The organism is Janthinobacterium sp. SUN026 (assembly GCF_030397625.1).
GTDB classification, from domain to species: domain Bacteria; phylum Pseudomonadota; class Gammaproteobacteria; order Burkholderiales; family Burkholderiaceae_D; genus Janthinobacterium; species Janthinobacterium kumbetense.
The window spans coordinates 167,790-223,767 of the sequence record NZ_JAPQNU010000001.1; the positions used below are offsets into that span (position 1 = coordinate 167,790).

The 55,978-nt window shown below is 63.3% G+C and carries 53 protein-coding genes, 1 tRNA gene and 1 pseudogene (2 of these 55 only partly in view); 27 read left to right on the forward strand and 28 right to left on the reverse strand.

Annotated features, from left to right (window positions below; all coding sequences use genetic code 11):
- Positions 1–2,031, reverse strand: partial view of an MHYT domain-containing protein gene (locus OX459_RS00840; RefSeq protein ID WP_289903346.1) — the 5' portion only. Its footprint begins 1,338 nt before the window's first position; only the first 2,031 of its 3,369 coding nucleotides appear in the window; the start codon lies at positions 2,029–2,031; its stop codon lies off the left edge, out of view.
- Positions 2,032–2,328: 297 nt separating this feature from the next.
- Between OX459_RS00840 and OX459_RS00845 the strand changes: the two genes are divergently transcribed.
- Positions 2,329–3,135 carry a class I SAM-dependent methyltransferase gene (locus OX459_RS00845; RefSeq protein ID WP_289903347.1) on the forward strand — a complete coding sequence of 269 codons (807 nt, stop codon included), beginning with the start codon at positions 2,329–2,331 and terminating at the stop codon, positions 3,133–3,135.
- Positions 3,136–3,138: 3 nt separating this feature from the next.
- Here the strand turns inward: OX459_RS00845 and OX459_RS00850 are convergent, their stop codons facing one another.
- The 3 genes from OX459_RS00850 to OX459_RS00860 all read right to left on the reverse strand — a co-directional run bounded on the left by OX459_RS00850 (position 3,139) and on the right by OX459_RS00860 (position 4,874).
- Positions 3,139–3,639: a hypothetical protein gene (locus OX459_RS00850; RefSeq protein ID WP_034780522.1), complete on the reverse strand. Its 501-nt coding sequence runs from the start codon at positions 3,637–3,639 to the stop codon at positions 3,139–3,141.
- A 64-nt stretch (positions 3,640–3,703) separates the two neighbouring features.
- On the reverse strand, positions 3,704–4,450 hold the full coding sequence (locus tag OX459_RS00855) for a M56 family metallopeptidase (protein WP_289903348.1): 747 nt from the start codon (positions 4,448–4,450) through the stop codon (positions 3,704–3,706).
- A gap of 7 nt (positions 4,451–4,457) precedes the next feature.
- Complete coding sequence (locus OX459_RS00860) at positions 4,458–4,874, reverse strand: GNAT family N-acetyltransferase (RefSeq protein WP_251350158.1); 417 nt, start codon at positions 4,872–4,874, stop codon at positions 4,458–4,460.
- Positions 4,875–5,021: 147 nt separating this feature from the next.
- On the opposite strand from OX459_RS00860, the gene OX459_RS00865 reads away from it, so the two are divergent.
- The 3 genes and pseudogenes from OX459_RS00865 to OX459_RS00875 form a co-directional block, all read left to right on the forward strand.
- Positions 5,022–5,414 (forward strand): Imm10 family immunity protein, encoded by a 393-nt coding sequence (locus OX459_RS00865; protein ID WP_077408640.1) that lies wholly within the window; start codon positions 5,022–5,024, stop codon positions 5,412–5,414.
- Between the two features lie 68 nt (positions 5,415–5,482).
- Positions 5,483–6,061, forward strand: a complete 579-nt coding sequence (locus OX459_RS00870; RefSeq protein WP_289903350.1) for an NnrU family protein — start codon at positions 5,483–5,485, stop codon at positions 6,059–6,061.
- An 8-nt stretch (positions 6,062–6,069) separates the two neighbouring features.
- A pseudogene (locus tag OX459_RS00875) lies at positions 6,070–6,156 on the forward strand (GNAT family N-acetyltransferase); the annotation flags it as partial.
- Positions 6,157–6,219: 63 nt separating this feature from the next.
- On the opposite strand, the gene OX459_RS00880 reads toward OX459_RS00875, so the two are convergent.
- The 3 genes from OX459_RS00880 to OX459_RS00890 form a co-directional block, all read right to left on the reverse strand.
- Positions 6,220–6,306: transfer RNA gene (locus OX459_RS00880), tRNA-Leu, on the reverse strand.
- A gap of 154 nt (positions 6,307–6,460) precedes the next feature.
- Positions 6,461–7,777 carry a hypothetical protein gene (locus tag OX459_RS00885; protein WP_152282894.1) on the reverse strand — a complete coding sequence of 439 codons (1,317 nt, stop codon included), beginning with the start codon at positions 7,775–7,777 and terminating at the stop codon, positions 6,461–6,463.
- Between the two features lie 274 nt (positions 7,778–8,051).
- Positions 8,052–10,415, reverse strand: a complete 2,364-nt coding sequence (locus OX459_RS00890) for a DNA polymerase II (protein WP_289903352.1) — start codon at positions 10,413–10,415, stop codon at positions 8,052–8,054.
- 132 nt (positions 10,416–10,547) lie between these two features.
- Here OX459_RS00890 and OX459_RS00895 point away from each other — a divergent pair, with 132 nt between their 5' ends.
- Positions 10,548–12,227: an AMP-binding protein gene (locus OX459_RS00895; protein WP_289903354.1), complete on the forward strand. Its 1,680-nt coding sequence runs from the start codon at positions 10,548–10,550 to the stop codon at positions 12,225–12,227.
- Positions 12,228–12,301: 74 nt separating this feature from the next.
- Here the strand turns inward: OX459_RS00895 and OX459_RS00900 are convergent, their stop codons facing one another.
- From OX459_RS00900 to hutC, 8 genes are all read right to left on the reverse strand, one after another.
- On the reverse strand, positions 12,302–13,282 hold the full coding sequence (locus OX459_RS00900) for a choice-of-anchor A family protein (protein ID WP_289903355.1): 981 nt from the start codon (positions 13,280–13,282) through the stop codon (positions 12,302–12,304).
- A gap of 199 nt (positions 13,283–13,481) precedes the next feature.
- Positions 13,482–15,206, reverse strand: coding sequence for a glycosyltransferase (locus OX459_RS00905; protein WP_289903356.1), 1,725 nt, complete (start codon positions 15,204–15,206; stop codon positions 13,482–13,484).
- 152 nt (positions 15,207–15,358) lie between these two features.
- Complete coding sequence (locus OX459_RS00910) at positions 15,359–15,628, reverse strand: type B 50S ribosomal protein L31 (protein WP_034746247.1); 270 nt, start codon at positions 15,626–15,628, stop codon at positions 15,359–15,361.
- A gap of 294 nt (positions 15,629–15,922) precedes the next feature.
- Positions 15,923–17,185 (reverse strand): transcription termination factor Rho, encoded by a 1,263-nt coding sequence (gene rho, locus OX459_RS00915; RefSeq protein WP_034746249.1) that lies wholly within the window; start codon positions 17,183–17,185, stop codon positions 15,923–15,925.
- A gap of 156 nt (positions 17,186–17,341) precedes the next feature.
- On the reverse strand, positions 17,342–17,668 hold the full coding sequence (gene trxA, locus OX459_RS00920; protein WP_077408631.1) for a thioredoxin TrxA: 327 nt from the start codon (positions 17,666–17,668) through the stop codon (positions 17,342–17,344).
- Between the two features lie 302 nt (positions 17,669–17,970).
- The gene (locus OX459_RS00925; RefSeq protein WP_251350167.1) at positions 17,971–18,429 is read right to left on the reverse strand and encodes a response regulator; all 459 of its coding nucleotides are present in this window, start codon (positions 18,427–18,429) and stop codon (positions 17,971–17,973) included.
- A 70-nt stretch (positions 18,430–18,499) separates the two neighbouring features.
- Positions 18,500–21,823: a PAS domain-containing hybrid sensor histidine kinase/response regulator gene (locus OX459_RS00930; RefSeq protein WP_289903358.1), complete on the reverse strand. Its 3,324-nt coding sequence runs from the start codon at positions 21,821–21,823 to the stop codon at positions 18,500–18,502.
- A 330-nt stretch (positions 21,824–22,153) separates the two neighbouring features.
- On the reverse strand, positions 22,154–22,873 hold the full coding sequence (gene hutC / locus OX459_RS00935; protein WP_099666405.1) for a histidine utilization repressor: 720 nt from the start codon (positions 22,871–22,873) through the stop codon (positions 22,154–22,156).
- Between the two features lie 182 nt (positions 22,874–23,055).
- On the opposite strand from hutC, the gene ada reads away from it, so the two are divergent.
- The 3 genes from ada (at position 23,056) to OX459_RS00950 (ending at position 26,528) form a co-directional block, all read left to right on the forward strand.
- The gene (ada, locus tag OX459_RS00940; protein ID WP_289903361.1) at positions 23,056–24,111 is read left to right on the forward strand and encodes a bifunctional DNA-binding transcriptional regulator/O6-methylguanine-DNA methyltransferase Ada; all 1,056 of its coding nucleotides are present in this window, start codon (positions 23,056–23,058) and stop codon (positions 24,109–24,111) included.
- Complete coding sequence (locus OX459_RS00945; RefSeq protein ID WP_289903362.1) at positions 24,108–24,797, forward strand: 2OG-Fe(II) oxygenase; 690 nt, start codon at positions 24,108–24,110, stop codon at positions 24,795–24,797. Before ada ends, OX459_RS00945 begins: the two co-directional genes overlap by 4 nt.
- Positions 24,798–24,872: 75 nt before the next feature.
- On the forward strand, positions 24,873–26,528 hold the full coding sequence (locus tag OX459_RS00950) for a mechanosensitive ion channel domain-containing protein (RefSeq protein WP_289903363.1): 1,656 nt from the start codon (positions 24,873–24,875) through the stop codon (positions 26,526–26,528).
- Between the two features lie 7 nt (positions 26,529–26,535).
- Here the strand turns inward: OX459_RS00950 and OX459_RS00955 are convergent, their stop codons facing one another.
- Both OX459_RS00955 and OX459_RS00960 read right to left on the reverse strand, forming a co-directional pair.
- Complete coding sequence (locus OX459_RS00955) at positions 26,536–26,970, reverse strand: hypothetical protein (RefSeq protein ID WP_289903364.1); 435 nt, start codon at positions 26,968–26,970, stop codon at positions 26,536–26,538.
- A gap of 19 nt (positions 26,971–26,989) precedes the next feature.
- Complete coding sequence (locus tag OX459_RS00960; protein ID WP_289903366.1) at positions 26,990–28,060, reverse strand: hypothetical protein; 1,071 nt, start codon at positions 28,058–28,060, stop codon at positions 26,990–26,992.
- 120 nt (positions 28,061–28,180) lie between these two features.
- On the opposite strand from OX459_RS00960, the gene OX459_RS00965 reads away from it, so the two are divergent.
- The 9 genes from OX459_RS00965 (at position 28,181) to OX459_RS01005 (ending at position 39,420) form a co-directional block, all read left to right on the forward strand.
- Entirely contained in the window at positions 28,181–28,795 is a 615-nt protein-coding gene (locus tag OX459_RS00965) for an N-acetyltransferase (RefSeq protein ID WP_289903367.1), read from the forward strand.
- Positions 28,796–28,861: 66 nt separating this feature from the next.
- A complete protein-coding gene (locus OX459_RS00970) occupies positions 28,862–30,535 on the forward strand; it encodes an amidohydrolase (protein WP_289903368.1) in 1,674 nt (557 codons plus the stop codon).
- A 106-nt stretch (positions 30,536–30,641) separates the two neighbouring features.
- Positions 30,642–32,345, forward strand: coding sequence for a urocanate hydratase (gene hutU, locus OX459_RS00975; protein ID WP_289903369.1), 1,704 nt, complete (start codon positions 30,642–30,644; stop codon positions 32,343–32,345).
- A gap of 19 nt (positions 32,346–32,364) precedes the next feature.
- Positions 32,365–33,924: a histidine ammonia-lyase gene (gene hutH, locus OX459_RS00980; RefSeq protein WP_289903370.1), complete on the forward strand. Its 1,560-nt coding sequence runs from the start codon at positions 32,365–32,367 to the stop codon at positions 33,922–33,924.
- Positions 33,925–33,944: 20 nt separating this feature from the next.
- Positions 33,945–34,733 carry an N-formylglutamate deformylase gene (hutG, locus tag OX459_RS00985; RefSeq protein ID WP_289903371.1) on the forward strand — a complete coding sequence of 263 codons (789 nt, stop codon included), beginning with the start codon at positions 33,945–33,947 and terminating at the stop codon, positions 34,731–34,733.
- Positions 34,718–36,094, forward strand: coding sequence for a formimidoylglutamate deiminase (locus OX459_RS00990; RefSeq protein ID WP_289903372.1), 1,377 nt, complete (start codon positions 34,718–34,720; stop codon positions 36,092–36,094). Before hutG ends, OX459_RS00990 begins: the two co-directional genes overlap by 16 nt.
- Positions 36,094–36,669 (forward strand): HutD family protein, encoded by a 576-nt coding sequence (locus OX459_RS00995; protein ID WP_289903373.1) that lies wholly within the window; start codon positions 36,094–36,096, stop codon positions 36,667–36,669. Before OX459_RS00990 ends, OX459_RS00995 begins: the two co-directional genes overlap by 1 nt.
- A 12-nt stretch (positions 36,670–36,681) precedes the next feature.
- Positions 36,682–37,908 carry an imidazolonepropionase gene (gene hutI / locus OX459_RS01000; RefSeq protein ID WP_289903375.1) on the forward strand — a complete coding sequence of 409 codons (1,227 nt, stop codon included), beginning with the start codon at positions 36,682–36,684 and terminating at the stop codon, positions 37,906–37,908.
- A gap of 66 nt (positions 37,909–37,974) precedes the next feature.
- Positions 37,975–39,420 (forward strand): glycine betaine ABC transporter substrate-binding protein, encoded by a 1,446-nt coding sequence (locus OX459_RS01005; protein WP_289904801.1) that lies wholly within the window; start codon positions 37,975–37,977, stop codon positions 39,418–39,420.
- Positions 39,421–39,431: 11 nt separating this feature from the next.
- Here the strand turns inward: OX459_RS01005 and OX459_RS01010 are convergent, their stop codons facing one another.
- The gene (locus OX459_RS01010) at positions 39,432–39,611 is read right to left on the reverse strand and encodes a hypothetical protein (RefSeq protein WP_034746290.1); all 180 of its coding nucleotides are present in this window, start codon (positions 39,609–39,611) and stop codon (positions 39,432–39,434) included.
- 14 nt (positions 39,612–39,625) lie between these two features.
- On the opposite strand from OX459_RS01010, the gene OX459_RS01015 reads away from it, so the two are divergent.
- Positions 39,626–39,967 (forward strand): hypothetical protein, encoded by a 342-nt coding sequence (locus OX459_RS01015; protein WP_289903377.1) that lies wholly within the window; start codon positions 39,626–39,628, stop codon positions 39,965–39,967.
- 233 nt (positions 39,968–40,200) lie between these two features.
- On the opposite strand, the gene OX459_RS01020 is transcribed toward OX459_RS01015, so the two are convergent.
- Both OX459_RS01020 and OX459_RS01025 read right to left on the reverse strand, forming a co-directional pair.
- Positions 40,201–40,707, reverse strand: coding sequence for a GNAT family N-acetyltransferase (locus tag OX459_RS01020; protein ID WP_289903379.1), 507 nt, complete (start codon positions 40,705–40,707; stop codon positions 40,201–40,203).
- The gene (locus tag OX459_RS01025) at positions 40,704–41,648 is read right to left on the reverse strand and encodes an EamA family transporter (RefSeq protein WP_289903380.1); all 945 of its coding nucleotides are present in this window, start codon (positions 41,646–41,648) and stop codon (positions 40,704–40,706) included. The genes OX459_RS01020 and OX459_RS01025 overlap by 4 nt, the downstream gene beginning before the upstream one ends.
- A 182-nt stretch (positions 41,649–41,830) precedes the next feature.
- On the opposite strand from OX459_RS01025, the gene OX459_RS01030 reads away from it, so the two are divergent.
- Positions 41,831–41,962, forward strand: coding sequence for a hypothetical protein (locus OX459_RS01030; RefSeq protein WP_257218848.1), 132 nt, complete (start codon positions 41,831–41,833; stop codon positions 41,960–41,962).
- 22 nt (positions 41,963–41,984) lie between these two features.
- Here OX459_RS01030 and OX459_RS01035 read toward each other — a convergent pair whose 3' ends face one another.
- Both OX459_RS01035 and OX459_RS01040 read right to left on the reverse strand, forming a co-directional pair.
- The gene (locus OX459_RS01035; RefSeq protein WP_034780449.1) at positions 41,985–42,434 is read right to left on the reverse strand and encodes a glycine zipper 2TM domain-containing protein; all 450 of its coding nucleotides are present in this window, start codon (positions 42,432–42,434) and stop codon (positions 41,985–41,987) included.
- 144 nt (positions 42,435–42,578) lie between these two features.
- On the reverse strand, positions 42,579–43,007 hold the full coding sequence (locus OX459_RS01040) for an Mpo1-like protein (RefSeq protein ID WP_289903382.1): 429 nt from the start codon (positions 43,005–43,007) through the stop codon (positions 42,579–42,581).
- Between the two features lie 95 nt (positions 43,008–43,102).
- Here OX459_RS01040 and OX459_RS01045 point away from each other — a divergent pair, with 95 nt between their 5' ends.
- A complete protein-coding gene (locus OX459_RS01045; RefSeq protein WP_289903384.1) occupies positions 43,103–43,627 on the forward strand; it encodes a DNA-deoxyinosine glycosylase in 525 nt (174 codons plus the stop codon).
- Positions 43,628–43,658: 31 nt separating this feature from the next.
- Here OX459_RS01045 and OX459_RS01050 read toward each other — a convergent pair whose 3' ends face one another.
- The gene (locus OX459_RS01050; RefSeq protein ID WP_289903386.1) at positions 43,659–44,867 is read right to left on the reverse strand and encodes a hypothetical protein; all 1,209 of its coding nucleotides are present in this window, start codon (positions 44,865–44,867) and stop codon (positions 43,659–43,661) included.
- Between the two features lie 107 nt (positions 44,868–44,974).
- Positions 44,975–45,841, reverse strand: a complete 867-nt coding sequence (locus OX459_RS01055) for an HDOD domain-containing protein (protein WP_099666424.1) — start codon at positions 45,839–45,841, stop codon at positions 44,975–44,977.
- 290 nt (positions 45,842–46,131) lie between these two features.
- Here OX459_RS01055 and OX459_RS01060 point away from each other — a divergent pair, with 290 nt between their 5' ends.
- Positions 46,132–46,710 (forward strand): DNA-3-methyladenine glycosylase, encoded by a 579-nt coding sequence (locus tag OX459_RS01060; protein ID WP_289903387.1) that lies wholly within the window; start codon positions 46,132–46,134, stop codon positions 46,708–46,710.
- On the opposite strand, the gene OX459_RS01065 is transcribed toward OX459_RS01060, so the two are convergent.
- Complete coding sequence (locus tag OX459_RS01065; RefSeq protein WP_289903389.1) at positions 46,707–48,413, reverse strand: methyl-accepting chemotaxis protein; 1,707 nt, start codon at positions 48,411–48,413, stop codon at positions 46,707–46,709. The two genes, OX459_RS01060 and OX459_RS01065, sit on opposite strands and share 4 nt — an antisense overlap.
- Before the next feature lie 68 nt (positions 48,414–48,481).
- Positions 48,482–48,940 carry a cache domain-containing protein gene (locus tag OX459_RS01070; protein ID WP_099666427.1) on the reverse strand — a complete coding sequence of 153 codons (459 nt, stop codon included), beginning with the start codon at positions 48,938–48,940 and terminating at the stop codon, positions 48,482–48,484.
- Positions 48,941–49,014: 74 nt separating this feature from the next.
- On the opposite strand from OX459_RS01070, the gene OX459_RS01075 reads away from it, so the two are divergent.
- From OX459_RS01075 to OX459_RS01100, 6 genes are all read left to right on the forward strand, one after another.
- Positions 49,015–49,209, forward strand: a complete 195-nt coding sequence (locus OX459_RS01075) for a hypothetical protein (protein ID WP_289903392.1) — start codon at positions 49,015–49,017, stop codon at positions 49,207–49,209.
- 13 nt (positions 49,210–49,222) lie between these two features.
- Entirely contained in the window at positions 49,223–50,587 is a 1,365-nt protein-coding gene (locus tag OX459_RS01080) for a lysine 2,3-aminomutase (protein ID WP_289903393.1), read from the forward strand.
- A 2-nt stretch (positions 50,588–50,589) separates the two neighbouring features.
- Positions 50,590–51,930 carry an MFS transporter gene (locus OX459_RS01085; RefSeq protein WP_289903395.1) on the forward strand — a complete coding sequence of 447 codons (1,341 nt, stop codon included), beginning with the start codon at positions 50,590–50,592 and terminating at the stop codon, positions 51,928–51,930.
- On the forward strand, positions 51,875–52,723 hold the full coding sequence (locus OX459_RS01090; RefSeq protein WP_099666429.1) for a fumarylacetoacetate hydrolase family protein: 849 nt from the start codon (positions 51,875–51,877) through the stop codon (positions 52,721–52,723). Before OX459_RS01085 ends, OX459_RS01090 begins: the two co-directional genes overlap by 56 nt.
- Positions 52,723–53,289, forward strand: a complete 567-nt coding sequence (locus OX459_RS01095; protein ID WP_289903396.1) for a carboxymuconolactone decarboxylase family protein — start codon at positions 52,723–52,725, stop codon at positions 53,287–53,289. The genes OX459_RS01090 and OX459_RS01095 overlap by 1 nt, the downstream gene beginning before the upstream one ends.
- Before the next feature lie 95 nt (positions 53,290–53,384).
- Positions 53,385–54,944: a S1C family serine protease gene (locus OX459_RS01100; protein WP_289903398.1), complete on the forward strand. Its 1,560-nt coding sequence runs from the start codon at positions 53,385–53,387 to the stop codon at positions 54,942–54,944.
- A gap of 56 nt (positions 54,945–55,000) precedes the next feature.
- Here the strand turns inward: OX459_RS01100 and OX459_RS01105 are convergent, their stop codons facing one another.
- Both OX459_RS01105 and mog read right to left on the reverse strand, forming a co-directional pair.
- Positions 55,001–55,669: an alpha/beta hydrolase gene (locus OX459_RS01105; RefSeq protein ID WP_251350193.1), complete on the reverse strand. Its 669-nt coding sequence runs from the start codon at positions 55,667–55,669 to the stop codon at positions 55,001–55,003.
- On the reverse strand, positions 55,666–55,978 hold the 3' end of the coding sequence (gene mog, locus OX459_RS01110) for a molybdopterin adenylyltransferase (RefSeq protein ID WP_099666433.1). It continues 320 nt past the right edge of the window; only the last 313 of its 633 coding nucleotides appear in the window; its start codon lies beyond the right edge, outside the window; it ends in the stop codon at positions 55,666–55,668. Before mog ends, OX459_RS01105 begins: the two co-directional genes overlap by 4 nt.

The following is a 55,978-nucleotide window of genomic DNA, read 5'->3' on the forward strand; positions in this document are numbered from 1 at the left end:
GACGCCGCCGGGCGTGAACTTGATGGCGTTGTCGAGCAGGTTGCCCAGCACTTGCCGCATGCGCAATTCGTCGCCATGCAGCATGGCCGGCAGTTGCGGGTCGTACTGCACCTCCATGCGCAAGCCCTTGGCGCGCGCATGGATACCATACGTGGACGCCAGTTCGTCGACCAGCGCCAGCAGGCTGTAGTCGCGCAATTCCAGCGCCACGGCGCCCTTGTCCAGCTTGGCAGTATCGAGCACTTCGTTGAGCAGGCGCAACAGCGAGCGGCCGGACTGGCGTACGGTATCGAGGTGGCGCCGCTGCTCGGGCGCCAGCGGCGAGTCGAGCAGCACATCGGTAAAGCCGAGGATGGAATTCATCGGCGTGCGGATTTCATGGCTCATGTTGGCGACGAAGCTGGCCCGCGTGGCGGCCGCCAGCTCCGCTTTTTCCTTGGCCATGCGCAAGTCTTCCTCCATTTGCCGCCGTTCGCTGATGTCGAGGATGACGCCGTCGACCCAGCGCACGGCGCCTGCCGCGTCATGCACGACGGTGCCCCGCTCCCACAGCCAGCGCGCCGTGCCGTCGGCATGCAGCAGCCGGTATTCGAGCAGGTAGGGCTCGCCGCTGGCGACGCTGCGGTTGAAGACGTCGATGACGTAGGCGCGTTCTTCGCTGGCGATCAGGCCCGTGATGGTGCGGCGGGGCGCCGCGCCGAGAAAGTCGGCGGGCGGATAGCCGGTGATGGCTTCCACGCCGTCGCTGATGAACAGCATGGGCTGGTTTTCCGCCGTGGTGCAGCGAAAGGCGATGCCGGGCAGATTGCCGATCAGCGAGCGCAACTGCTGCTCGCTTTCGCGCAGGGCGGCCAGCATGGCGCGCCGTTCGCTGATGTCCGTAATGAACAGCACATATAAATCCTGGTCGGCCAGGCGCGCGCTGGCCATCGAGCGCTGCACGGCGACCGGCACCCCATCCTTGCGCAGGTAGACGATTTCCTCGCTGGTGTGGACCGCCTCGCCTTCGCCCGTGCGCAGGTAGTGCAGCAGGCCCTGCTGTTCCGACTGGCGCACGTCGCTGACCAGCAGGCTGACGTGGCGGCCGACAATTTCCGCCGCCCGCCAGCCGAGGATGCGCTCGGCGGCGCCGTTGAAGTCGACGATGCCGCCATGCCGGTCGATGGTGATGACGCCGTCGACCGTGCTCGTCAACAGCGAGCGCGTCCAGTGTTCGCTCTGGTTCAGGTGGCGAAACAGTTCGCGGTAGCGCAAGATGCCCACGGCCGAGGCGACGAGGATCGTCAGGGCGATGGTCAGCAGGGTCACGCTGATCACCAGCATGGGCCGGTTGGCATCGGCATCATTGCCTGGGGGAATTGTCCCCACGAAGCGGGCGGCTTGCATGCCCATGTAATGCATCCCGGCAATCGCGCAACCCATGACGCCGGCGCTGATCAAGGTGCGCCGCGAGGCAGACACGCGGCCGCTCCAGCCGCGCAGGCCGAAGCGTATCCACAGGGCCACGGTGGCCAGCGCCACGGCAACGACGAGCGACAGCGCGAACAGCAGCGGCTCGTAGCGCAGCGACAGGCCCATGCGCATGGCGTGCATGCCCGTGTAATGCATGGCGCCGATGCCCAGGCCCACCAGCAAGCCGCTCCTGAGCAGCAGCGGCGCCGTGACGGCGCGCCGGCTGATGGTGGCCAGGGCCACGAACGAGGCCGCCACGCTGGGCACGATGGACAGCAAGGTCAGGCCCGGATCGTAGGCGACGCTGGTGCCCGGCTCGAAGGCCAGCATGCCGATGAAATGCATGGCCCACACGCCGCAGCCCAGCGCCAGGCTGCCGGCCAGCAGGCACAGCAAGTGCAAGCGGCGGCTGATGCTCGCCTGCGCGCGGCTGTACGCCGTCATCTGGAACGCCATCCACGACGTGAAAATGGCGATCACGAGCGACAGCAGCACCAGGCCCGGCGCATGCTGGCCGTGGTGCAGCTGGGCCGGATCGGCGGGAAGGTGGAACAGGTGCTGGACGCTGGCAGGTATCATCGTGGGCAGGCAAATAGAGCGTCGTGGCGCTGAAAACAGGATCGGGGCCGGCCATCGCTGCGGGTGGCCGATGCAAATGACCTTACCAGATTTCTGGAAACAAATATCTTATTTGTAATTATTTTCTCTGTCGTGCAAGCCGTGCGCAGGCGAAAAAGTGGGGCGCAGGCCTCGCCGCACCAAGGGAATGGCGGTGCGGGCGAAGAAGTTTCCATCAGGAATTGTGTGGTTTTTTTGCAAAGTGCGACGTCTTGCCGGACGTCATGCTACATTCGCGTCCTGCTTTTTTCTGAAAGGATGACGATGCCTTTAGGTAACAACTTCTTGCGGCATAATCAGCAAGCCTGGGATGCCCAGGCGACCCGGAACAGTCCCTGGTCGCAGCCCGTCGACAGCGCCACCATCGCGGCGGCGCGCGCCGGACAGTGGCTCATCCACCTGACGCCCGGCCCCTTGCCGGCCGGCTGGCTGGATGACGTGCGTGGCAAGCGCATCCTGTGCCTGGCCGGTGCCGGCGGGCAACAGGCGCCCGTACTGGCGGCCGCCGGCGCGCATGTGACCGTCTTTGATCTGTCTGAGCAGCAACTGGCGCAAGACCGCATGGTGGCCGAGCGCGACGGCTTGCAGTTAATCACCGTGCAGGGCGACATGCGCGACCTGGCCTGCTTCGCCGACGCCAGCTTCGATGCCATCGTCCATCCCGTGTCGAACCAGTACGTGCCCGATATCGCCCCCGTGTGGCGCGAATGCGCGCGCGTGCTGGCGGACGGTGGCGTGCTGTTGAGCAGTTTCTTCAACCCGGCCGTGTTCATCGGTGACCGCGACCCGCAATGGGCAAAACAGGGCTTGATACGGCCGCGTTTCGTGCTGCCGTATTCGGATGTGGAGGATATGGACGCCGATGCGCTGGCGGCGCGCATGGAAAGGGGCGAGGCACTGATCTTTGGCCACGGCCTGGATAGCCAGATCGGCGGCCAGCTGGCGGCGGGCTTCATGCTGGCGGGTTACCACGAGGAAATGCATCCCCACCCGCGCTTTGAAATTGAAAAATACCTGCCCAGTTTTATCGCCACGCGCGCCGTCAGGCTGGCGCGCGCGGGATAGCTTTTAGTTGTAGGGCTGCAAGTCCAGCCAGACGGCATACGACAGGCGCTTGCCATTCCACAGGCCGCCGCCGCGGATGACGGCGTCGCACGAGGTCAGCTGGCCCACCAGATCCATGCGGCCCAGGTTGCGGCGCAGGCGCAGCGCGTCGTTGTGCGACAGGTAGCCGACCAGCTGGCCGTCGATGAAGACGGCGATGGCCTTGTCCTGGAACGGGTTGGCATCGTCGCAGACGAGCAGGGCCAGGCATTTCTCTTCCGCATTGCCGGGACCATGCTCGCCGGCCAGTTTGGCGATGGCGGGCTGGTACATCGATTCGTTTTCCACTTCCGACGCAAAGCGCCCCTCATCGGTCCAGTGATGCGCGGGTGCGCCCGCAGGAATCGCCGGCACATACTGGCGCACCGACATGAGCGGCTTGTGCAGCGGTTTGGCGGGCGTGCGGCCGCTGAAGACGTAGTACAGCAGGGCGATGACGATCACGATGGCAAGCAGGTAAAGCATGGTATCTCTCTGATTTCTGAAGGGGAAGCCGGTGGCGCGGGCGCATTGCGCGGCGTTGCCGCTACTATAGCAAGTTCGCCGCCTGGTTCCGGGTAAATCTGGCCATCAGGCGGCGGCGCCGGCGCAGTGCGTGCGGGTCGTTCAGCACGATGGGCGAGGCGCCCGTCAAGCCCGAATAATACTGGCCGTGCTGGCGCAGGACGATGGCATAGTCGCGTGGCGCGTGGCCCTGCGCCAGCATGCGCGCGTCGCAATCGACTTCGATGGCAAAGCGCAGCCGGTGCAGCTGCCACCACAGGGGTACATTCCACGGCATGAGAATAATCAAGGCGTACGCCGCGGCCAGCAGCAGCGGGTCGCGCGCGGCCAGCCGGCACTGGGCGTGCGCCAGCAGCAGCGCTTGTTGCTGGGACGAAATCAATCGCAGCCAGACGGGCATCACGATGCGCGGCCGCAGCAGCCCCGCCACGCAGGGACCGATGCCGCCGCTCAGGAAGACGGGCGTGCCCAGCAACGATGTTTTCTGCCAGCGCCGCTGGTGCGACAGCAGCCAGACGCTGCGCAGCGCCAGCAGCATCAACATGCCGCTCGATAGCATGAACCAGCCCAGTTTCAGCTGCGCCTGTTCCGCCGGCATGGCCGCCAGCACGCCGGGCAGCCATGCCAGGGGCAGGAGGACGGACGCGGCGATGGCCGCCAGCCACAGCCAGCGCGTCGCGCGCCCGCGCCTTTGCTGCGTGCGCTCGGCGCGCCAGGCGGCGGCGCTCAACAGCAGCGCCAGCGCCATGGTGCACAGCAGCCAGGCCGGCATCGGGCGCCTAGCGCTTCAGCGCCATGCCGACGGAGGCGGGCGCCGTGTGCTTGAAACCGAACTGCGCGTACAGGTCTTGCGCCTGGCCATCGGCGATCAGGCTGACATACGCGCTTTCCGGCACGTCGCGATCGATGAACTGGCGGATTTCGCGCATGATCAGCTTGCCCAATCCCTTGCCCTGGTGGGCCGGCAGCACGGCGATATCGACGACCTGGAAGAAACAGCCGCCGTCGCCGATGATGCGGCCCATGCCCACCACCTCGTCGCCATGCAGCACTTGCACGGCAAACAGGGAATTCGGCAAGCCCCTGGCCGCGGCATCCTTGGTTTTCGCGCTCAGGCCGGCGGCGACGCGCAGGTGCTGGTAGGTGGCGATGGAAGGGATGGCCAGGCGGGTGGTGTAGGGCGATGCTGCGGTCAAGGCGGTCTCCTGTAGAAATAGTTTGGAGCAACAATTATAGGCGGCGATGGATTTCCGTGACGGCAGGTTTTATTCATCGCGCCCTATGTCGTCCGTGCCGCTTTTGCGCTATGGTGGCGCCATCCCCATATTTGTTGAAAGCACGCCATGTCCGCAGGATTTACCGCCACCGAGTTGTCCGTCATCAATGAAGACGACGCCCTGATCACCACCCTGGCCGCGCCAGCCGGCAAAGGCGAGCCCGTCTACCTGATGCTGCAGCGCGCCGACGAGTATGACGAGCAGGACGTGGCCATGGGCATGGACGAGCCCTACATCGAATATGGCGGCCAGGAATTTGCCTGGTACGGCCACATGCACGCCGTGATCCTGCATCCGAACCGTTTGTCCGTGCAGATGGATGCCGAGGCCGCCATGCAGATGGACGACGACGGCCAGATCGACGTGCGTTTCAACTTGACGCCGGAGCGCTACGCCCAGCTGCAGCAGGCGCTGCGCACCACGTTCGAGGGCTGCGACTACTATCGCGAAGAACGTTGATCTGCGTGGACGGCACCGGCCATGATGTCGGGTATGCTGGATAGAGGATATGGACTGGGGAGTGGACGATGACGGTGCTGATACTCGGTTTGCTGCTGTTCCTGGGCTTGCACTCGGTGCGCATCGTCGCTGACGGCTGGCGCAGCGCCCAGCTGGCGCGCCTCGGCGAAAAGCGTTGGAAGGGCCTGTATTCGCTCGTGGCGTTCGTGGGGCTGGGCCTGATCATCTGGGGCTACGCCCTGGCGCGCCAGCAGCCGCAAGTGCTGTGGTCGCCGCCCGTGGGCTTGCGCCACATCAGTGCCCTGCTGATGCTGTTCTCGCTGATTTTATTGGCGGCGGCCAATGTGCCGCGCAACCATATCAAGACCCTGGTGCACCACCCCATGCTGCTGGGCACGCAATTCTGGGCTGTGGCGCATCTGCTGGCCAACGGCAATGTGGCCGACGTGCTGCTGTTCGGCGGCTTTCTCGTCTGGTCGTCAGTCGATCTTTATGCCGCCGTGCAACGCGACCGCGCGGCCGGCGTGGCGTACGAGGGCGGCACCATGGCAGGCACCCTGATCGCGGTCGGCGCGGGCTGCGCGCTGTGGCTGCTGCTGGCGTTCTGGCTGCACGGCGTGCTGTTTGGCGTGCGGCCGTTTGGATAGGCGGATGGCGCAAGCGCAATTCCGTGCGTTTCAGCATTATCGATACGGAGTGGGGGGCGGTGAAAGCGGGGCTGGAAGCAAGGCTGTGGCGCTAATACAAAAAAACCCGCAGCATCTGGCGATGGGCGGGTTCTAATATATAGCTAAAACGTGTTCTGTGGTGCCGGGAGCCGGAATCGAACCGGCACGCTGTTTCCAGCGCGGGATTTTGAGTCCCGTGCGTCTACCTATTCCGCCATCCCGGCAACGCGAGACGCATTATCACTGATTTATCGTGATCCGGCAAGTTTTTCGCTTGGCAAACGGTTTAGCCCATTTATCGGGCACCGTCCTTGCATGAAAAACGCCGTCCCGGGCGCGAACCGGGGACGGCGTGGTCAGGCTGCGGCGATGCTGGAATCAGTTATGCACGGAGTTCAGCTGGCGCGCGATGATGTCGTGGTTGAGCCAGACGACGGGCGCTTGCGGCTCCGACATGGCGTGGAACATCAGCGGGCCCGTGCCTTCCAGGACCAAGGAACTCAGGTGGTCGGTGATCAGTTCCTTGCGGTCCTTGTGCAGCTTGGTGATGTCGTCCGAGGTGCCGATCATGACCTCGGCCAGCTCTGGCGTGTTGTCCATCGGCCAGGCGGCGAAGTTGCGGAATTGCACGCTGGTGGCGTCGCCGTTGTAGGCGGCGATACGGTCGAGCAAGTCTTGCAGCGAAACGCCGTCTTCCAGCAAGCCCTGGCAGATTTTCCATTGCTCTTCGGCCCAGGCTGCGCCGCCTTCTTTTTTCAGCGCGTCGAGCAGGGGGAACAGCGACAGTTCCACGCCGACGAAAATGTCGGACGAATTCGTGCGGATTTCCGGGCAGTTGAAGACGGTCGCCTTGATGCCTTTTTCCCACGCGGCCTTGGCCACGTTTTCCAGGCGCATCTTGGCCAGGCCTTGCGTGTAGTTGCTGTACGTTTGCCACTGGTACTTGCCGTCGATCAAGATCTCCGTGCCGTGGTAGCCGTAGGCGCTGTAGCGCACCTGGCCGCCCGTCTGCTCGATGCGGGCGCGGATGGCGGCGCTGCCGTCGATCAGGTGTTGCAGCGTGTTGGCCGTGACTTCGTCGAAGTTCATCAGGATCAGCTTGCCCAGATCGCTGTCGAGCAGGGCGCGCGAGGACATGAAGCGCTCGCCGCGGCCTTTGTAGATGCGGTTGGCAATGGCCAGGAAGACCTTGACTTTCGGAATGCCGCCAGCCATGGTGTGGGCGAAATACACATTGCTGCCGTCAGGAATCAGGCTGTCCAGCTCGGCCATGGCTTTCGCCACGGAAGCGCTGAAGCGGGCGATGCCGGCTTCGCGGCAGCGTTCGATCTGCGCCCAGTCCAGCTTGTCTTCTTGCCAGCTTTTCAGGGTCATGTCGGCCAGCAGGGCCGTCGGGGTCGGTTCGCCGGCTGGCGCGTCCAGGTCGAAACCGGCCATCAGCGGCACATTGATGATGCGGCCGCCCAGGTTGGCTTCGGCTTCGGCCAGCTCTTCCGCGTTCAGCGGGCGCAGCGCCATGTTTTCATCGCGGCGGCCGACCGTCATGCCGACGATATTCATGCCCGCCTTGCGTGCTTCGTCCAGCAAGCCATTCACATAGCCGCGGCCGAACAGCTCGCCGAACAGCACAAAGGTGTCGCCCTTGCGGAAGATATTTTTTTGCGGGATGTCTCTTAAGGACGTGATCTCGGTCATGGTATCAATTCATTCAAAAATTAGCGGGGCAGACGGCTAAACGCGCCGCCCGCTGGTTCAACATAGTGTGAAATTATGCGCCATTTCAGCGTGGAAAATCCTGTTGCGAACGATTCTCGTCTGGAATGGCATCTTCTTCTTCGTGCAGCTCTTATTCTTTCGCCATGGCGTATTTTACGCTGCCGCGGCGCACAGCGCCTGTTGGGCAGGGGCAGATAAGCCCGGCAGGCGCCGATATTACCTCAGCTTTGTCATGCTGGTCAGTAAAATTGATCTAAAACAAATCCTGCTGCCCGGACACGAGGCGCGAAAAATCGTCGCCCAGGAAGGGCAATATCGCGTCGGCCACCGGCTGCAGCTGGCGCGTCAGGTAATGGTGGTAGTCGATGGGCGAGCGCTGCGTTTCCAGCGGTTCCGGCCCCGCCACCGTGATGACATAGCTGATCCAGCCGCCGTTCTGGTATTGCAGCGGCCGGCCCTGCGCCAGGTTGTAGGCGTCGGCCGTGCGCGCCGCGCGCACGTGGGGCGGTACGTTGCGCTGGTAATCGTCGAGCGGGCGGCGCAGGCGCTTGCGGTAGACCAATAAAGCGTCGAATTCGCCGCGCACCGTGCGCGCCACGTAGTCGCGCACATAGTCCTGGTAGGCGTCGCGCTGGAAGATGCGCAGGTACAAGGCTTGCTGGAATTGCTGCGCCAGCGGCGTCCAGTCGCTGCGCACGGTTTCCAGGCCCTTGTAGACCATCTGCTCGCTGCCGTCGGGCTTGCCCACCAGGCCCGCGTAGCGCTTCTTGCTGCCTTCCTCCGAGCCGCGGATGGTGGGCATCAGGAAACGCCGGTAATGCGTCTCGAACTCCAGTTCCAGCGCATTTTCCAGGCCGAATTCCTCGCGCAGATGCTGGTCCCACCAGGCGTTCACATGCGTCACCAGGGCGCGGCCGATCTTGCCCGCCTCTTCATCCGTATGTGCCGTTTTCAGCCACACGAAGGTGGAATCCGTGTCGCCGTAGATCACCTGATAACCCTGTTCCGTGATCAGTTCCCGCGTGCGGTGCATGATGTCGTGGCCGCGCAGGGTGATCGACGAAGCGAGGCGCGGGTCGAAAAAGCGGCAGCCGCTGGAGCCCAGCACGCCGTAAAACGCGTTCATGATGATTTTCAAGGCTTGCGACAGCGGCGCGTTGCGCTCGCGCTTGGCTATCTCGCGGCCCTGCCACACCTGTTTCACGATAGCCGGCAGGCAATGTTTCACACGCGAAAACTGCGCGCCCCGGTAGCCGGGCACGGTGTCGGCCTCATCGCCGCTGGTGCCCACCACCAGGCCGACGGGATCGATGAGGAAAGTGCGGATGATGGACGGGTACAGGCTTTTATAGTCGAGCACGAGCACGGAATCGTACAGGCCCGACTGCGAATCCATGACGAAGCCGCCGGGGCTGTTTTCGCCGGACACATCGCCCAGGTTGGGTGCCACGTAACCCTGCCGGTGCATCAGCGGCAAGTACAAATGTTCGAAGGCGGCCACGGAGCCGCCGCTGCGGTCGGCCGCCAGGCCCGTCACGCTGGCCCGTTCCAGCAAGAAGGTCAGCAGCTCGGTCTTGGCGAAGATGCGCGTGACCAGCTCGCAATCCTTGAGGTTGTAGCGCGCCAGCGCCGGCTTGTCTTCGCGGAAACGCCGGTCGATCTCGGCCATGCGCTGGTAGGGATTGTCGATGGACTTGCCTTCGCCCAACAAGGTCTGCGCCACGTTTTCCAGGCTGAATGAGGAAAAATTCCACGTCGCCGATTTTAACGCTTCGATGCCGTCGATGATCAGCCGGCCCGCGGCGGCCGCAAAATAGTGTTCCTGCTTGCCGCCATGTTCGCGCCATTCCATCACGGCGCCGCCCCGTCCCAGCTTCAACGGGACTTGATAACGCTCAGCATGTTGCTTGAGCACGCGCAAGTCGAACTGCACCAGGTTCCAGCCGATGATGGCGTCCGGATCGTGGCGCTCCATCCACGTATTCAGGCGTTCGAGGATCTGTGCGCGCGAGTCGCAGTATTCGAGGTCGAAGTCGCGTTCCCCGTCGACGCCGTTTGGCGGGCCCAGCATGTAGACTTGGCGCTGGCCGCAGCCTTCCAGGGCCAGCGAATACAGCTCGCCATGGGCCGTCGTCTCGATATCGAGCGATACCAGTTTTAATGCGGGACGGTAGCCGGGCGCCGGTTTCAGCTGCACTTCCTGCAGTGTTTCTCCGCTGAATGTCACCGGCGCCGTAATAAAACGCTCCATCAGATAGCGCTCGGGCGGGCGGATGTCCGCTTCATACACATCGATGCCGTGTGCGCGCAGCTGCTTTTCCAGCTTCAGCAAATGCCGGTATTGCTTGCAGTACAGTCCCAGCACGGGGCGATGGTGGAAATCGCACAGCGACAGGGGACGCAGTTCCGCGTGGCGCTCGCCGCGCAGCAGCTGTTGCGCCTGTTCCTGTTGCTCCATGGGAAGGAAGGCGACGGCTGTCTGCACGGGCAGGCGCACGTGGCGGGGCCCGGCATCCGTTGCCAGCCAGAAATCGACCTCCGTGCCGGCGGGCGTGTCGCGCCAGTGGCGGGTCAGGATGAAGCCCTGTTCGGGCGGGTGCTGCGTGTTGCCTGTCATGGTGCCGTGAATGTCGGGTGTGCTGGCCTGCACATTACAGCAAGCCGGTGCAGGGCGGGGGCGGTTGCGGCTATAATTTTTGTAGTCGATGACCATAAGAAGAGCGCGTCGCGCCATTACCCTGGAGACAGCATGCAAGCAATGAGTTATGTACACGGCGCCCACGAGACGCCGTTGATCGGCGAAACGATAGGCGCTTACCTGGACGGCATCGCCGCCCGCTACGGCCAGCACGACGCCCTGATCGTGGCGCACCAGAACGTGCGCTGGACGTATCTGGAATTCCAGCAGCGCGTGCACCGCCTGGCCGCCGGCTTGCTGAAGCTGGGCTTGCAGCCGGGCGACCGGGTCGGCATCTGGTCGCAGAACTGCGCCGAATGGGTGCTGACGCAGTTTGCCACGGCGAAAGCCGGCTTGATCATGGTCAACATCAACCCCGCCTACCGGCGTTCGGAACTCGAATACGTGCTCGACAAGGTGCAATGCAGCGCGCTGATCCTGTCACCCAGCTTCAAGTCCAGCGATTACCTGGCCATCGTGCAAGATGTGGTGCCGGAAATCGCCCGTTCGCGCGCCGGCGCCCTGCAGTCGTCGCGCTTGCCGCAATTGCGCCACGTCATCCGCCTGGGCGCGGCCGCCACCCCCGGCATGCACAACTTCGACGCCTTGATGGACGGCATTACCGACGCCGACCTGGCGCACCTGGAAGAAGTGAGCGCGACCTTGCAGTTTGACGACGCCGTCAACATTCAGTTCACGTCCGGCACCACGGGCGCGCCCAAGGGCGCCACCTTGACGCATCACAATATCCTGAACAACGGTTTCTTCATCGGCGAAGCCATGCGCCTGACGCAACAGGACCGCTTGTGCATTCCCGTGCCCCTGTACCACTGCTTCGGCATGGTGCTGGGCAACCTAGCCTGCGTCACGCATGGCGCGGCCATGGTGTTTCCCGGCGAAGGCTTCGACCCGAAAGCCGTGCTGGACACCGTGCAGGCCGAGCGCTGCACGGGGCTGCACGGCGTGCCGACCATGTTCATCGCCATCCTCGACCATCCTGATTTCAAGCAATACGACCTGTCGAATTTGCGCACCGGCATCATGGCCGGTTCGCCATGCCCGATGGAAGTCATGACGCGGGTCATCGAATTGATGCACATGGCGGAAATCACGATTGCGTATGGCATGACGGAAACGTCGCCCGTCAGTTTCCAGACGGCGATCGAAGACCCGCGCGAAATGCGCGTGTCGTCCATCGGCCGCGTCCATCCGCACCTGGAAGTGAAAATCGTCGATGCGGAAGGGCGCATCGTGCCGCGCGGCGAAAAGGGCGAATTGCTCACGCGCGGCTATTCCGTGATGCAGGGTTACTGGGGCGATCCAGAAAAAACCAGCGAGGCCATCGATGCGGCGCGCTGGATGCACACGGGCGACCTGGCCGTGATCGACGCCAACGGCTTTTGCAGCATCGTCGGCCGCTCGAAAGACATGGTCATCCGCGGCGGCGAAAACATCTATCCGCGCGAAGTCGAGGAATTCCTGTACCGCCACCCCAGCGTGCTCGACGTGCAATGCGTGGGCGTGCCGGATGCCAAGTACGGTGAAGAGTTATGCGCCTGCATCATCTTGCGTCCGGGCACGCAGGCCACCAGCGACGACATCCGCGCCTTTTGCGATGGGCAGATCGCCTATTACAAGATTCCCCGCTACGTGCGCTTTGTCGAGGAATTCCCCATGACGGTGACGGGCAAGATCCAGAAATACCTGTTGCGCAAGCAGGTGGCGACGGATCTGGGGCTGAGCGGGGACTAAGTCTTTCGCCAGCGTATAAAAAAACACCGGGACGCTCGCGCGGCCCGGTGTTTTTTATGGATTCAGCGTAAAGCTCAGGCCATCGCGGCTTGCGGTGCGCGCGCTGGCGTGCGGCGGCGCACGAAGGCCAGCAAGCCCAGGCCGGCCAGCAGCATGGCGTAGGTGCCTGGTTCCGGCACGGCCGAGACACTCACCGTGTTGAAGCCGGCGCCGTTCATCGAGACGTGGCCATAATTGATCGAGCTGACCGAATTGGCGACCAGGGTGCCGTTCATGCTGCCCGAACCGGAAAACGCGCTGTTCGGCGCCAGGATGCTGCCGTTGATGCCGACGTTGTTCAGGCTGGTGGTGGTGGCATTGGCGAAGTTCAGCAGCGTACGGTCTGCGAAGCTGCCGAAATTGTCGAAGCCGCCGCTCATGGTGATGTTGGTGGCGGTGCCGTTGATGATGATGCTGGCCGTGCTTTTCAGCGACGAGACGTCCAGGCTCAGGTTATGCAGGTCGTTTGCATTGATCGTGAAGACGTTGACGTCGGCGTTGATGTCGCCTACCAGCTTGAAGCCGCCGTATTGCGAAATCACGGTGCCGTTCGATTGCAGCTTGGCCACATCGCCCGACAGGGTCGTCAGTTGCTGCTGGGCAGCTGCAAAGTCCAGGGTGGAGGCATTGCCCTTGCTGAAGGTGCCCGTTGGGTACCACGATGGGGCCGTCACGGTGCCGTTGGCATTGCTCACGCCATATACGCCCGTACCGTTGATGCTGCCGCCGCCGATGTTCAGGTTGTTACCTGCGACCAGCGTGTTGGCGGCGCTGCCCGGCTTCTTGTTCGTGCCGACGCTGTAGCCTTCCAGATAGATATTGCCGCCGGCTGCCAAGCTGCCGCTGACGCTGGTAAAGCCGCTGGCGTTGCTGCTGCCGATGTTGCCGAAGATGAAGGCCGAGTAGCCGTTGGCGACGCCGAGGTCAATCACGGTGGCCTGGGCCGAGGCGCTGAAGGAGAAGGCGAACAGGGCGGCGCTGATGAGCGGCAAGGTACGTGTGGCAAATTTTTTCATGGACAGCCTTATGGTGAATTGGGGGACGAATAGGGCGGGAAAGCAAGACACCGCCATCGCGCAAGCCATCATTATAATATAAAAAGCAATTCTAGTTCAATTTAGGTAATTAACTATATTTAAAAGCAACACTTTTGCTGTCGGCAGTGATTGGCTTGCGGACATAAAAAAACCGGGCCAGGCCCGGTTTTTTTGCTGCTTACCTGACGCGCTGGTACAGGCGGAAGCGTTCCACGTCATCCGTGGGGCGGCGCCCTTCCCATAGCTTGATCCAGTCCGCGCCGTGGTGCTCGGGCAATTGTTCCTTGCTGTCGGGAACCTTGATGCTGTCTTGCAACAGGAACACATCGCATTCCTGCTGCCCCACGCTGGCAAACGGCAAGTGGCCAAAGTAGGCGAACGAGGCGCGCTGGGCAGCGCCGACGTTGCTGTTGATGCACTTGCTGCCCGGCGGCAGGTGGATGGAAATCTGGTGCGCCACGCTGGCGTAGCTCTTGCTGTAGTTCAGCGGCGGCAGGAACAGGGTCATGATCAGCACCCAGATCAGGATCAGGCCGCCGGACGACAGCACCACGGCGCGCCACAGCACGGCCGGCTGGCGCGAGATGCGCCAGTGCACCAGCGCCACCCAGCCCGCGCTGGCGCAGGCGGCCACGAAGAAGGCCAGCAAGTCCAGTTCGGGCTTGAAGCCTGGCATCAGTTTCAGGGCGTTGTGCGCCAGTTTTGGCGGCCAGCCGGTCAGGATGGCAAACCAGAACAGCCACAGCGCGAGGGCGCAGATGGTCAGCACCATTACGGAGAACCAGTCGATGGCGTTGATGGCGCCCCGCTTCATGGTCAGCAAGCCAAACGCGGCCATGACGGCCAGCGGCGGCAGCAGGGGCAGCAACTGGCTCGGGTCGGGATCGGGATGGCACAGGCCCAATATTGCCAACATAGCAACAAAAGTCAGCGGCACGACGATGTGCAGCACGTGGTGCTGGCGGCGCCAGGCGTACACGGCCCAGGCGGCGAAAGGCCATGCAGGCCAGAAGAACCAGATGCCGACACGCAAGAAATACTGCACGCTTTTCAGACTCGGAGCGCTGAACTGGCGGCAATTCCACTCCATCCAGGCGTGCAGCGGCGAATGACCGTACGGCAGCAGCCATTCGCCCGGCAGCAGCCAGACGAGGGTCAGCGCGATGCCGATCAGGATGGCCAGCGCCAGGTGGCGTATGCTGCGCAGCAACGGCAGGCGCAGGAAGATAGTGCACAGCAGCAAGGCGATGCTCAGCGCCGCCGGCGTGATCCAGCCGCGCGCCAGGGCCAGGCCGCCCATCGCCAGGCCCAGCAGGGCTGCATTGCGCACGGACGGGCCTTCCATGTAGCGCACGGCGCGGTACAGCAAATAGGCCATCAGGGACACGTACAGCGCTTCGGCCGTGATGTCGTGGCTGTGCTGCAGCAGGCCCAGGCAACCCAGGTAGATGAGCACGGCGGCATCGGCCAGGGTGCGACCGAAGTCGTCCGGCTCGGGCTGGCCGCCGAAGGCCAGGCGCAGCGGCTGGGCGTCGCTGCGGCGTCCCAGGTTGAAGGCGGTGTACCAGACGGACAGGGTGCTGACGACGAAGATGCCGATGGTCGACATGCGCGCGCCGAAGACGTCGCCGTCAATCCAGCCGAACAGCTTGATGAAAATGGCGCCCAGCCAGAAGGCCAGCGGACCTTCATCGGGCAGCGACAGGCCGGCCACGTTGGGCCACAGCCAGTCGTTCAGGCCGCCATGCGCCATGGTCCACATGATGCCGAAACTGGCGGCATCATCGTTCTTCCACGGTTCGCGGCCAATCAGGCCAGGCAGGATGTACAGCAGGCCAAGCGCAAACAAGGCCCATCGTGGCAGCGCGAGTGTGGCGGCGGCGGGAAGGCGGACTGGCTTCATCGATAATCGGTATCAGAATAGTGGCAAGACGCGACGAATGGCGTCGGGTATGCGCGAGTATAAAGTAAAGCGGCCAAAGACAAAAAAGGCAGCCGTAGCTGCCTTTTCTCTGGTAGCCGAAGCTGCCCTTTTTTGCCGCAAAGCGGCAAAAATTAGCCTGCTGCGACTGCGGTTTTCGAACCAACCGAACCGAACTTCTGACGGAACTTCTCGACGCGACCGGCGGTATCGACGATTTTGTGCTTGCCCGTGAAGAATGGGTGCGATTCAGCCGAAACCTCGATCTTCACCAGTGGGTATTCTTTACCGTCGTGGGTGATTTTTTCGCGGGTTTGGATGGTCGAGCGGGTAACGAATTTGAAATCGCACGACAGATCGTGGAAAACAACTTCGCGGTATTCTGGATGGGTATCGACTTTCATGGTCTTCTCTCTAGTTTGGTAGCCAAACAGCACTTCGTCGGTCGTCCTGCTTCTTGACCCGATTGCCGATCACTTGCCAGGGTTTAAAATAATGCAACCGTCGATTATATAGCGCTTTCCGGCGGACGGCAATAAAAAAGCCGCTCGATGAGCGGCTTGGGCCGGTAGCGCATTGATATGACGCCACCGAGGGGAGGGAAACCGTAGCGAGCAGGCCCGATATACGGCCGAGTAGCGCAGCTGTACGAAGGTACAGCGAGCAACACAGGCCGTAGAGCGGGACGCGCAGTAGGTTTACCCCCCTCGGCGCATCATGTCGAAGAACTCGGCGTTATTTTTCGTCGCCTTCATTTTGTCCAGAATGAACTCCATCGCCTCGATCTCGTCCATCGAATACAGCAACTTGCGCAAAATCCAGATTTTTTGCAATTCGTTCGGCTTGATCAGCAATTCTTCGCGGCGGGTACCCGATTTGTTCAGGTTAATTGCCGGATAGACACGTTTTTCAGCCAAACGGCGTTCCAGATGCACTTCCATGTTGCCGGTACCCTTGAATTCTTCAAAGATCACGTCATCCATGCGCGAACCCGTTTCGATCAGCGCCGTGGCGATGATGGTCAGCGAGCCGCCTTCTTCGATATTGCGCGCGGCGCCGAAGAAGCGTTTTGGACGTTGCAGCGCATTCGCGTCGACACCACCGGTCAGGACCTTGCCCGAGGCAGGGATCACGGTGTTGTAGGCGCGTGCCAGGCGGGTGATCGAGTCCAGCAGGATGACCACGTCCTTTTTCATTTCGACCAGGCGCTTGGCTTTTTCCAGCACCATCTCGGCCACTTGCACGTGGCGCGTGGCCGGCTCGTCGAAGGTCGAGGCGACGACTTCGCCGCGTACCGAACGTTGCATTTCGGTAACTTCTTCCGGACGTTCGTCGATCAGCAGCACGATCAGGGTGATATCCGGGTGATTTGCCGTGATCGCATGGGCGATGTGCTGCAGGATCACGGATTTACCGGATTTCGGCGACGCCACCAGCAAACCGCGCTGGCCTTTGCCGATCGGGGCGATCAGGTCGATGATGCGGCCGGTGATGTTTTCCTGGCCATTCATTTCACGTTCCAGGCGCAGCGGCTCGTTCGGGTGCAGCGGCGTCAGGTTTTCAAACAGGATGCGGTGTTTCGACATCTCCGGCGATTCGCCGTTGACCTTGTCGACTTTGACCAATGCGAAATAGCGTTCGCCATCTTTCGGGGTCCGTACCTCGCCTTCGATCGAATCGCCGGTGTGCAGGTTGAAGCGGCGGATTTGCGAAGGGGAGATGTAAATGTCGTCGGTGGACGCCATGTAGCTGGCGTCGGGCGAGCGCAGGAAGCCGAAGCCGTCAGGCAGCACTTCCAGGGCGCCATCGCCAAAAATCTGTTCGCCGGACTTGGCGCGTTTTTTCAGGATAGCGAACATCAGCTCCTGTTTGCGCAAGCGGGCTGCGTTGTCAATGTCAAGACCGATCGCCATCTCAAGCAGGGCGGATACGTGTAGGGCCTTTAGTTCGGATAAATGCATATGTGTTGAGTGTCCCGAGACGGGATGTAAAGGTAGGGGAGGGGACTGCGTGGCGTTGATTAATTATTGGGGAAGGCTGTGCACGAATGAGGGCAAAGCCGCTTCCCGGTCGTTCCAGTCAGGCGGCGCTGCGGGCGCAGCGCTGCCCATCATACATTAAATGTTGCTGTCGACGAAAGCGGTCAACTGGCCCTTGGCCATGGCGCCCACTTTTTGAGCAGCTGCAACACCATCCTTGAACAGGATCAGGGTCGGGATGCCGCGGATGCCGAACTTGGCAGGCACTGCCTGGTTCGCGTCCACGTCCATCTTGGCGATCTGGATGCGGCCGGCGTATTCCTTGGCCACTTCTTCCAGGATCGGGGCGATGGCCTTGCAGGGACCGCACCATTCTGCCCAGAAGTCGACCAGGACTGGCAAATCGGATTTCAGGACGTCTGCTTCAAAAGATGCATCGCTAATGTGTTTGATATTTTCGCTCATATTTTCCTCAAATGAGGGTGGGATCAATAATGCCTGGAATTAACCATACGCTGGTTCGCCATCCATGCTTCCTGGAATGCAGTTAGAAGATGGGGACAATGGGCACGACTTCAATGTCTTGGAAGGTGCGACCAGAGGTATGCAGGCGGGGATGGCTGAAATAATAACCCATTTTTTCAAAGCGTGGCGATTATTGCAGAAAAACTTGAGGCATATCGTCCCCATGCGTGCCGGCAGGGCGGCAAAGCCGCATGCCTGCTGGCCTGCAGCGCCGTATCCGCCCTCCCTGCCGGCCTGCGCGCTCAGGCTTGGACGCTGGCCAGACGCGCCGAGTGCTGCAGTTGCAAGTTCACCATGAGCTGCAATTCCGCGCTTTCCATCGGCTTGCGGAAAGTGCCCAGGATATGCAGGCCGTTGGCCATGGCCAGGCGCTCGGCCGCCAGGCGCACGGCCGAATGCAGGCCCGACAGCAGGACCACGCCGCCGCGGAAGCCGTTTTCCGCCGCCATGCGCAAAAATTCGATGCCGTCGATGTCGGGCATCGACAGGTCGCAGATCAGCAGGTCGGGCTGGTGCTGCTTCAGGGTCGACAGCGCCTGTTCGCTGTGCGACTCGCAGCGGATATCGAACTGGCCCATTTGCTCGAGCATGTCGCTGAGCACGTCGAGCATGAAAACGTCGTCGTCCAGCAGCAGCACGCGCAATGGCGCCAGGCCTGCTTCGTTGTGTTCCCGGCTTGCTTGGTTTGATACAGTGTTCATCGTCATGTCTTTCTGTTGATATGCATCGTTGTCGATGCCGATACCTTGCCGCAATCCAATTTGGCGGTAGCTAATCGTCATTGGCAAAGCTGGTGTTATTCATGATTTGTTCGGTAATCTGTTCCAGCAGGGGCCACAGGCGCGTGACGATGCGCCGTGCCCGCTCCGCCTCGTCGGCCGGTTCGCCCGGCGCCAGGGTTTCCAGGTTGTGGCACAGCTCGGCCAGCCCCAGCGCGCCCACGGTGCGCGCCGACGACTTGATGCGGTGACCCAGTTCGCGCACCTGGTGCACGTCGCCGCGCGCCAGGGCCGCATCGATGTCGCCGAAGCCATCCTGCGTGGTCTGCAGGAACTTGAAGGCGAACTTGCGCACCTTTTCCGGGTTGTAGCCCAGCAACTTGGCCAGGATGGACAGGTCGATCACTTGCGGGTCGCCTGCCAGGGTGGTCTTGAAGGCGGGCGCGGCGCGGCTGCGCGCCGGTGGCGGCGGCGTTTCGTGCGCCGGCAGCCAGCTGGCGATGGTCTGGTACATCATGGCTGGCTGGATGGGCTTGGAAATGAAATCGTCCATGCCCGCCTCCAGGCAGCGCACGCGGTCTTCGCTGGTGGCCGTGGCCGTCATGGCCAGCACGCGCAGGTGCGCCAGCTGCGGGTCGGCGCGGATGTGGCGCGTCGCCTGCAAGCCATCCATCAGCGGCATCTGCACGTCCATCAGCACGCAGTCGAACTGGGTCTGGCGCAGCAGGTCGAGCGCTTCCTCGCCATTGTTGGCCAGGCAGACGGAGGCGCCCGCTTCCTCCAGCAATTCCAGCGCCACTTGCTGGTTGAACGTATTGTCTTCCACCAGCAGGATGCGCGCATGCTTGAGCGTGCGCATCACCAGGGCCGCGTCGGCGCTGGCGCGCATGGCGGCCGCCGTCTGCACCATGCTGTCGAGCATGGCGGGCGCGGCCTGGTCAGAAATGCCCAGGTTGGCCGTGAACCAGAAGGTGCTGCCGGCGCCGGGACGGCTGTCGACGCCCACGTCGCCGCCCATCAGCTGCGCCAGCTGCTTGCAGATGGCCAGGCCCAGGCCCGTGCCGCCATATTCGCGCGTGGTGGAGGTGTCGGCTTGCTGGAAGGATTGGAAGAGCTTGCTCATTTCATCCTGCGACAGGCCGATGCCGTGGTCGCACACTTCAAAGCGCACGAGGCAGTGTTTCGCGTCCGCCACCACCCTGCGCACTTTCACGGTAATACTGCCCTGTTCGCTGAACTTGATGGCGTTATTGGCGTAGTTGATCAGCACTTGCCCCAGGCGCAGCGGGTCGCCCACGAGCACGGCGGGCAATTGCGGGTCGATTTCGAACAGCAGTTCCAGGTTCTTGCCGGCGGCGCGTGGCGCCACCACCGTCATCAGGGTTTGCACGACATGGTCGAAACTGAAGTTGACATGCTCGATTTCCAGCTTGCCCGCTTCGATTTTCGAGATGTCGAGGATATCGTCGATGATGCCGAGCAAGTGCTCGCCCGCAAAGCGGATTTTTTCCAGGTAGTCGCGCTGGCGCGGTTCCAGGTCCGTTTTGAGGGCCAGGTAGGCCATGCCGATCACGCCATTCATCGGCGTGCGGATTTCATGGCTCATGTTGGCCAGGAATTGTCCCTTCGCCAGGCTCGCTTCTTCGGCCACCTGCTTGGCCTGGTCCAGCTGTTCCGTACGCTGTGCCACGCGCTCTTCCAGATGTTCATTGAGCTCGCGCAAGGCGCTCTCGCTGCGCTTGTGATACGTGATGTCCGTCAGGCTGGCCACCACCATGCCCACCTTGCCGTATTCATCGCGGATCGCTTCCGTATTCACGGACAGCCACGACAGGCTGCCGTCGGGTTGCTGCACGCCCATCAGCACGTCGCGCATGGCTTCGCCCGTCGACAGGGTGATGTGCACGGGATGGCTGCGCTGGTCGAAGGCGGAGCCGTCTTCGCGGATGGCTTGCCACAGGCTGTTGCCGGCCGGACTGGCCGCCAGCATGCGTTCGGCGGCGGCATTGCTTTCCAATATGTGGCCGTGGCTGTCCTGCACCACCAGGCCATTCGTCACGGCGCCGAACACGGACGCCATGCGCTGGCTCGAGTTCGACAGGGCGATCGATGCCTGGCGCCGCTCGGTGATGTCGGTGATCATCGCCAGGGTGCCGCCCGGCTCACCGTTGTCCGACTGGATGCTGGTGCTCGACAGCAAGCCCCACAGGCTGGACTGGTCCTTGCGGAAGAAGCGGAAATCGACCTGGTCCGGCTGGCTGGCCTGACTGCCGTGGCTGGCCAGGCGGCGCTGCATCAGCAACTGGCTGTCGCGGTCCATGAAGTCGAGCAGGGGACGGCCCAGCATTTCCTGCACCGTGTAGCCCAGCATGTGCGCCATCTTCGGGTTGACGAACGTGGTCTTGCCGTTCGCATCCGTCATCCAGATGCCTTCGGCGGCCGTCTGCACGATCAGGCGGTAGCGTTCCGAACTGGCGTGCAGCGCTTCCTCGGCGCGTTGCCGTTGCGTCATGTCGCGCAGCGAGACGATGGAAAATACCTGGCCGGCCATGCGCAGCGGCGACAGGCTGACCTTGGCGGGGAAGTGCGTGCCGTCGCGGCGGCGCGCCATCATCACCCGGCCCGGCAGGCTGTGCCGCCCTTGCGGGTCGCCCGCGGAGTGGCTGGCCGTGCTTTCCGGCACCAATTGCTCCAGCGACATGCCCGTCAATTCGGCCAGCGGATAGCCGAAGCAGCGCGCGCCGATCTGGTTGGCGTAATGCACCTTGCCTTCGACGTCGGCCACCAGCATGGCTTCGGGCGCCGCTTCCAGCATCGAGCGCATGCGCGATTGCTCATCCTGCTTGCGCTCGCTGATATCGCAGACGATGCCGCTGGCCTGCGTGGCGCCGCCGTTCGAGGCGCGCGACAGGACGGCGCCGCGCGCCAGCAGCCAGCGCCAGTGGCCGTCGCTGTGGCGCAAACGGAATTCGCAATTGAAGGTGCCGGGCGCCTGGCCATCCAGGTGCTGGCGGAAGGCAAGGCTCAGGCGGGCGCGGTCGTCCCGGTGGACTTCGGCCAGCCAGTCGGCCAGCGCATGCTCGAGTTTGGCATTCTTGTCGCCCAGGACATCCTGGTACTGGGGCGCGAACTGCAGCCGGTCGGACTGGGGCCGCCAGGTCCAGCCGGCCATGGTGGCGCCGCGCAAGGCTTGCACGGCATCCTGTTCGGCCTGGGCTTGCGCCGGTTGGGGCTGGCGGTGCAACTGCTGGCGCAGGCGCCAGGCTTGCCAGCAAGCCAGTCCCGCCAGGGCGGTGGCGCTGGCAGCCGCATACGGCCACAGCAATGCCGGCGCCATGACGGCTGCCGCCGCTTGCGCCGGCAGCGAAAGTGTCATGCCTGCCGCCAGCATCGTACGAGCGAGCCGGCGCAGCGCAGGGCGCCGTGGGCGTGGTGCGCCGAAACTCGTGTGGCTGCAATACGACAAATGCATCCCTTTCTGGGGCGTGATTGGACTAGGCTGGCAGTACATGAGGCGCGCTCAAATAAACGCCTGCGGCGCTTTCTGGCGGCAACTATAGCATCGAATATTTACTCGGAGTATTTAAGTTCAGAAACGGCCAAAACGGGGTTTTTTTTGCCCCGAAATGGCCGTTTTTTTCGCGATTTGGTGAGAATTCGTGAGAAAGTTGGCGCGAATTCGTGCTACTGAATCGAGGCGATAGCCTCAGCTAAAGCTGCCGGCGAATTGATAGCGGTGTCCCGGATGCCACATGGTGGCGATCGAGGCGATCTTGCCGCCCGAACGCGTCTGGCGGCGCAGCACCAGGCACGGCTGTTTGGTGTCGATGGCCAGCATTTCGGCGATGTCGCGCGGCGCCGACAGCGCTTCGATGCTGTAGGTGGCGCCTTGCAGGGGCGCGGCAGCCATCAGGTATTCGTTTGGTGTGATGCTGGAAAAATCCTGCGTCATGTAGTCGGGCGCGCACTCTGGATTGACCCAGCGGTCTTCCACCTGGATCGGCACGCCATTTTCAAAATGAACGATCAGCGAATGAAACAGCGGGTGTTCCGGCGGCAGGCCGAATTGCTTGGCCAGCAAGTCGGAGGCCCTGGTGCGTTCCAGCAATTGCAAGCTGCTGCGGTGGATATGTCCGCGCGCGCGGACTTCATCGGCGATACTCTTGATTTCCAACAAGGTCGCCTGATATTTTTGCTGTGCCACATAGGTGCCGGAACCCTGACGCCGCGTCAGCACCTGCTCGCTGGTCAGTTCGCGCACTGCGCGGTTGACCGTCATGCGCGAGACGCCGAATTGTTTGACCAAGGCTTGTTCGGAGGGAATCACGTCGCCTTCCTTCCAGCGTCCGGCGGCGATGCCGGCCAGCAGAAAATCCTTGATGCGCTGGAAAATGGGCGTATTTTCTTGTGTATTGTGGTCGTCCAATGCGGTTTCTCCGGGGCACGGGCAGGGCGCGCCGCCGGCTGGAGGCGCGATGGCCGATTTTAGCACCGAGCGCGATGCCTGCCGCCAGCCTTTTTTTTGAATTCAAAAGCAAGCGCCGGAGTGTGGCGCGCCCTGGCGCTGGCTATGCTGGAGACTGACTATTGACTTGCACGGAGTTCGCCATGGAACACGCTTACCTGACTGACGATGAACGCTGGGATGCCCTGCAGCGGCGCGCGCCCGACGCCGACGGCGTCTTTTACTATTCGGTGCGCACGACGGGTGTGTATTGCCGGCCATCTTGCGCGGCGCGCCCCGCCTTGCGCCGCAACGTGGCTTTCCACGCCAGTTGCGAGCAGGCGGAGGCGGCCGGTTTTCGTCCCTGCCTGCGCTGCAAGCCCAACCTGCCGCCGCTGGCCCAGCGCCAGGCGGCCATCGTGGCCGATATCTGCCGTTTGATCGACGCCAGCGACGAGCTGCCCGACCTGGACAGCCTGGCACAGGCCGCCGGTCTGAGCCGTTTTTACTTTCACCGCGTCTTCAAGGCGCACACGGGCATCACGCCGAAAGCGTATGCGGCGGCGCGGCGCGGCGAGCGCCTGAAGGCCGGCTTGCAGGGGGCGGGCAACGTCACCGAGACCTTGTACGCGGCCGGTTTCAATTCCAGCGGCCGCCTGTATGCCGCCACCCCGGGCTTGCTGGGCATGACGCCGGGCGCGTTTCGCGCCGGCGGCAGCGGCGCCGTGATCCGCTTTGCCATCGGCGCCTGCTCGCTGGGCGCCATCCTCGTGGCCAGCACGGACAAGGGCATTTGCGCGATTTTGATCGATGACGACCCGGAAGTGCTGCTGCGCGACTTGCAGGATCGCTTTCCGCAAGCCGAGCTGCGCGGCGCGGAAGCCGACTATGAACAGACGGTGGCGCAGGTGGTGGGCCTGGTCGAGGCGCCGGGCCTGGGCCTGGACTTGCCGCTCGACGTGCGCGGCACCGTGTTCCAGCAGCGCGTGTGGCAAGCCTTGCGCGAGATTCCTGCCGGCAGCACGGTCAGCTATGCCGAGCTGGCGCGGCGCATCGGCTCCCCGCAAGGCGCGCGCGCCGTGGCGGGCGCCTGCGCCGCCAATGCGCTGGCCATCGCCATTCCCTGCCACCGCGTGGTGCGCAACGATGGCGCGCTGTCCGGCTACCGCTGGGGCGTGGAGCGCAAACAGGCGCTGCTCGAGCGTGAGGGCGAACGGTGAGGGCGCTGGACTGGCGCCAGATCGAGGATGATCTGAATCAATACGGCTGTGCCGTCGTGCCGGGCTTGCTGAATCCCGCGCAATGCGCGGCGCTGGCGGCGCAGTACGACGATGCGTCGCGCTTTCGCAGCAAGGTGGTGATGCAGCGCCATGGTTTTGGGCAAGGCGAGTACCAGTATTGGGCGCATCCGCTGCCGGACACGGTAGCCGCCTTGCGCACGGAGCTGTATCCGCCGCTGGCAGCCATCGCCAACCGCTGGCACGCCAGCATGGGCCTCGATAGCCGCTTTCCCGTGGCGCACGCCGATTTCCTCGCGCGCTGCCATGCGGCGGGGCAAACCCGGCCCACACCGTTGTTGCTGCGCTACCGCGAAGGCGATTACAACTGCCTGCACCAGGACTTGTATGGCGAGCACGTGTTTCCGCTGCAACTGGCCGTATTGTTGTCGCGCCCGCAAGACGATTTCACGGGCGGCGAGTTCGTGCTGACGGAGCAGCGCCCGCGCATGCAGTCGCGCGCCGAAGTGGTGCCGCTGGCGCAGGGCGACGCCGTGCTCTTTCCCGTCGCGCAGCGTCCCGTGAATGGCACGCGCGGCAGTTACCGCGTGAACATGCGGCATGGCGTGTCGCGCCTGCGTTCGGGCTTGCGCCACACTCTGGGCATCATTTTCCACGATGCGAGCTGAACGGCAGCTGCGGCGCTTGAGTTTCCAGGATTACATGGCATGATGGCTGCTTCTTGTCACTCTTTCATTTCTGCCATGTCCGCGCTGCTCCGCCTGTTGTGCCTGTTGACCATTTTCCTGCTGCCCGCAGCCCATGCGGACGATGGCGTGCCCGCGTTCGTTGCGGAGGCCGCGTCCGTCGTGGCGCCGTCGCAGGCCGCGGCGGCCAGGACGGCGCCGCTGATGTTTGCCAACCGCAAGGTGTTCGTCTTCCGCGCCGCGCTGGCCGGCTATCCGCCCGATGAGCGGGCCACGGGCGCGCAGCGCCGGCTGGAAGGCGTGCTGGCCAAGAATGGCCCCTTGCAGACGAGCACGCGCATGATTCCCGAAGGCACGCAAGTGCTGCTCGACGGCGTGCAACTGTTCGTCGTCGTGCCTGGCGACGTCAACCAGCTGGCCGGCGACACGACGGAAAGCGTGGCGAAAACGGCCGCCATCGAGTTGAGCAAGGCCGTGCTCGATTACCGCGAACAGGGCAGCTGGCGTTACCTGGCCATCGCCGCCGCCGTGTGCGCGGCCGCCACCCTCGTGTTCTGGCTCGTGTGGATGGGGCTGACGCGTTTGTACCACTGGGCCAAGCGCCGCAGCGGCATCCTGCTGGCCTCGCGCCTGCGCGACGTGCGCCTGAAGAACGTGCGCGTGCTCGATGCCGAGCATTACATCGCCTTTGCGTATCAACTGCTGAGCGCCGTGCTGTGGGGCTTGCGCCTGATGGCCACGTACCTGTGGGCCGCCTTCGTGCTGGGCCGCTTGCCCTACACGCGCTCGTGGGGCGAAAGCCTGAGCGGCTATCTGTTCGACGTGGCCGCCGACGTCTTCCACGCCATCATCGGCGCCTTGCCGGGGCTGGTGCTGGTGTGCGTGATCTTCGCCATCGCGCGCCTGATCGCCGCCACGGCCGCCTCGCTGTTCAAGCGCGTGGAAAGCGGCGAATTGCAAATCGGCTGGCTGGACAAGGACACAGCCCTGCCGACGCGCCGCATCGCCAGCGTGGTGATCTGGCTGTTCGCGCTGGCCATGGCCTACCCGTACCTGCCCGGCTCGCACACGGCCGCTTTCCAGGGCCTGTCCGTGCTGGTGGGCCTGATGGTGTCGATCGGCGCGTCGAGCATCGTGGGGCAGGGCGCCAGCGGCCTGATCCTGATGTACACGCGCGCCCTGCGCAAGGGCGAATATGTGCGCGTGGGCGACAGCGAAGGCACGGTGGTCGACGTGGGCATGTTCGAGACGCGCCTGCGCACGGGACTGGGGGAAGAGGTGGCCTTGCCGAACGCCTGGGTGATGTCGCAAACGACAAAGAACTATTCGCGCGCCCAGCCCGGCGGCGGCTTCGTGCTCGACTCCACCGTCACCATCGGCTACGCCACGCCGTGGCGGCAAGTGCATGCCATGCTGGAACTGGCCGCGTCGCGCACGACGGAACTGTCCACCACGCCGAAACCGTACGTGATGCAACTGGCTCTGCAAGATTATTACGTACAATACCGCCTCGTCGCCTACGCCAGCGCCGAAGTCCCCCGCCAGCGCGCCGAAGTGCTGAACCGCTTGCACCAGAACATCATCGACGTCTTCAACGAATTCGACGTGCAGATCACCTCGCCGCACTACATCGATGATCCGAAAGAGTCGCATGTGGTGCCGCCTGGTGAATGGTTCAGGGCGCCGGCGCAGCGGGGGGAGGAAGATAAATAACGTCGAATTATGGGCGTGATGGATGGGGTGGGCAGATTTCAGTGCGCCACTCCTGCATGTCTTTGGTGATAGCAATGATTTTTTGCCGGCCAGCCGTGTCAATGATCAGGCAAAATTTCCCTCTATAGCCGCGGGTCGAATCAGAGGGGTCATCCGGTCTTCCATTCAAAAAGACGCTGTACATCCTGTCTGTTTTCAGCATCGTCGCGGCAGTCGATTCGGCTCCTGTCGGTACTTGGCCATACAAATAGCAGGTTTTGGCATGCATGGGGAGGGTCGTCGCTCCAGGGAGAATGAAGGACCAGACCTCTACAGGCGGTTTTATTGATATATCGTAAACCATGAGGGCGCCAAGCATCGGCGTTCCATTGCGGTGTTCTTCTCTTTTTGAGATGGTGAAGCAAGGCATACCTTTGAATGCGCTAATTTCGGCTTCAGCCATGCGTGACACTGGGTACGCATCACGGTATGTCAAACAGAGGCTCATGATCAATGTCATTTCCAGGAAGATTGGTCTTGCTTTTTCTATTTTTAAGAAATTCATTGATCACCTCTTCGTAGAGAGTCAGAGAGTTTCGGTATTCTTTTTGATTCATAGCTTTTGGTGTTTTCAAATACCTTAGTCCGAAATAATCTGCTAGTAAGTTACCCTGCGCCTCCATGTTGAAGTCAGATAGTTTTTTTCCTCGCTTTAGAAAATACGTGTAACTCAATCCGAAACGGATAGCCCCACGCAATGCAACCGGGTAGCCCAATTGATACTGCCAGACGTGGACCATTTCATGCATGAACCAATTTTTGTCTATTGGCTGAGCTATGGAAAAATCCTCTCGATACTCAGACTCATGAAAATAAATCTCCCCATCCGGCGTCATGGCCACATCCTTCGGCTGCAAGCCAAACCATAGATACGGTTCGCCATGCACCTTGACCTTGCCGTAGTCGATCGCATCCTGGAACAGCATCCACGCCATGTCGATCTCGCCCCTGGTCAGCGGGCGAACCTTGTCCTTCACTTTGACCTGTTTGATGGACGAACCGACGTCCTTGTCGGTCGTCTTGATGCCATCGAGCTGGACGACCTTGACGGCAGGCGCTGCCGGTTTTGGCGCGGCGGCGCAGCATGGTGATTTATCCGGGTGCGGCAGGAATTCGGCCTGGGTGATTTGTTCCTCCCGCTTGCTGGCGATACGCCCTGTGCGCCCCTTCGCATCCGTCGTCCCCGTCCACGTTTCGCCATTGCTCAAAGTGAGGCGGTAGTCGGCGTGCGCCAGCGGTGCGTCGGCTTGCGAGACGAATTCCAGCTGCTCGTCGTAGCCGCAGCACCAGCATTCGTCGGGCTGGCCGGCCAGGCGGTGCAGTTCGCAGCCGCTTGTCGCGTTGCGCAGGGCGGCGCCCAGCACGGGCTGGCCGTCGGCGCTGAAGGTGACGATCATGCTGTCGAAGCGCGCGCCCAGGCTGCTCTTCTGGTGCGCCACGAGCTTGAAGAACACGTCGCACGCGGTGGTGCTGATGACATGGTGCCTGGCCATGGGGTGTTCCACCTGAAAACGTCAGCGTAGACCTGTGGCGTCTTGCAAGTATTGACTGGGCGCAAGGCCTGCGCGCTTGCGTTAAGATGCCGGGCGTTTCATTGAGAAGAAAGAGCCCCCATGTCCAGCCCATCCAACATCGAATCCTCCCGCACCGCCCGCAGCCTAGCCGCCGCCCTGATCGGCGATCCGTTCTACCGCACCGTCACGGTGGCGTGCGGCGACGACGAGGCGGCGCGGCTGGCCATGCTGGAAGCCTACTTCGCGCTGGCGCTGGCCGAGGGTGAGCAAGCGGGGCGCGTCGACCTGGCGGATGACGCGGGCAATGGCGCCGCCATCTGGACGACGGATACGCCGGCGGCCCTGCGCCAGGCCGCGTATGCGCAGCGCGAAGCCGCCTTGCGCGCACTGCTGGGGGAGCGGGGCTTTGCGTATTTCACGGCCATCGTCGCGAACATGGAGCACGCGCTGGCGCCGCATGGCCTGCAAGACGCCTGGTACCTGTCGATCGCCGGCATCGCTCCGGCCGCGCAAGGGCAGGGGCTGGGCGCGTCCGTGCTGGCGCCGGGCCTGGCGGCCGTCGATGCGGCGCGTGCCGCATGCTTCCTGGAGACTTACAACGAGCGCAGCCTGCCGTTCTATGGCCGTCTTGGCTTCGTGGCAGCGGGCCGCTACGCGGAAGTCGTCACGGGCTGCGACTACTGGCTGATGGTACGAGCGCCCCGCGCTGCCTGATTGACCATTTTGCCAATTTCTATACACTCGTCTTTTTGCTAACGACTAACAGACCTGGAGATGGAAATGCCGACCTTGCCACTGCGCCGCACCCTGCTCACGCTCGCCTGCCTGGGGGCCATCGGCCACGCGCATGCCGATACCGTCATCGACAATGCCAACGGCTACACCCTCAATGCTGCCGGCAAGGTGGTGCGTTTCACGGCGCTGGCCTTTGACGACGGGGGCAAGCTGCTCGCCGTCGGCAGCGCCGCGCAGGTGAAACGCAAGGCGGCCAAGGGCGCCATCCATGTCGACGTGCAGGGAAAAACCGTGCTGCCTGGCCTGATCGACGCGCACGGTCACGTCTTCGGCCTGGGGACGATCGCCAGCGGCGTGATGCTGTACGGTTCTGCCTCGCTGCCGGCCGCCGTGCAGGCCGTGGGCGACTTCGCCAAAGCGCATCCCGAGCGCAGCTGGGTCGTCGGCAATGGCTGGAACCAGGAAATCTGGAAGCTGGGACGCTTTCCCACGGCAGCGGAACTCGATGCGGCGGAAAGCGCGCGGCCCGTGTGGCTGCGCCGCGTCGATGGCCACGCGGGCTGGGCCAACAGCCGCGCGCTGGCGCTGGCCGGCATCACGCGCGCCACACAAGACCCGGCGGGCGGCAAGATCGAACGCGATGCAGATGGCAATGCCACCGGCGTGCTGGTCGACAGCGCCATGGACTTGATGGATGCCGTGCTGCCCAAGCCGGGCGACGTGGAAAACCGCGCCGCCCTCGATGGCGCACTGGCGCAGCTGTCGCAAGTGGGCCTGACCAGCGTGCACGATGCGGGCATCGGCCAGATGCAGGACCGGCTGTTCCGCGACTATGCGGACCATGGCAAGCTGACGGTGCGCGTGTATGGCATGATTTTTGACACGACGGAAGACTTCGACGCGCTGTCGAAAAACGGCCCCTTGAATAGCTATGCGCGCGACATGTATGCTTTGCGCGCCGTCAAACTGGTGTCCGACGGCGCCCTGGGCAGCCGCGGCGCGGCCCTGCTGGCGCCGTACAGCGACGATCCGACCACACGCGGCCTGCTGTTCTACCCGGACGGCGCCATGCGCGCGAAGATGGAAAAGGCCATGCGCGCCGGCTACCAGGTGAATGTGCACGCCATCGGCGACGCGGGCAATCACCAGATCCTCGACGGCTATGCAGCCTTGATCGCGCAGTATCGCGGCGCGGGCCTGCGCCACCGCATGGAACATGCGCAGGTGGTGCAATTGAGCGATATCCCCCGCTTCAAGACCCTGGGCATCGTCCCCTCGATGCAGCCGACGCACGCCACGTCCGACCAGAACATGGCGGAGCAGCGCGTGGGCCATGAGCGCATCAAGGGCGCGTACGCGTGGCGCACCTTCCTTGCGCAAGGTTCGCGCATCGCCTGCGGTTCCGACTTCCCCATCGAGTCGCCGAACCCGTTCGAAGGCATCCACGCGGCCGTCACGCGGCAAAACAGCGAGGGCTTCCCGGCCGGCGGCTGGTATCCGCAGCAAGCCATGACGGTGACGCAGGCGCTGCGCTGCTTCACCCTCGACGCGGCTTGGGCTGCGCACCAGGAAAAGGCCATCGGCACCCTGGAAGCGGGCAAATGGGCGGACTTCATCGTCGTCGACCAGGACCTGTTCAGCGTGGAACCAAAGGCCATCGGCAAGACGCAGGTGCTGCAGACGTGGGTGGCGGGCAAGCGCGTGTTCGAGAAAAAATAAGGATTTGACGCCTGCAAAAACCTGTTGACTTGGTTGTATAGACAACCTATGCTGGGAGTACCAGAGCGGGCCACGTATGTCCGCTCGTACCCTACGAGGAGACAGCATGAACAGCACAATGGACACCGATCCACGCTTTGATGCCAGCCGTACCATCCGCGCCCCGCGCGGCACGGTCATGGCTTGCAAGAGTTGGCAGGCCGAGGCGGCCTACCGCATGTTGCAAAACAATCTGGACCCGGAAGTGGCGGAAAATCCGCAGCATCTGGTCGTCTACGGCGGCATCGGCCGCGCGGCCCGCAACTGGGCCTGTTTCGACCAGATCCTCGCCTCGCTGCGTGAACTGGAGGACGACCAGACCCTCCTGATCCAGTCCGGCAAGCCGGTAGGCGTGTTCCAGACCCACGCGGACGCGCCGCGCGTATTGATCGCCAATTCCAACCTGGTGCCGAAATGGGCCAACTGGGAACATTTCAACGAACTTGATCGCCAGGGCCTGTTCATGTACGGCCAGATGACGGCCGGCAGCTGGATTTACATCGGCACGCAGGGCATCGTGCAGGGCACGTATGAAACCTTCGCCGAAGCGGGCCGCCAGCATTTCGGCGGCGACTGGGGCGGACGCTGGATTTTGACGGCGGGCCTGGGCGGCATGGGCGGTGCGCAGCCGCTGGCCGCCACCATGGCGGGCGCCGTCTCGCTCAATATCGAATGCCAGCAAAGCAGCATCGACTTCCGCCTGCGCACGCGCTACCTGGACAAGCAGGCGGCCAGCCTGGATGAAGCCCTGGAACTGGTCAAATACCACACGGAGCGCAAGGAAGCCATTTCCATCGGCCTCCTGGGCAACGCGGCCGAAGTGCTGCCGGAGCTGGTGCGCCGCGCCAAGGCGGGCGGCCTGGTGCCGGACCTGGTGACGGACCAGACGTCCGCGCATGACCTGGTCAATGGCTATCTGCCGCGCGGCTGGAGCGTGTCGGACTGGAAGGCGGCGCAACAAGACCCGCAGCGCCATGCGCGCTTGACGGTGGCCGCCGCCGATTCCTGTGCCGCCCACGTGCAAGCCATGCTCGATTTCCACGCCATGGGCGTGCACACCGTCGATTACGGCAACAACATCCGCCAGGTGGCGTTCGACCAGGGCGTGCAAAATGCCTTCGACTTCCCCGGCTTCGTGCCTGCCTACATCCGCCCGCAATTTTGCGAAGGTCGCGGGCCGTTCCGCTGGGTGGCCTTGTCGGGCGACCCGGAAGACATCTATAAAACGGATGCGAAGATCAAGGAGCTGTTCCCGCACCACGCGCAGGTGCACCACTGGCTGGACATGGCGCGCGAGCGCATCGCCTTCCAGGGACTGCCGGCGCGCATCTGCTGGCTGGGACTGGGCGAGCGCCACATCGCCGGCCTGGCCTTCAACGAGATGGTGCGCACGGGCGAGCTGAAGGCGCCCATCGTCATCGGCCGTGACCACCTCGATACGGGGTCCGTCGCCAGCCCGAACCGCGAAACGGAAAGCATGAAGGACGGCACGGACGCCGTCTCCGACTGGCCGCTGCTGAACGCCATGCTCAATACGGCCGGCGGCGCCACCTGGGTCTCGCTGCACCATGGCGGCGGCGTGGGAATGGGGTATTCTCAGCATGCGGGCATGGTCATCGTGGCCGATGGCAGCGAAGCGGCGGCGAAACGCCTGGCGCGCGTGCTGATCAACGACAGCGGTTCCGGCGTGATGCGCCATGCCGATGCCGGCTACGAAACAGCGGCCGCCTGCGCCAAGCGCAACGGCCTGATTCTTCCCATGATTCCTTGAGACCTCGATTCGAATGACTATGACACAGCATGCCAAAAGTTGGACCCTGAAACCAGGCGCGATGACCCTGGCCGACCTGCGCGCCGTCTGGGCCGCGCCGGCAAAATTGACCCTCGCCGCCGAGGCCTATCCCGTCATCGAGGCGTCGGCCGCCGCCGTGCAAGCCATCGTCGCCAAGGGCGACGCGGCGTACGGCATCAACACGGGCTTCGGCCTGCTCGCCAAGACGCGCATCCCCGATGAAAAGCTGGAGCAATTGCAGCGCAACCTGATCCTGTCGCACTCCGTCGGCACGGGCGAACTGCTGTCGGACGCCGTCGTGCGCCTGATCGTGCTGATGAAGATCGGCAGCCTGGCGCGCGGCTTTTCCGGCGTGCGCCCGCTGATCGTCGACACCCTGATCGCCCTGTACAACGCGGGCATCATGCCGGCCATTCCCGCCAAGGGTTCCGTCGGCGCCTCGGGCGACCTGGCGCCGCTGTCGCACATGACCCTGGCCATGCTGGGCGTGGGCGACGTGCGCGTCAATGGCGAATTGATGGCGGCCCCCGAGGCGCTGGCGCAGGCGGGCATCGCGCCCGTGGTGCTGGCGGCGAAAGAGGGCCTGGCCCTGATCAACGGTACGCAAGTGTCGAACGCGCTGGCGCTGCATGGCCTGTTCATGGCCGAGCGCCTGCTGGAAGCGGCCATGGTCACGGGCGCGCTGTCGCTCGACGCGGCCAAGGGCAGCGACTCGCCGTTCGACGCGCGCGTGCACGCCGTGCGCGGACAGCCGGGGCAGATCCTGGCCGCGCAGATGTACCGCCAGCTGGTGGCGCACAGCGCGATTCGCGCTTCGCACCTGGAAGGCGACGAGCGCGTGCAAGACCCGTACAGCCTGCGCTGCCAGCCGCAAGTCATGGGCGCCTGCCTCGATTTGATCGGCAACGTCGGCCGCACCCTGCTGATCGAAGCCAATGCCGTCACGGACAACCCGCTGATCTTCCAGGATGGCCCCAACGGCCAGGCGGAAATCGTCTCGGGCGGCAATTTCCATGCGGAGCCTGTCGCCTTTGCTGCCGACACCTTGGCGCTGGCGATTTCCGAAATCGGCGCGCTGGCCGAGCGCCGCATCGCGCTGCTGATCGACGCCACCTTGTCCGGCCTGCCGCCTTTCCTCGTGCGCGACCCGGGTGTCAATTCCGGCTTCATGATCGCCCACGTGACGGCTGCCGCGCTGGCGTCGGAAAACAAGTCGCTCGCGCATCCGGCCAGCGTCGACAGCCTGCCGACGTCCGCCAACCAGGAAGACCATGTGAGCATGGCCACGTTCGCCGGGCGCCGCCTGGACGACATGGCGCACAACACGGCCGTCATCGTCGGCATCGAGCTGCTGGCCGCCGCGCAGGGCATCGATTTCCACCGTCCGCTGAAAACCTCGCCGCACCTCGAACATGTGCATCACCAGTTGCGCCAGAAAGTGCCGTTCTTCGACGCTGACCGCTTCTTCGCGCCCGACATCGAAGCGGCCAAGCAGATGGTGCTGCAGGGTGAGTTGAGCAGCACGTGCAAGAATTTGTTCGCCCCGCTGTACGCTTGAGCTGGAGCAAGGAGACAAGCATGGATTTCCGCTTTAATGAAGGCAGCATTCCGCTGCTGGTGTCGATGCCCCACGTGGGCACCGACATACCGGACGATATCGCCGCGCGCATGACGCCGCAGGCCCTGGTCAGGGCCGACACGGATTGGCATCTGCGCGAGCTGTATGGCTTTTTGCAGGAGATGGATGCGTCCGTGCTGTCGGCGCGCTGGTCGCGTTACACCATCGACTTGAACCGCCCGCAGGAAGACACGAATCTGTATCCGGGGCAGGATACGACGGGCTTGCTGCCCAACGATACTTTTCATCGCGAGCCGCTGTACCTGGCCGGCCGCGAACCGGATGCGCAGGACGTGCGGCAGCGGCTGCAGCGCTACTGGGCGCCGTATCATGCGCAGCTGCGCGCGGAACTGGATCGGCTGCTGCGCGTGCATGGCGCCGTGGTGCTGTGGGATGCGCACTCCATCGCCTCGCGCGTGCCGCGCTTCTTTGACGGCAAGCTGCCCGACCTGAACTTCGGCACGGCCGATGGCGCCAGCTGCGATAGCGGCCTGACGTCCGCCGTGGTGGATATCGCGCGCGCGCAGGAGGGATTTACCGTGGCCTTGAATGGCCGCTTCAAGGGCGGCCACATCACGCGCCATTACGGCCAGCCGGAAGGTCGCGTGCATGCTATCCAGCTGGAGATGTGCCAGTGCCTGTACATGGACGAAACGGAACCGTTTGGCTACCGGCCCGACCTGGCGGCGCAAGTGCAGCCGCTGCTGCGCCAGATGATGGAAGCGGCCGTGGCATGGGTGGCACGTTGAGTGCGTCCCTGTTTGCGCGCCATGCGCTGCTGCCGCAAGGCTGGCGCCGCGACGTGCTGCTGGAATGGGACAAGAATGGGGATTTGACGGCGGTGGCGGAAAACGTCGCGCCGCCTGCCGGCGCCGAAGTGGCCGAATATGTCTTGCCCGGCATGGTCAACCTGCATTCGCATGCGTTTCAGCGGGCGCTGGGCGGCATGACGGAAGTCGCGGGTGACGGACCGGACAGTTTCTGGACCTGGCGCGACCTGATGTACCGCTTCGCGCGCCACATCACGCCGGAACAGATGGAAAGCATCGCCGCGCAGCTGTTTGCGGAATGCCTGCGCCATGGCTACACGGCCGTGTGCGAATTCCACTACCTGCAGCGCGATGCGGCCGGCGCACTGTATGCGCGTCCCGCGGAAACGGCGGAACGGGTGCTGGCGGCGGCGCGCCTCAGCGGCATCGGCCTGACCATGCTGCCCGTGCTGTACAGCCATGCGGGTTTTGGCGAGCAACCGCTGAAGCCGGAGCAGGCGCGCTTTCGCACCGGTGCGGACGATGTCTTGCGCATCGTCGAGGCGCTGGCGCCGCAGCGCGGCGGGCAGGTGGAGGTGGGTTTTGCGCCCCATTCGCTGCGCGCGGCCGGCGTGGCGCAGATCAAACAGGTGGCGCAGGCGCTGCCCGCGGGCCGTCCCATCCACATCCACATCGCTGAACAGCGGGGCGAGGTGCGCCAGTGCCTGGACTACAGCGGCCGGCGCCCGGTGCAGTATTTGTACGAGCAGGTCGACGTCGACGCGCGCTGGTGCCTCGTGCATGCCACGCATGTGCAGCCCGACGAGGTGGCGCTGATGGCCGCCAGCGGCGCCGTGGCGGGCCTGTGCCCGACGACGGAAGCGAACCTGGGCGACGGCCTGTTCCCGCTGGCCGAATTCATCGCTGCCGGCGGGCGCTTTGGCGTGGGCAGCGACAGCCATGTATCGCAATCGCCCGTGGAGGAATTGCGCTGGCTCGAATATGGCCAGCGCTTGCAGCGGCAGCAGCGCAATGTCGCCGCCAGGCCGGAGGAGCGCCATGTGGGCGACTACCTGTGGCAGGCGGCCCTGCAAGGGGGCGCGCAGGCGGCCGGGCGCAAGCTCGGTGCCTTGGCGCCCGGCTGCCGCGCCGACTTGCTGGTGCTCGACGAGGCGCATGTGAACCTGTGCGGCGTGGCGATCGAAAATGTGCTGGGCAGCGTACTTTTCTGCGGCAACGACAACCTGGTGCGCGACGTGCTGTGCGGCGGCCAATGGCAGGTGCGCGACGGGCGCCACGTAGCGCAGGACGCCATCGCCGCCGCCTACAAGCGCACGCTGGCGCAACTGAGGGCGCTCTGATGGCGACCTTCATCCCGCAGGAATGCCTGCGCGCCGCGCCGTGGAAAAACGGCGGCGGCAGCACGATGGAAATCGCCATTGCTCCGCCCGGAGCCAGCCTGATGGAATTCGACTGGCGTATCAGCCTGGCGACGATCACGGCCAGCGGGCCGTTTTCCAGTTTTCCCGGCATCGACCGCAGTTTGATGCTGGTCGATGGCGACAGCGTGCAGCTGACGCTCGATGGTGCGCGCAAGGTGACCTTGAGCGCGGCGCAACCGATGCTGTGGTTTCCCGGCGAAGCGGCCGTGGAGGCGCAAGTCAGGGGGACGACGACGGATTTCAACGTGATGACGCGGCGCGACCGCTGCCGCCACCAGCTGGAAAAAATCACGGCGCCGGGCAAGCTGGTGCGGCGCAGCGCGACTACCTTGCTGTTCGTCGCCGGCGACGGCCACGTGCTGGCGCGCGGTGGCGAGCAGCAGTTCGCGCTGGGCCGCCATGACGCGCTGCTGCTGGACGCCGACGATGCGCAGGAATGGCGGCTCGACGCCTTGCAGCGGTCGGCCGTCTTGTGCGTCGACCTGTTTACCTAGGGAGAGAAAGCGATGCAAGACTGGGACCTGGTCATCCACAACGTCCACCTGGCCACCATGGAGCACGGTTATGGCGAGCTGCTCGATGCGGCCATCGCCGTCAAGGATGGCCGCATCGCCTGGTTCGGCCCCGGCGACGAATTGCCGGCCAGCGGCGCGGTGCTGCAGGATGGCCAGGGTTGCTGGCTCACGCCCGGCCTGATCGACTGCCACACGCACATCGTCCACGCGGGCAACCGCAGCGACGAATTCGAGGCGCGCCTGAATGGCGCCAGCTATGAAGACATCAGCCGCGCCGGCGGCGGCATCATGTCCACCGTGCGCGCCACGCGCGCGGCCAGCGACGACGAATTGCTGCGGCAAAGCCTGCCCCGCGTGCTGGCGTTGCTGGCCGAGGGCGTGACGACGCTGGAAATCAAGTCCGGCTATGGCCTCGATGCGGCCAGCGAAGCGAAGATGCTGCGCGTGGCGCGCAGGATAGGGCAAACACTGCCCGTATCCGTGCGCACCACCTTCCTTGGCGCGCACGCGCTGCCGCCCGAGTATGCGGGCCAGGCCGATGCGTATATCGGGCTGCTGTGCGGGCAGATGTTGCCCCGGCTGGCCGGCGATGGCCTGGTGGACGCCGTCGACGCGTTTTGCGAGCGCATCGGCTTTACGCCGGCGCAAACGCAGCGCATGTTTGATGCGGCGCAGGCGCTGGGGCTACCTGTAAAACTCCATGCCGAGCAGCTGTCGGACCTGGGCGGCGCGGCGCTGGTGGCGCGCTACGGCGGCCTGTCGGCCGACCACCTGGAATTCCTGTCGGCAGAGGGCGTCGCCGCCATGGCGCAGCATGGCACGGTGGCCGTGCTGCTGCCGGGCGCGTATTACTTTTTGCGCGAGACGCAGCCGCCGCCCGTGGCGGCCTTGCGCGCGGCCGGCGTGCCCATGGCCGTGTCCACCGATTGCAACCCGGGCACGTCGCCGATGACGTCCCTGCTGCTGGCGATGAACATGGCGTGCACCCTGTGGCGGCTGACGCCGCAGGAAGCGCTGGCCGGCTGCACGATCCATGCGGCGCGCGCGCTGGGCTTGCAGCAGGAAACGGGCAGCCTGGCGGTGGGCAAGCGCGCCGATTTTGCCCTGTGGCGCATCGCGCGCCCGGCCGACCTGGCGTATGCGCTGGGCCTGAACCCGTGCGCGGGCGTGGTGCATGGCGGTGTCTGGCGCGCGCCGGTGGTAAGCTTGCCGGATTGATCATCCGTCCCGGAGCGCCGCGTGCGTGTTGTTTACCTGTTGTTGCTATTCTTCGCCGCCGCGCCCATGTCCTCCCTTGCCATGGACGGCGGCACCCTGAAGGTGGGTTCGAAGCGCTTTACGGAATCGTATATTCTCGGCGAAATCGTCAAACAGAGCGCCGCGCCGCACGTCAGGGCGCTGCACCGCCAGGGCCTGGGCAACACGGCCATCGTGCTGGCCGCGCTGCAGGCGGGCAGCATCGACGTGTATGCCGAATACATGGGCACTATCGCCAGCGAAATCCTCAAGCACGACAAGGCCATTGATCTGGCGCAGATGCGGCGCGAGCTGGCGGCGCTGGGCCTGGGCGTGGCCGTGCCGCTGGGCTTTAACAATACCTATGCGCTGGCGATGCGCGGCGATGAAACGGGCATCGCCAGCCTGGCGCAGCTGGCGCAGCATCCCGCCCTGAAATTCGGCCTGTCGCATGAATTCATCGGCCGGGTCGATGGCTGGCCGGGCCTGGCCGCGCGCTATGGTTTGTCGCAGCGCCCGCGCGGGCTCGATCACGGCATCGCCTACGAGGCGCTGGCGCAGCGCCAGGTGGACGTGATCGACATTTATTCGACGGACGCGAAGATACGCCAGTACGGCTTGCGCGTGCTGGCCGACACGCAGCAGTATTTTCCCCGCTACGACGCCATGCTCCTGTACCGGCTCGACGTGCCGCAGCGTTTTCCCGCTGCCTGGCTCGCGCTGCAAGGCTTGCAGGGGCGCATCAGCGAGAGCGACATGATCGCCATGAATGCGGCCGTGGAAATCGATGGCAAGACTTTTTCCGGTGTGGCGCACCAGTGGCTGGCCTCCGGCACGTCGGCGAAAAAACCGGCCGCCGCGCGCAGCAAGCTGCTCGATAAACTCGTCGGCGACGATCTGTGGACCCTGACGCGCCAGCACCTGACCCTGGTGCTGCTGTCGGTGGCGCTGGCGTGCCTGATCGGCATTCCGCTGGGCGTGCTGGCGGCGTTGTCGGCGCCGCTGCGGCAAACGGTGCTGGCCTTCGTCGGCGTGCTGCAGACGGTGCCGTCGCTGGCCCTGCTGGCGATATTGATCCCGCTGCTGGGCATGATCGGCACGGTGCCGGCGCTGGTGGCGCTATTCGTGTACGCCTTGCTGCCCATCGTGCGCAACACGTGCACGGGCATCTTGCAGGTGCCGCAAGGCTTGCGCATGGCGGCGCTGGCGCTGGGCTTGAGCAAGCGCGACCGCCTGCTGCACGTGGACTTGCCGCTGGCCTTGCCGGTGATGCTGGCCGGCATCAAAACGGCGGCCGTGATGAGCGTGGGCACGGCCACCATCGCCGCCTTCATCGGCGCGGGCGGTTACGGCGAACGCATCACCATCGGCCTGGCGCTGAATGACAACGACATGCTGCTGGCCGGCGCGATCCCCGCAGCCGTGCTGGCCCTGCTGACGCAAGGCTTGTTCGAGCTGGTGGAGCGCTGGGCCGTGGCCGGCCGGCAGCACTGACGGCATCACGGTTACAGCGAGTGCAGTTTGGAGCGCACCGAGACGACGGCCTGGTGCAGGATGCGTTCAGCCTGGAAGTCATTCTCGCGCTGTTCGGCGATGGCTTGCAAGTCGCGCGTATAGCGCTCCAGGCGGGAGCGCAGGTAGGCGCGGTAGATTTTCATGACGAGCGGTTTGGCAGAGACATTCATGATGTGGCTCCCAGGTGCGTAACGATGCGTTCATTTTGTGTGAGCGGAATGCCGCCACTTTGCGCCATATCAAATGCCATGACCCCGTCAAATTGGCGCGTTTGAGATTGCGCAAGGCTCCCAAGACCGAAGATGCCACACTGAATCTTCCCTGCTCGCCTGGTCATCATCAGGCGCCGCGGGCTCTGATTCCCTCAAGCATACTCAAGGAGCGTCGCATGGTCATTTTCGCCGTGGTTGCTGGCTGCATCGCCTGCCTGACAGTGTACCAAATCTATACAAATACGCAGGGCGGCAGTGGGGTTGCGCAACAACATATCGGTTTGCACGGCACATTGATTGAACCACGGAAATAATCAGTGTCATCCGAGCGACACTCGGTGACACTTGGTTAGCGGATTTAAGTCAAATGTAAGGCCCGGTAAGCAAATGTAAAGGTCTGCGCGGTGGCAAGCGGCAGCGTTTATATTGATAACCGTTGATTGCATTCTCCCCCTCCCACTTGACAATGGGTTCACCCCGCGGTGCCGCTAGCCCGCGGGGATTTTTTTTGGAGCTTGCGTTTGCAGTTCCCGCGATGCAGTGCCAATCACAGTGGTTGTGGCGTACCGGCCGACAATTGCGTCAAGGCATCGCCAGCGACCCGGCAGATGCGCCAGTCCGGCATCACGTCCGCGCCCATGCCCTTGTAGAAGTTGATCGCGTTTTCATTCCAGTCCAGCACCGACCATTCGAAGCGGCCGCAATCGCGTGTGACGGCCAGTTGCGCCAGCGCCACGAGCATTTGCTTGCCATAACCCTTGCCGCGCACCGATTGCTTCACATACAGGTCTTCCAGGTACAAGCCCTTGCGGCACAGGAAGGTGGAAAAGTTGTGGAAGAACAGGGCGAACGTCACCACCTCGCCATCTTCCTCGCCCACCAGCGCTTCGCACGCGGGATGGGCGCCGAACAGGCTGTCGTGCAGCATGGATTCCCTGGCGATCATCATGTGTTCGAGTTTTTCAAACACGGCCAGTTCATGGATCATGCCAAAGATGGCGGCCACGTCGGATGCGGTCGCGGGACGGATGGCGAGGGAGGAAGAGGTGCTCATGTTGCCTTTGTGGATGGAGTGGTGGAAATAGAGGAAACGGCAGCCGTCTTGCGCGCGCCCGAGGTCAGGGCCCAGGCCACGCTGGACAGGCACAGCACCATGCCCACCCATTCGATGGCGGCGGGCCGGTAGTGTTCGAACTGCACCGACAGCAGCACGGAAATGACGGGGGTGACGACGCCGATATACACGGTCTTTTGCGTGCCGATGCGGGCGATTAAGGTGAAATACGCGCTGAAGGCGATCACCGAACCGAAGATGGCCAGGTACAGCAAGCCCATCCAGTAACTGGGGCGCGCGGGCAATTGCCAGGACTGGCCCGTGGCGACGGCCCAGGCGGCCACCATCAAGGTGCCCCACAGCATGGTCCAGGCCATGGTCAGCATCACGTTGCCGGAATGCTCGCGCACTTTCATGACGAGGGCGTTGCCCACCGTGCTGGACACGGTGGCCACCAGGGCCAGCATGAAGCCGAGCAGGAAATGACCATTGCCGCCGCCCAGGATATCTTGCAGTGCCGCACCGATGGACTGGTAAAACAGCAGCACGATGCCGCAGATGGCGACGAAGGCCGCGCAGCAGGTGCTCCAGGTGATGGGCGTGCCGAAGGCGATGCGGTTGAGCAATGGCGTCCAGAACACCATCAGCGCAAACAGCACGCTGACGAGGGCGGATACGAGGTACTGTTCGGAACTATACGTGCACACATAGCTGAGGGCGAACGAGGCCAGGCCCTGCAGCAGCATCCATTTCTGCGCGCGCCAGGGCAAGCGCAAGCGGTCGCCGCGCAAGGCGCACCAGGCAAACAGGGTGGCGGACGCGAGGCCGAAGCGGTAGACCACGGAAACGGCGGGGGCGACATCGCCCAGCTGCAAGGTGATGGCCCAGAAGGTGGAGCCCCAGATCAGGCAGGCAATGATGAACAGGAGAGGAGAGGACATCGCGCAAGTATACGGGCATCGCGCGGGGATGGCGAGTCTTGGCCGGGCTTGCTCAAAGAGTGGTCAGGAGACAACGAGGCATTGAGCCAGCGCAGTGCTTCTGGAAAATGTTGAATTTATGAAAATATTTACTTTATTATCAAGTAAACATTTTCTGAATTGCATCTTTTAAGGGGACCGCCATGCCAGCCTCACTGCAGATCAAAGTATGGAGCGTGCTTGTATATGTCGTGGTGGCAACCTTGGTTGCCATCTGGCTGCATGAGGGCATGTCGCCCTCGGCCTTGCTGATGGCTGCCGGCGCATTCGGCTAAAGCGCATGCGCCGGCAAGCAGATCAGTGGGTGACGCGGGTCTTGCGGCCATCGGACAGCAGGCGCACGCGTTCGCCCGGACGGAACAGTTCGTCCGCGTCTTGCACGATGGCGCGCATGTCGCCATTGTCCAGGCGTACGGTGATTTCCAGGCCGGGTTTGTTGGAAGCGTTCGCTTCGATGCTTTTGCCCGCCATGCCGCCGGCGACGGCGCCCAAGATGCTGGCAGCGATGGCGCCCTTGCCGCCACCGACTGTCGAGCCGGCCACGCCGCCCAGCGCCGCGCCAGCCAGCACGCCCGTGCCCGTTTCACCCTTGTCGATGGTGACCTGGCGCACGGATTCAACCGTGCCCATGCGAACCGATTGTTCATTCTGCGCCTGGCGCGCGTTGTACACATTCGCCGAGTTCGGTTGTACGGCGCAGCCGGCCAGGGTGGCGAGCAATGCCACTGCAATAATTGGTGCTTTCATGTGGGACTCCCTTGGACAAAAGTTAGTTGCCGATTACATTGACCGACAGATGATGACTTATCATAAGGACACTTGCCTCATATAACTAGTTGCGAATAGTAAAAATCTGTTACGGCACCGCGTGACCGCATGACCGCTTGCTGCTCAATACGCCAGCCGCAGGCGCCGGTACAAAAATCCCAGCACGAATAGCGGTCCCACCAGCAAGAAGCGCAAGTCGTCCAGGAACGACGGTTTCTTACCTTCGATCTGGTGGCCGATGAACTGGCCTATCCAGGCCAGCACGAACAGCGCCAGCGACACGGGCAGGATGGTCAGCGCCGGCATCATCAGCAGCAGGCCCAGCATGGCGGCCAGCATGGCCAGCATGCCTGCCGCAAACGGACGCGACAGCTTGTAGTAATAGTATAAAGCGAGAATACTGCCGAGCAGCGCCACGCTGGGATGCACGCTCCACAGCAGCCCCAGCAGGCTGAAGACGATCAGCGGCACGCACACGATGTGCACCCATTCATTGACGTGGTTGCGGTGGCTTTCGCCATACTGGGCCAGCAGGGTGTCGATGGTGCGCATGGGCGGTCTCTTGTGCAGGGATGGTTGTCCGGGAATTCTACACTGTCGCGTGGCCGGGTAAAATGGCCCTTCATTTCCCCTTCCGGACCGCTCATTTGAATAGCCCAGCCTTCTTGCCGGACCCTGCCGCCGACCCGCGCAAGCGCTGTTTCGATCCCGTCGTCGACGCCGATACGCGCTTGTTGATACTGGGCAGCTTGCCCGGCGAAAAATCGCTGGCGCACAGCCAGTATTATGCGCATCCGCAAAACAAGTTCTGGCGGCTGCTGGGAGAGGTGCTGGGCGTGGACTTGACGAGCCAGCCCTATGACGCGCGCTTGAGCACCTTGCTGGCGCACGGCGTGGGCCTGTGGGACGTGGTGGCGCAGGCGCAGCGCACGGGCAGCCTGGACAGCAATATCCGCGCCCGCGACGATAACGACCTGGCGGCCCTGGCCGCCAGCCTGCCGCAATTGCACACGATCGCCTTCAACGGCGGCACGGCCGCCAAGCTGGGCATCAAGGTGCTGGGCGAGCACGCGCAGCGCTACCGCATCGTCAGCTTGCCGTCGAGCAGCCCCGCTTACACGCTCGCGTATGGCGCCAAGTTGCTGCAATGGAAAACATTGCCGCCGTTGTAATGCGCGGAGTCAGTTGATCAGTTTGCCGGCTTTAGGCCGGCGCGTACGGCTGCGCTTCCAGCGGCTGTCCCTTGGCGTCGAATTTCAGCGCCACTGACAAGCGGGTCACGCCGATGGTGGCCAGCGCGTCGCAGATGTCGTCGACTTCGTCCTGCAGGTCGGCGGCCAGGTCCAGCGGCTTGTCGGCGCTGTGCAGCAACTGGCCGCCCGCCGTGCTGACGTTGACGCGCAGCAGCATTTCGCCATGCTCATCGGCCGGGCCGACGACCACCGAGACGTCGCCCGCGTCCACGTTGTTTTCCGCCAATGCATGGTTGATGCCGGACATCATCTGCAGCATCGCATACTCGCTCATGCCTTGTTCCTTGCCGCCGTGGAACAGATCCTGGTAGAGGAAGCTCACTTCCAGGGTGTTGCCGGCCGGCGCCAGGCAGCTTTTCACCAGATCGCCCACTTCCGTCGTCCATTGCTGGTAGCGGGCCATGCGCGCGTCGAACCAGGCGTCGAGCGCCGCTTCATCCTTCGGTTCCGCATAGAACGGGTCGTCCACGCGCTTGAGGGCAAAGCCCAGCAGGAAGCGCAGTTCGACGGCCGTGTCCTGCGGACCGAAGGCCGTTTCGCTCCAGCCGACGATGCTGCTTTCCAGGCCCGGCGTGGCGACGATCTTCTTGTCCGTCATCGACGAGTATGCATCGCGCACCATCTCGTGCAAATGGCTATAGGTGATGCGGTCGATTTCATCGAGGTCGTAGGCGTGGCTCATCAGGACTACCTTGGCCTTGGCGCTTTCCAGTTCTGCCTGTTGGAAACTTTTCACCAGCGCTTCGAACGCGTCCTGGTCCTGGAAGCTGTCCGCTTCCTTCAGGCCGCCCGTGCTTTGCACCAGCAGGGGCACGACGAAGGCGTTGATTTCCATCGCCGGGGCATTCTCGCGGCGGATCACGGAAATGGACGCCGCTTCCTCGATATGGCTGCGCAAGTACTGATAGGCGCCCACGTCCTCGTATTTCGCCCGCTCGATGGCGTCGTACAGGATTTCATCCTTCTTTTGATTCAAGGCCTTGCGGATCAGGCGGCCGAACTCGACGGCTTGCTCGGCCAGCACCGTGCCCTGCGATTCGCTGTCTTCCTGCTCCGCCAGGTTGAGGGCCATCGTGCACAGCATGCGCGTGACGGATTCATCCTTGTCTTCAGGCGTGTTGGCGGATTTACGGGGGACAGGGCGCTTATTTTTGGGCATGGCGATCAACAGGTTAAGAAAGACGGGTCAGGCAAACGGAAACAGGCGCCAGGGCTTATGCCAGGCGCCGGGACGGATCATACAGGCGGACGCGGCCGCCTGATACCTCAATGGTCGGTATCGAACATCTCGTGCAATTCGTCGAGCAGGTCGGCGGCTTCTTCCTGCGACAGGCCGAGATGCTGGCAAGCAAGTTCGCCGCCCTTGTCCCACTCCAGCGAGGTACTGTTGCCATGGTAGCGCTGAATGCCCTTTTCGGCCAGCAGCGACAGGGCGACGAGCGAGCGGATGGCGTCGTCCGTGGACGGGTCGGCCAGCACCGTGTAGTCGTGGTGGTGCAAAATCGCCCACGAGACGTCGGAAGACAGGCCCCAGTTGCGCGCCAGCAAGCAGCCGATGGCCGCGTGGTTGGTCTGGTGGCGCGCGTCTTCCAGTGCTGTAAAACAATTGTGCGCATCGTTGGCGGCCGCCGCGTACGTGTTGACGTAGTCGGGAAAGCGGTTCATCAGCAGGGGCACGCCGATGTCGCAGAACAGGCCGAAGGTGTGGGCGATGTCGGGCGGGGCGATGCGCAACTTGCGTGAAGTAAATACCAGGGCGCGCGCGCGCTTGGCCGACACATCCCAGAAATTGGTCAGTTCCACGCCTTCCGCTTCCAGCGCCTGGCGCGCCAGCAAGCCCGTCATCATGGCGCTGCACTGGTTGATGCCGAGGAAATTGATGCCTTGCTCGACGGACTTGGCCTTGCGCGCGGCGCCATAGAACGGCGAATTGGCCAATTTCAGCAGGGCGCCCGACATGCCGACGTCGTCGGCGATGATGCGCGCGATGCGGCGCGGCGACGGGTCCTGTTCCGCCAGTTCGCGCTGCAAGTCGACCAGCAGGCTGGGACGCGGCGGGATACGGATGGAACGCATCAAGGCGTCAACCGGATCTTCCTGCTCTATCTGCTTTTGCGCTGCCGCTCTCATCATCACGCTTTCATCATCATTTTTGTGCCCGGTGCTTATTCTGTCGTGCGCTGCCGCTGCCCGCTTCATGAGCGTCTGGCGCAGTGCCCGACGATTATCGCTGTTTATGCATAGCAATAGTTCATATCTGCAATATATTCTGGAAAAAATCCCCGTTTTGGCCCGGTCCGGCCGTGATTTTCGTCATTTTACGACCTTGCCCGTCCCGGTATCCATGATGAAAAAACCAAGTTTTATTTGTTTTCAAGGCGGGGCAAAGCGTGCGGCCGGATGCGCGGCGGTACAATTGCCTGATGAAAAAAATCCTTGCGGGTATCGATTTCGCGGACGATTCCAGCAGCGTGGCGCGCCAGCTGATCGGCGTGACCGTGCTGGTCGACGGCGTGGGCGGGCGCATCGTGGAAACGGAAGCGTATGACCGGCTGGACCCTGCCTCGCACACGTATGGGGGCATGACGCCGCGCAATGCGGCCATGTTCGGCCCGCCCGGACATGCCTATGTCTACCGCTCGTACGGCATCCATTGGTGCCTGAACTTTGTGTGCCGCGAAGCGGGGCATGGCGCGGGCGTGCTGATCCGCGCGATCGAACCCGTGGAGGGGCTCGATGCGATGCGCGAACGGCGCGGCGTCGCGGGGGAGCGGCTGCTGTGCTCGGGACCGGGCAAGGTGTGCCAGGCGCTGGGCGTGAGCCATCTGCACAACCGGCTGGCACTGGACGCGCCGCCGTTCCTGTTGCTGGCCCGCGAGGGCGATGTCACGGTGCAAACGGGGCCGCGCATCGGCATTTCCAAAGCGATGGACACGCCGTGGCGCTTCGTGCTGGCCGGCTCGCCCTATCTGAGTAAACCGCTGCGCGCGCCCGCCGTCTAGCTGCGCCGGCGCCGCGATGCATCGTTGGCGCCATGCCGGCCGGGCATGCCGCGCAGCGGGCTGTGCAATGCGCGCCGGTCCTTGCCTTCTCCGTTGGCGGGGCTGGCAGGATGCTGGAATGCTTCGTCTTCGGTGTGGCCAGCCGGTGAGGCGGGGCGCTCATCCAGGGTGAACACGGCCACGGCCGCCGACAATTTGACGGCCTGGTCCTGCAAACTGGCCGCCGCCGCTGCCGCCTGTTCCACCAGGGCTGCATTTTGCTGGGTGACGTCATCCATTTGCGTGACGGCCTGGTTCACTTCCGTGATGCCCGACGCCTGCTCCGCGCTGGCCTGTTTCACGCGCTGGATGATCTCATTGACTTGCTGCACCGAGGCCACGATGGCGCCCATGCTGTCGCCCGCTTGCTGCACGGCCACGCTGCCGCCGTCGATGGTGGTGACGGACGTGGCGATCAGGGTCTTGATTTCCTTGGCGGCCTGCGCCGAGCGCTGCGCCAGGGTGCGCACTTCCGACGCCACCACGGCAAAACCGCGGCCCTGTTCTCCCGCGCGCGCCGCTTCCACCGCCGCATTCAGCGCGAGGATATTGGTCTGGAAGGAAATGCCGTCGATCACGCCGATAATATCCACGATCTGGCGCGAATTGGCGCGTATCGTCGCCATCGTCGTCACGGCTTGCTGCATCGACACGCCCCCTTGCACGGCCAGGGTGGATGCCTGCCCCGCCAGCTCGCAGGCCAGTTGGGCGTTGTCGGCGTTGTCATTGACGGCTTGCGTCAGCGCTTCCATGGCGCTCGACGTCTCTTCCAGCGAACTGGCTTGCATTTCCGTGCGCGCCGACAGATCCAGGTTGCCGGTGGCAATTTCGTGCGAGGCCGTGTCGATCGATTGCACGGCGCCCATGATGGTGCGCAAGGTCTGGTTCAGGTGGGCGATGGTCTGGTCCAGCACGCGCGAGGTGGCGGCGATTTCATCATTGCCCTGCTTGGGCGCGCCCGCCATCAGCTTGCCCGCCGCCAAGTCTTGCACGGCGTCGGCAATGCCGCGGATTTCCACCAGCATGGCGCGCCGCACCAGCATGGTCACCACGATGGAGACGAGGATGGAGAGCAGGACGGTCAGCAGCAAGCTCCAGCACAGGGTGCGAAACTCGGCGCTGGCCGTCGCATGGGCCTGGCTGCTGAGCGTCGTTTCCAGCGCGGACAGTTGCGCCAACTGCGTATTGAACTGGCCGAACTGCGTTTCCGCCTTGAGCATGGAATTGGTGGCGATCGACTGGTCCATCTGCGCCATTTCCATGGTTTCCAGCACGGCCTTGCGATAGCCGGCCAGTGCCGTGATGGCCGCATCGACCAGGGTGAGTTCGGCGCCCGTGGCCGTGGCGCGCAGCGAGGCCAGCTGGGTGCCGATGGCCGCGTGGCGCGCCTTGATCTGTTGCTCCAGTGTATCGAGACGGGCCTTGGCGAAGCTGCCATTCGTCCACGACAGCAACTGGTACATATTGCCGTGCACATGCTTGGCCTCCCCTAGTACGTCGGCGGCTGCTTTCAGGTGCGTGATGCGTACCCGCACCATGTTTTCCAGCGAGGCATTTTGCCGCACCATGCCATACCAGGCGCCGGTCGAGCTGAGTATCAGCAACAGCAGGACCAGGGTGGGTGCCAGCAATAATTTTGGCCCTATGCGTAATTGATTGAGCATGCTCGACTCCTGGCGATGGCCGTTCAAACCGCAGGCGGCGCGCGGTGTGCATGCGCGCCGCCCTTGCCCTATTTTTTGTAGATCCCCGCTTCCAGCACCACATCGTTGACGCGCAGGATGTAGGTGGTCTTCGGTTCGATCTTGCCGGTGGTGGGATTCTTGTATTGGTAATCGACCCAGCCCTTGCCTTGTTTTTGCGCCAGCTCAATGATTTCACGGCGATATTTCTTGCCATTCGCATCGGGCACATCCGTCAAATCCTTGCCCACGATGGAAGGATTGATGGGGTGGGCCAGCACGATGCCCGTCTTGATGTCGCGCATGTCCACATACAGCGAGCCCTGCACGAAGTCCGGGTCTTTCGCCGTGATTTTTTTCATCATTTCTTCCTTGCCATGCGCCTTCATGAAGGCGGCGCCCCGTTCGGCCATGGCGATGGCGTCTTTTTCCGTTGGTTCGACCGCGGCGCTGACGTTGCCACCGGCAAATGCCAGGCACAGCAGGCTACCCGTGAATAAGCGTTTCATGAAAGCTCCTTGTGATATCGAGGGATATGTTGCCAAGTCGTAATTTACGTCGCCGACGCTGCCCGCAAATTGCGATGGCACAAACTAAGGTGTTGCTTGTCGGTAGCTTGCAACGTATCGACGGCTTGTTGATATGTAACAATTTGGTTCCGAGTGGCAAGAACTATGATGACTTTCACAGCATGCCAAGCTGGCAAGGCATGGCAGAGGAAGAGGCTGGAATTGGCCGGGATAGGGCTGGTTTCAAGGAAGTTATCGCTGTTTACTAGCAAGGAGCCGATCGTGTCCGCACCCATTACCGAGCCGTTTTCACCCAAGTTCAAGCCGTATACGCGGCACACCATACAACAGGCGCGGCAGTGGGAATGGCTGCCGGAAGAGCAGCGCGAAGCCGTGCAAGTGGTGTCGCACGTCTTGCCGTTTCGCACCAATGCCTATGTGCTCGATCAGTTGATCGACTGGAACAACATCCCTGACGACCCCATCTATCGCCTCGTCTTTCCCCACCGCGACATGCTGGCGCCCGAGCAGTACGCGCACCTGCGCGAGCTGGTGCTGGTGCAACAGGACAAGGCCGCTATCGATGCCTATGTGCATGGCTTGCGCCTGGGCATGAATCCCCATCCGGCCGGCCAGATGACGCACAACGTGCCCCGGGTCAACGATGCGCCCGTGCGGGGCTTGCAGCATAAATATGCGCAAACGGTGCTGTTTTTCCCCAGTGCAGGACAGACGTGCCACGCGTATTGCACCTTCTGTTTCCGCTGGCCCCAGTTTGTCGGCATGGACAACATGAAGTTCGATGCGCACGAGTCGCATGAGCTGGTCGCTTACCTGAAACTGCATCCGGAAGTGACGGACGTGCTGATCACGGGCGGCGACCCGATGATCATGAATACGCGGCAACTGGCTGCCTACCTGGAGCCGCTGCTGGCACCGGGCCTGGAACATATCCAGAACATCCGCATCGGCACCAAGGCGGTGGCGTATTGGCCGCAGCGCTTTGTTTCGGACCGCGATGCGGACGACTTGATGCGCCTGTTCGAGCGCATCGTCAAGGCGGGCAAGAACCTGGCCGTGATGGGCCATTACAGCCATGCCGTCGAGTTGCGCCAGGACATCGCCCAGCAAGCGGTGAAGCGCATCATTTCCACGGGCGCTACCTTGCGCATGCAGGGGCCGCTGATCCGCCACATCAACGAAGACCCCGCTAGCTGGGCCGAGCTGTGGCAGACGGGCACGCGCCTGGGGGCGATTCCGTATTACATGTTTGTCGAACGGGACACGGGCCCGCGCAGCTATTTCGAGTTGCCCCTGGCGAAGGCGCACGAGATTTTCCAGGCCGCCTACCAGATGGTGTCCGGCCTGTCGCGCACGGTGCGCGGGCCTTCCATGAGCGCGTTTCCCGGCAAGATCGTCATCGATGGCATCGTCACCATCCATGGCGAAAAACTGTTTGCCCTGCAATTTTTGCAGGCGCGCAACCCGGACTGGGTGCGCCGGCCGTTTTATGCCAAGTTCGATGCGGAAGCGACGTGGATGGACGATTTGAAGCCGGCCTTTGGCCAGGACAAGTTTTTCTTTGAAACGGATGACCCGGTGCCGCAGGTGCCGCATAAAATCATCCGCCTGGCACAGGCCGCCTGAGCATGCACGGCCACGGCGCGCCTGCCCGTTCCGGTGCGGCCGTGTTTTGCCTGGTGTTCCTGCCGTTCGCGCTCGGTCATTACCTGTCCTGTCTGCTGCGCGGCGTGAATGCCGTGCTGACGGCCGAATTGCTGGGCGCCATCGCCCTGACGCCGGCCCAGCTGGGCTTGCTGACCAGCGCCTTTTTTCTCGCCTTTGCGCTGGTGCAATTGCCGGTCGGCATGGCGCTCGACCGCTACGGCCCCCGCACGGTGCAACTGTGGCTGCTGGCGCTGGCGGCCCTGGGCGTGTGGCTGTTCAGCCGGGGCCACAGCTTTGCCGGACTGATGTGGGCACGCGCCTTGATGGGGGCGGGCCTGGGCGGCTGTTTCATGGCCGCCGTGAAAGCGATCTCGTGCGCCATCGCGCCAGCTCGCCTGCCGTCCGTGCATGGCTATCTGATCGCCGTGGGCGGCCTGGGAGCGGCCACGGCCACCATGCCCGTCAAGCTGGCCCTGCACTACACGGATTGGCGCGGCGTGTTCCTGGGCCTGGCGCTGGCGGCGCTGGCCATCGGCTTGCTGATCCGCCTGCTGTCGCCGGCCCTGCCTGCGCCCGCCGCGGCGAGGAACAAGGTCAGCGTCTGGAGCGTGTATCGCGACAGGGCCTTTCGCCGCACCATCGCGCTGATCCTGCTGCCGCACACGGTGTTCTTTGGCGTGCAGGGCTTGTGGGTGGGGCGCTGGCTGGCCGACGTGGGCGGCTTGTCCGACGACAATGTCGCGTATTTGTTGTACCTGGGCATGGCGGCCGTCATCTTCGGCGCCATCGGCATGGGCATGCTGACGGAATGCGCGGCGCGGCGCGGTATTGCACCCATGCAAGTGGCGGGCGTGGGCATCGTCCTGTTTGTCGCCGTGCAAGTGGCGATGGCGTGCAATGTGGTGCCCAGCCTGCCTTTGCTGTCCGTGCTATTTACCCTGCTGGGCACGGTGACGGGCCTCGAGTATGCGATCGTTGCGCAAAGCATGCCGGCCAGTTTGACGGGCAGGGCGGCCACCTGTTTGAATTTGCTCATTTTCACGGGCGCCTTCCTAGCGCAGGCGGGCTTTGGCCTGATCCTCGGCTGCTGGCCCCTGAACAGCCAGCAGCAGTATCCGCCGCAGGCGTACCAGGCGGCGTTTGGCGTGCTGGCGGCCTTGCAATTGCCAGGACTTGCGATGTTTTTCATTCACCGCTGCAGGCGTGCCGGGCCATCCGGTAAAATGGCAGCCTGCACAGCGGCAATGATCAACTCCAAGGAAGACTATGAAACTCGTTCGTTATGGACGTCCAGGCAAGGAAAAACCGGGCCTGATCGATGAAGAAGGCAAACTGCGCGACCTGTCCGGCGTGATCGCCGATATTGATGGCGCACAACTGTCCGACAAGGCCCTGCGCAAGCTGGCCAAGCTCGACGAAAAGACCTTGCCTTTGGTGCGCGGCAATCCACGCTTCGGCGTGCCGCTGGCGAAAGTCGGCAAGTTCATCGGCATCGGCCTGAATTACGCGGATCACGCGGCCGAGGCCGGCATGCCGATCCCGGCCGAACCCATCGTCTTCATGAAGGCCATCACTTGCCTGAATGGCCCAGACGACAATGTCGTGTTGCCGAAAGGCTCGAAAAAGACGGACTGGGAAGTGGAGCTGGGCGTGATCATCGGCACGCGCGCGCAATACGTGAGCGAAGAGGACGCCCTGAAATACGTGGCCGGCTATTGCGTCGTCAACGACATTTCCGAGCGCTCGTTCCAGCTGGAACGGGGCGGCCAGTGGGACAAGGGCAAGGGTTGCGACACCTTCGGCCCCGTCGGCCCATGGCTGGTGACGCGCGATGAAGTCATCGACGAGCAGGATCTGGACCTGTATCTGGAAGTCAACGGCAAGCGCATGCAGACCGGCAATACGCAAACCATGATCTTCACGGTCGCGCAGATCGTCAGCTACCTGTCGCAATTCATGACCCTGGAACCGGGCGACGTCATCGCCACGGGCACGCCGCCGGGCGTGGGCCAGGGCCGCAAGCCGCAGCGTTTCCTCAAAAAAGGCGACAGCATGCGCCTGGGTATCGCCGGCCTCGGTGAACAGCAGCAGGACGTGGTTGCCTGGACTGCCTGATGGCCGGTAGCGATATCGACCGTTTGCCGCCGTTGCTGCTGGACCAGCTCGATGTCCAGCAGCGCGCGGCCGCGCAAGCCATCATCGACGGTCCGCGCGGGGCGCTGTACGGCCCCTTCGTGCCGCTGATCCGCAGCCCCGAGCTGATGGAAACGGCGCAGCGCATGGGGGAATATTTGCGCTACCGCAGCGCCATCGGCACGCGGCTGTCGGAACTGGCGATCCTGGTGACGGCGCGCCAGTGGGACCAGCAAGTCGAGTGGGCCATCCACGCGCCGCTGGCCGTGCAGAACGGCATCGCGCAAGCGGCCGTGGACGCCATCGCGGCGCGGCGCGTACCGCTGGCCCTGAAGGAAGACGAGCAAGCCGTGCATGACTTTTGCATCGAGTTGCAGCAGAACAAGCGTGTCAGCGATGCCACGTATGCGCGCGCGCTGGCGCTGTTCGGCGAGCACGGCGTGGTCGACTTGATGGGTATCAATGGCTACTACACCTTCCTGGCCATGGTGATGAATGGCGCGCAGACGGCGGTGCCGGCCTTGGGTGTGCCGCCCATGCCCGCCTGATGACAGGTGTTTTTCGGACAAAGATGGACAAAGTGTAATGAAGTTGAAATTATTCAATATATAATTTTACTTCCCTTCCATTGCCAACAAGCTCAATGAAAACTCGTCCGTGCTTCACCCTGATGGGCCGCGCCTTCCTGGCGCTGGCCCTTTCTTTTTGCCCCTTGATGACTGTGCGCGCGCTTGCCGCCGAGACCGCTGCGACCGCCAGCCCCGGCGCTTCCGCCCTGGAAAACTCCGTCGTCAAGGTGTTTTCCACCTTGCGGGGACCGGACCCCTACAAACCGTGGAGCAAGGCTGCGCCGCAAGAGGTGACGGGTTCCGGCGTCGTCATCGAAGGCCGCCGCATCCTCACCAATGCGCATGTGGTCGGCTATGCCAGCCAGGTGCAGATCCAGGCGAATGGCGCCGGCGACAAGATACCGGCGACCGTGCTGGCCATCTCGCGCGGCATGGACCTGGCCTTGCTGAAAATCGACGACGACAGTTTTTTCGCCAGCCATAAAGCGGTGCCGCGCGCCAATGTCTTGCCGGACGTGCGCGATGCCGTGCTGGCGTATGGCTATCCGACGGGCGGCACCTCGCTGTCGATCACCAAGGGCATCGTTTCGCGCATCGAATTCGTGCGCTACAACTTCCCCGTCTCCGGCCTGCGCATCCAGATCGATGCGGCCATCAATCCGGGCAATAGCGGCGGCCCCGTGATTGCCGGCGACAAGATGATCGGCCTGGCCTTTGCCGGCATGCTCAATGCGCAAAACATCGGCTACATCATCCCCAACGAGGAAATCGAACTGTTCCTGCGCGACCAGGACAGTGGCGCGCCCAAGGGCAAGCCGGCCATGCGTGACGTGACGCAAACGCTGGAAAATCCCGCGCTGCGCACGTATCTGAAGCTGGCCAAGGGTGTCGAAGGCGCCGTCGTGATGACGCCGGCCAGCAAGGATGCCGCCTATCCGCTCAAGGAGTGGGATGTCATCACGCATATCGGCGATTTTCCCATCGACAACCAGGGCATGGTCAAGCTGAATGCCAACAGCCGCGTGCGCTTCCAGTACCGGGTACAGCAGTTGGCGAAAGACGGCCAGTTGCCGTTGACGGTGGTGCGCCAGGGCGCGCCCCTGAAAATCAAGGTGCCCGTCTCGGCGGCGCACCCGATGCTCATCAGCGGTCTGCAGGGCAATTACCCATCCTATTTCATCTTCGGTCCGATGGTGTTTTCGCGCGCCAGCACGGAATTCATGGCGGCGCCGAATGGCAACCCGGCGATGTTGGGCGGCATGGCGTTTGCCGGCAATCCGCTTGCCACGCGGCGCGGCGATGCGCCCGACAGCGAGCGCGAGGAACTGGTGGTGATCGCCGCGCCGTTCTTCCCGCACAAGCTGATGAATGGCTACAGTACCCGTTTCTTCTCGGTCGTCGATTCCGTCAATGGCGTGCGCGTGCGCAGCCTGGCGCACCTGGTGGCCTTGCTGCGCGACCAGACGGATGAATTACTGACGTTCCGCTTCCAGCAGCGCGATGCGGAAATGGTCGTCGTGCCCCGCAAGGACATGCTGGCAGCGACGGAATCGGTGCTGACGGATAACGGCATCCGCTCGGAAGCGTCGCCCGACATGTTGAAAATCTGGAATGAAAAAACGCCGGTAAACTGATCGTTCCCGGCGTTCCGCAAGACAACAGGCGCGGCGCAGACCGCGCCTGTTTTACTTTAAGCCAATACTTTCTTCAGCCACGCGCCGATGGCGTCGATTTCTTCCTGGCACAGCGAGTGCTGCATCATGTACTCGTGCCATTCCACCTTGTAACCCATGCCGGTGAGCAAGTCGCGCGACTGTTGCGCGCGGCCGATCTGCACCACGGGGTCGGCCGTGCCGTGCGCCATGAAGATCGGCGTCTGCAGGCTGGCCGGCGTGCGTTCCAGAGCCGTCTTGTCGGCCAGCGGCAGATAGCCGGACAGGCACATCAGGCCGGCCAGCGGTTCCGCATGGCGCAAGCCCGTTTGCAGGGTCATGGCGCAGCCTTGCGAGAAGCCGGCCAGGATGATGCGGCTGGCGGGAATGCCGCGCGCCTTTTCGCGCGCGATCAGCGCTTCGATCTGCAGCTGCGAGGCGCGCAAGCCGCCCTCATCTTCGCGGCGCACGAGGTCGCTCACGAGGATGTCGTACCAGGCGCGCATCACATAGCCGTTGTTGATGGTGACGGGCATGGTGCCGGCGCTGGGGAAGATGAAGCGGATGGCGGGGCAGCCGCGCAAATCGAGTTCTTTCACCAGGGGAACGAAGTCGTTGCCGTCGGCGCCCAGGCCATGCATCCAGATGATGGAGACGGTGGGGTTCGGTGCGCTGTCGAGTTCGATGGTTTCCAGCAAAGTGCTCATGTATTTTCCTCTGGTAGTGGTTGCGCCGGACGCAGCGCCGATTTGGGACGGAAGGCCTTGCAGATGGCCGGGTCGGTTTCCATGTAAGGGCCTCCGATGAGATCGATGCAATAGGGCACGGCGGCAAAGATGCCGTTCACCAATTGATTTCCATCAACATCCTTCAAGCCTTCCAGGGTTTCCTTGATGGCTTTCGGCTGGCCCGGCAAGTTCATGATCAGGGCGGCGCGCTCGGGCGTCTCGCGGATCACGGCCACCTGGCGCGACAAAATGGCCGTCGGCACGAATTGCAGGCTGATCTGGCGCATC

Excerpts from the sequence above, each read along its gene's own strand:
- OX459_RS00955 (WP_289903364.1), bottom strand. The coding sequence starts at position 26,970 with ATGGCTGAAGCCGAAATTAGCGCATTCAAAGGTATGCCTTGCTTCACC.
- OX459_RS01105 (WP_251350193.1), bottom strand. The coding sequence starts at position 55,669 with ATGAGCACTTTGCTGGAAACCATCGAACTCGACAGCGCACCGAACCCC.
- OX459_RS01095 (WP_289903396.1), top strand. The coding sequence starts at position 52,723 with ATGGCCGGTAGCGATATCGACCGTTTGCCGCCGTTGCTGCTGGACCAG.
- OX459_RS00850 (WP_034780522.1), bottom strand. The coding sequence starts at position 3,639 with ATGCTTTACCTGCTTGCCATCGTGATCGTCATCGCCCTGCTGTACTAC.
- OX459_RS00930 (WP_289903358.1), bottom strand. The coding sequence starts at position 21,823 with ATGACACTTTCGCTGCCGGCGCAAGCGGCGGCAGCCGTCATGGCGCCG.
- OX459_RS01040 (WP_289903382.1), bottom strand. The coding sequence starts at position 43,007 with ATGCGCACCATCGACACCCTGCTGGCCCAGTATGGCGAAAGCCACCGC.
- OX459_RS00960 (WP_289903366.1), bottom strand. The coding sequence starts at position 28,060 with ATGGCCAGGCACCATGTCATCAGCACCACCGCGTGCGACGTGTTCTTC.
- OX459_RS01065 (WP_289903389.1), bottom strand. The coding sequence starts at position 48,413 with ATGCTCAATCAATTACGCATAGGGCCAAAATTATTGCTGGCACCCACC.
- hutU (WP_289903369.1), top strand. The coding sequence starts at position 30,642 with ATGAACAGCACAATGGACACCGATCCACGCTTTGATGCCAGCCGTACC.
- OX459_RS01060 (WP_289903387.1), top strand. The coding sequence starts at position 46,132 with ATGAAAAAAATCCTTGCGGGTATCGATTTCGCGGACGATTCCAGCAGC.
- ada (WP_289903361.1), top strand. The coding sequence starts at position 23,056 with ATGGAACACGCTTACCTGACTGACGATGAACGCTGGGATGCCCTGCAG.
- OX459_RS01035 (WP_034780449.1), bottom strand. The coding sequence starts at position 42,434 with ATGAAAGCACCAATTATTGCAGTGGCATTGCTCGCCACCCTGGCCGGC.
- OX459_RS00950 (WP_289903363.1), top strand. The coding sequence starts at position 24,873 with ATGTCCGCGCTGCTCCGCCTGTTGTGCCTGTTGACCATTTTCCTGCTG.
- OX459_RS00890 (WP_289903352.1), bottom strand. The coding sequence starts at position 10,415 with ATGACAGGCAACACGCAGCACCCGCCCGAACAGGGCTTCATCCTGACC.
- OX459_RS00885 (WP_152282894.1), bottom strand. The coding sequence starts at position 7,777 with ATGACCGAGATCACGTCCTTAAGAGACATCCCGCAAAAAAATATCTTC.
- OX459_RS00910 (WP_034746247.1), bottom strand. The coding sequence starts at position 15,628 with ATGAAAGTCGATACCCATCCAGAATACCGCGAAGTTGTTTTCCACGAT.
- OX459_RS01020 (WP_289903379.1), bottom strand. The coding sequence starts at position 40,707 with ATGAGCACCTCTTCCTCCCTCGCCATCCGTCCCGCGACCGCATCCGAC.
- OX459_RS01085 (WP_289903395.1), top strand. The coding sequence starts at position 50,590 with ATGCACGGCCACGGCGCGCCTGCCCGTTCCGGTGCGGCCGTGTTTTGC.
- hutI (WP_289903375.1), top strand. The coding sequence starts at position 36,682 with ATGCAAGACTGGGACCTGGTCATCCACAACGTCCACCTGGCCACCATG.
- OX459_RS00925 (WP_251350167.1), bottom strand. The coding sequence starts at position 18,429 with ATGAACACTGTATCAAACCAAGCAAGCCGGGAACACAACGAAGCAGGC.
- OX459_RS01100 (WP_289903398.1), top strand. The coding sequence starts at position 53,385 with ATGAAAACTCGTCCGTGCTTCACCCTGATGGGCCGCGCCTTCCTGGCG.
- OX459_RS00990 (WP_289903372.1), top strand. The coding sequence starts at position 34,718 with ATGGGTGGCACGTTGAGTGCGTCCCTGTTTGCGCGCCATGCGCTGCTG.
- OX459_RS00995 (WP_289903373.1), top strand. The coding sequence starts at position 36,094 with ATGGCGACCTTCATCCCGCAGGAATGCCTGCGCGCCGCGCCGTGGAAA.
- hutG (WP_289903371.1), top strand. The coding sequence starts at position 33,945 with ATGGATTTCCGCTTTAATGAAGGCAGCATTCCGCTGCTGGTGTCGATG.
- OX459_RS01050 (WP_289903386.1), bottom strand. The coding sequence starts at position 44,867 with ATGCCCAAAAATAAGCGCCCTGTCCCCCGTAAATCCGCCAACACGCCT.
- OX459_RS01030 (WP_257218848.1), top strand. The coding sequence starts at position 41,831 with ATGCCAGCCTCACTGCAGATCAAAGTATGGAGCGTGCTTGTATATGTC.
- OX459_RS00865 (WP_077408640.1), top strand. The coding sequence starts at position 5,022 with ATGTCCGCAGGATTTACCGCCACCGAGTTGTCCGTCATCAATGAAGAC.
- OX459_RS01055 (WP_099666424.1), bottom strand. The coding sequence starts at position 45,841 with ATGATGAGAGCGGCAGCGCAAAAGCAGATAGAGCAGGAAGATCCGGTT.
- OX459_RS00970 (WP_289903368.1), top strand. The coding sequence starts at position 28,862 with ATGCCGACCTTGCCACTGCGCCGCACCCTGCTCACGCTCGCCTGCCTG.
- OX459_RS01010 (WP_034746290.1), bottom strand. The coding sequence starts at position 39,611 with ATGAATGTCTCTGCCAAACCGCTCGTCATGAAAATCTACCGCGCCTAC.
- trxA (WP_077408631.1), bottom strand. The coding sequence starts at position 17,668 with ATGAGCGAAAATATCAAACACATTAGCGATGCATCTTTTGAAGCAGAC.
- OX459_RS00905 (WP_289903356.1), bottom strand. The coding sequence starts at position 15,206 with ATGAAGCCAGTCCGCCTTCCCGCCGCCGCCACACTCGCGCTGCCACGA.
- rho (WP_034746249.1), bottom strand. The coding sequence starts at position 17,185 with ATGCATTTATCCGAACTAAAGGCCCTACACGTATCCGCCCTGCTTGAG.
- OX459_RS00845 (WP_289903347.1), top strand. The coding sequence starts at position 2,329 with ATGACGATGCCTTTAGGTAACAACTTCTTGCGGCATAATCAGCAAGCC.
- OX459_RS00965 (WP_289903367.1), top strand. The coding sequence starts at position 28,181 with ATGTCCAGCCCATCCAACATCGAATCCTCCCGCACCGCCCGCAGCCTA.
- OX459_RS01090 (WP_099666429.1), top strand. The coding sequence starts at position 51,875 with ATGAAACTCGTTCGTTATGGACGTCCAGGCAAGGAAAAACCGGGCCTG.
- OX459_RS00855 (WP_289903348.1), bottom strand. The coding sequence starts at position 4,450 with ATGCCGGCCTGGCTGCTGTGCACCATGGCGCTGGCGCTGCTGTTGAGC.
- OX459_RS00895 (WP_289903354.1), top strand. The coding sequence starts at position 10,548 with ATGCAAGCAATGAGTTATGTACACGGCGCCCACGAGACGCCGTTGATC.
- OX459_RS01025 (WP_289903380.1), bottom strand. The coding sequence starts at position 41,648 with ATGTCCTCTCCTCTCCTGTTCATCATTGCCTGCCTGATCTGGGGCTCC.
- OX459_RS01005 (WP_289904801.1), top strand. The coding sequence starts at position 37,975 with ATGTCCTCCCTTGCCATGGACGGCGGCACCCTGAAGGTGGGTTCGAAG.
- OX459_RS00870 (WP_289903350.1), top strand. The coding sequence starts at position 5,483 with ATGACGGTGCTGATACTCGGTTTGCTGCTGTTCCTGGGCTTGCACTCG.
- OX459_RS01070 (WP_099666427.1), bottom strand. The coding sequence starts at position 48,940 with ATGAAACGCTTATTCACGGGTAGCCTGCTGTGCCTGGCATTTGCCGGT.
- hutH (WP_289903370.1), top strand. The coding sequence starts at position 32,365 with ATGACACAGCATGCCAAAAGTTGGACCCTGAAACCAGGCGCGATGACC.
- OX459_RS01075 (WP_289903392.1), top strand. The coding sequence starts at position 49,015 with ATGGCACAAACTAAGGTGTTGCTTGTCGGTAGCTTGCAACGTATCGAC.
- OX459_RS00900 (WP_289903355.1), bottom strand. The coding sequence starts at position 13,282 with ATGAAAAAATTTGCCACACGTACCTTGCCGCTCATCAGCGCCGCCCTG.